The sequence below is a fragment of the Paenibacillus sp. GCM10023252 genome, assembly GCF_042653305.1.
GTDB lineage: Bacteria > Bacillota > Bacilli > Paenibacillales > Paenibacillaceae > Pristimantibacillus.
Genome location: NZ_JBHSHW010000002.1, coordinates 112,688 through 170,358 on the forward strand (window position 1 = coordinate 112,688; position 57,671 = coordinate 170,358).

The following is a 57,671-nucleotide window of genomic DNA, read 5'->3' on the forward strand; positions in this document are numbered from 1 at the left end:
GATCACCGCCAGTGGCCGAGGAAGCCGTACGGACCTTAATCTCTAGAGCAGCTTCGCCGATTCGATACCCAGCCGGGTACAGCATAATTGTGCCGTTATTCTGAACCTCGCTGCGCTTCAGCTCCTCTGCCCGGAAGCCTTGCTGGACGGCAAGCTCCTTGGCTGCCTTAAGGGCAGCGCTGCCTGTCAGCGGATTCCCTTCACCCTTAGGCTCCAGCAAGTGCCATGCGACGACTGTGCCGGTCTCCATATGGACATAGATATACCCGATGCCGCCGTCCTTCAGCTTCGATTCGACCTGATAGACATCGGTAGGGAATTGCTTGTCATATTGCTCGCTGTAATCACTTAGCAGCTTCTCCTTCGTTAAGTATCCATACACCATACTCTCGGATTGGTGAATCGTCTCCAGCTTCTCTGCTTCTTCATGCAGATTTTCCTGAATGAAGGCCGAGGCAGCCATCTCAGCCTCACCTTCGGTAATCAGCTTGGACGAAGCCGTTGATAGCGAGGGATCCGCAGCCTGCGGAACAATCTGAACAAGTATGAAAATAATAAAAGCAATCAGTCCGGCTATCCTGTACTTTTTCCACTCATCGGCCTGTATCGGCTGAAGCATGCGACCACCTCTGTTTTAATTTACGCTTAACATAACATAGTTTTTCATTCCTGATCCAATGAATCCGATGAAAAGAAGAGCATTGTTTTCATAAAAGCGAGAAATAACGACGTGAGGGGAGACAACCTCCTATAACTTCAAGTGTATGCCCGAATATGCACAAATTCCCCTTCATTTTATGATTCACACGATTTTGAACTAACCGCCAATAAGGATTATAATCGTTAACGTTACAACCAATTGAATAGCACAGCCGAATTTCCTAAGGAAAACGGGGGAACCATACTGTTGTTAGCAGCCAAGCATGGCCGCAGCAACATGGGGTGAATTTCGACAGGATCATATGAACCTGCTGAATAGGGCTGCCTTTCCAGGCCCGAATCCGTCAGCTAACCTCGCAGGCTGTATGGAACAGGACTCATCGCTTTAGCACTTGAGCATCCAGTGCTATTTTTTTGTGCTCTTTTTTGCCTACACATGACTACCGATAACCGATAACCGATGAGGAGATTGTACATATGAAGATGAACCTGAAGGTGCTGACATGGTCACCGCCGCGAATCCTGGTAACGGGCTTCGCCATCATTATCCTGCTTGGAGGGTTGCTGCTCTCCATGCCATTCGCCACTGCGAATGGGGAGGGAGTTCGGTACCTTGATGCGGTATTCACGGCTACCTCTGCGACCTGTGTAACAGGGCTCGTAGTCGTAGACACTGGGACGTTCTGGTCCATACCAGGCCAGATTATTATTATTACGCTCATTCAGATCGGCGGTCTCGGATTCATGACGATGGCCACCCTGATTGCTCTGGCGCTTCGCAAGAGAATCTCCCTCAAGGAGCGTCTTATCCTACAAGAGGCGATGAACCAGAGCAGCATGGAGGGCATTGTTAGGCTGATTCGCAAAGTCATATTTTACTCGCTGGCGATTGAACTAGCTGGAGCTATTTTGTTCACGATTCGCTTCGCTTATGACATGCCGCTGGACAGAGCAGTAGGCTTCGGATTTTTCCATGCTGTCTCCTTCTTCAATAATGCGGGCTTCGATCTATTCGGAGAGTATAGAAGCTTGACGATGTACGTTGGCGATCCGTTAGTTAATATCGTCTCCATGCTGCTAATTATTCTTGGTGGACTAGGGTTCATTGTTATGTCGGATCTGCTGGAGTTCCGGACGAAGAAGAAGCTGTCGCTGCACAGCAAGGTCGTCCTGACGATGACAGGTTCCTTAATTGCAATCGGAGCTCTCGTCATCTTCATCTTCGAATTCTCCAATGCCAATACACTGGGGTCCTTGAATTGGGGAGAGAAGATACTCGCTTCCTTCTTCCAATCGGTTACACCGCGTACAGCCGGAGCGAATACTCTGGACTTCACCGTGCTGAGACAAGCGACGCTCTTCTTCACCATCATCCTCATGTTCATCGGCGCTTCACCAGGCTCGACAGGCGGAGGGATTAAGACGACGACGTTCATGACACTGATCGGAGCTGTCATCGCTATGATTCGAGGCAAGGAGGATATCGTGCTGTTCCGTTACCGTCTAGGCAAGGACCGCATCTTCAAGGCGTTGACGATTACGATGCTGTCCCTCGCGCTCGTACTGTTCGTGACGATGATCTTGTCGACCACGGAGGATAAGGAGTTCATTAAGATTCTGTTCGAGACGACGTCTGCATTCGGCACAGTGGGGCTGTCTGCAGGAGTAACTCCTTATCTATCTGACGTAGGAAGAGTTATAATTGCGCTCACGATGTTCGCTGGACGACTCGGGCCCCTGACGCTTGCCTATGCGCTTGGTCCTAAGACGGAGAAGGAGCTATACCGGCATCCAGAAGGTAAAATTACAATTGGTTAGGAGCTTATATAGCTATGATTAAAGGTCATCAATTCGTTATCGTTGGACTGGGACGGTTCGGCTCAAGCTTGGGCAAGGAACTGGTCGAGCTTGGCTATGAGGTGCTTGGCATCGACCGGGATGAAGAGATTGTCCAAGAGATGAGCGAGGTGCTTACCTACACGGTATGTGCAGATGCAACGGATGAGGAATCGCTGCGTTCGCTGGGTGTCCGCAACTTCGACTGCGGTGTCGTCTCTATCGGCGATGATATTCAAGCAAGCATACTGACAACTATCCTGCTTAAGGATCTTGGTGTGAAGAAGGTTGTGGCTAAGGCCATCAGCGAGCTTCACGGGCGTGTGCTAGAGAAGCTTGGCGTCGACCGGGTCGTCTATCCCGAGCGGGATATGGGCATTCGTGTCGCTCATCAGCTCGTGTCGCCGAATCTGCTGGATTATATTGAGCTGTCTAAGGATTATACGATTGCAGAGCTTGCTGTTCCCAAGTGTCTCGATGGCAAGTCCCTGCATGATATTAACCCGCGGGCGCGCTACGGCTGCAGCATCGTGGCCATTAATAAGGCGAGCGGCATCATTATTGCTCCAACTGCGGAAGATATGCTCTCTGAGCGTGATGTGATGGTCGTCATTGGGACGAACGAACAGATTGAAGAGTTCGAAGAGGCTGTCATTCGTTAAGAGAGGATCGTGGTCATCAAGTGGTTACAGAAGCAACCCCGGTTATTCATCATATGGTACTGCTGTTCTTGCTTGTTCTGTGCTTCGGCATGCTGTCCGGAAGAATAGCGGCATGGCTGCGCCTGCCAGATGTAGCGCTGTTCATCGTCATGGGGATGGTGCTTGGGCAAGGACTTCACTTAATTAATGAGGGCAGCGCTTCAGTCGTGAATCAACTGGTGCTCACTGTAGGCTCGGTCCTCATTCTGTTCGATGGAGGCCGTAATATTAGTCTGCGAGGACTGCAGAAGGTGAAGTGGACGATATCGCTGCTTAGTGTCCCAGGTGTGCTGATTACTATAGCGGTAACAGGTGCGGCTATTCACTATCTGTTCGGAATAGAGTGGCTCTATGCGCTGCTCGCAGGCTCGGTCATCGCTTCAACCGATCCTGCTTCAATCATCCCGGTATTCCGTCAGGTTACGATACGGAAGAAGGTGAGGGAGACAGTAGAGAGTGAATCTGCCTTCAATGATGCAACGGGCTCCATTATTACCTTCGCTCTGCTCGCCGCGGTAACTGGTGAGTCGGCTCTTGAAGCGGGGCCCCTGCTGTGGGAGTTCGTGAGGACAGCTGCAGGAGGAATCTTGCTTGGAGCGGCCGTCGGAGTGCTTATCGTGCTGCTGGCTGTCCATCCGAAGCTTGGTATTCTTAAGGAGTATACGACCATCGCTATGGTCGTAACAGCTCTTGGAGCGTATCTCTTAGGTGACTATATTCATGTCAGCGGGTTCATGGCTACGTTCGTAGCGGGGCTTGTATGGGGCAATCCAGCCATTGTGAAGCTTAATCTTGAGGCACGGGAGCAGGAGCTCGTTCACTTCTCCGACAATATGACCGTTATTATGCGCATGCTTATCTTCGTTCTGCTCGGCAGTCAGGCCGATCTTGCACTCATGCTGGAGTACGGATTGCAGAGCCTTGCTGTCGTGCTGCTGTTCATGTTCGTTGCTCGCCCGCTCACCGTGCTTGCGAGTGCCCTTCCCGACAGAGCGGCGAAGTGGACAGGGCGAGAGCTGTTGTTCATGATGTGGGTAAGGGAGACGGGGGTCATTCCTGCGGCTCTATCCGGCATCATTATCGGAATGGGTGTGAAGCATGCGGACATTATCGCCTCAATCACTCTCATGGCCATACTGATGACCATATTGGTCCAGGCCAGTACAACCGCATGGGTCGCGAAGCGGCTAGGAATGGATGCAGAAGCTTAATATGGGAGAATAATAAGGACAGCGGCCTGCTGAAGAACCTAGAGGCAGCTGTCCTTGTCTATGTGTAGCCGCCCGATAGGAATCGTGGAAGCTCTTCCAGCCATCTTCGTACGACGGGGCCTGCTGAAGCTGAATCAGCATGAATGAGAGAGGTTGTCCGCTTCGTCTCCTCCAGCTCGGCCAGAGGGATGACGGCAAGATCATTATCATCCAGCAGCTGCGTCCTCAAGTACGACTTCGGAAGCAGAGTAGCCGCCCGGCATGTGTGTAGCAGTCGCAGGATGGCCTCGAAGGAGTCAATCTCCATTCGAACATCTGGCTGCAGCTCATACTTGTGGAACAGCTCGTCCGTCAATATCCGATACCAGGTCCCCTTGGAGAATAGAATCATAGGCATATCGTTCAGATCCTGAATAGTCAGCTTGCCTCGATCGGTCACGACTTGATTCCGAGGCAGCACCAGGAGCAGATGGTCCTCGAACAAGGGGACACAAGTGAGCTGCGTATCTTCAATCATCGACGCCACAATGCCAATGTCCGCCTTGCGGTCGCGTACGAGCGTAACGATCTCATGCGTCTTGCCTGTTATCGCCTTAATGTCGAACTCAGGATGAGCCGCCGTCAGAGACTGAATGAAGTCTGGCAGCGTCGTCTGAAGAGTAGTCAGGCTCGCGCCAATCGTCAGCGGTGTTCGGCCGGACTCCTTGTGTTCGCTGACCGCAGTAATATAACGGCGATGCAGCTTACGCAGCTCCAGGGCATAATCGTAAGTAATCTGCCCGACACGGGTCAGCTCCAGTCTCTTGCCGATTCTGCGGAACAGCTGAGCGCCGAGCTCTTCTTCCAGCTTCGCTATTTTACGGGACAGGGCGGGCTGTGACAGATTCAGTACAGCGGATGCCTTGTTCATACTGGACTGCTCCACAATCGCAGCGAATACTTGCATTTCCTCAAGCATGGGCAGATCTCCTTATATAATAGAAGAGTGAGAATCATAATCAACTAATGCTTATGTGAATTCGTTATAACAATCTATAAAAAATAAGCAATTCCATTATAAGATGAAAAGGAGTAGGATGTGAAGTGTGGCTAACTTGTGTCGACATTTGTTGACGAGGATTCGGGCTGGGGGTACAATGATTGATGGTTTGTTCATGGCTTGTCTTATAAGCGATTACACAGTGTTGAAAGGAGAACGAGAGCAGTATGAAAGGAAATTCGTATTATTCGAGGAAGCTTCATTCCCTCTTGGGAGTCATCCCGCTCGGCTTGTTCATCGTTGAACACGGCCTCACCAATTACATGGCATTCGAAGGCGGACCGGAGGGCTTCGATTCCGGAGTTAAGCTGCTGAACAGCCTTCCGCTCGTATGGGTGCTGGAGCTGTTCCTCATCTTCCTTCCGTTGTTATTCCACGGAATCTATGGGCTATACGTAGCCTACCAGTCCAACGTGAACACCGGGCAGTTCAAGTACGGCCGCAACTGGGCGTTCATGTGGCAGCGGATATCAGGCGTCATTACCTTCATCTTCGTGTTCTGGCATGTATACCAGACTCGCTGGCAGGTAGCGATTGGCAATGTGTCCCATGAAGAGCTAGGCTCTCATATGCACGAGATTGCGACGAATCCATTCTACTTCATCCTCTACATCATTGGAGTTATTGCTGCTGTATTCCACTTCAGCAACGGCATGTGGGCCTTCCTGGTCTCATGGGGCATTACCGTTGGACCTCGCGCGCAGAAGATCTCATCCTACATCTGGATGGGCGTGTTCGTTCTAGTTGCGGCGCTGTTCCTGCTGTCACTGGTTGCCTTCCGCGGAGATGAGTTCAAGGAAGCGGCAGCCGCAGCCTTGGCATGGTCGAACATAGGTTAGTACGAGTACAAGGAGCGATACGTAATGGCTAAGAATAAAATTATCGTAGTTGGCGGCGGGCTCGCCGGCTTGATGGCTACTATTAAGGCAGCAGAGGCAGGCGTCCACGTGGATCTGTTCTCCCTCGTGCCTGTGAAGCGTTCCCACTCCGTATGCGCGCAGGGCGGCATTAACGGAGCGGTGAATACGAAGGGGGAAGGCGATTCCCCTTGGGAGCACTTCGATGACACCGTATACGGCGGGGACTTCCTGGCGAACCAGCCACCCGTTAAGGCGATGTGCGAAGCAGCACCAGGCATTATTCACTTGATGGACCGGATGGGCGTTATGTTCAACCGTACACCGGAAGGCTTGCTTGACTTCCGCCGCTTCGGCGGCACGAAGTACCATAGAACGGCATTCGCCGGAGCAACGACAGGGCAGCAGCTCCTGTATGCGCTCGATGAGCAAGTACGCCGCTGGGAAGCTGCTGGTCTCGTAACGAAGTACGAGCACTTCGAGTTCCTTGGCGCTGTGCTCGACGATGACGGCATCTGCCGCGGCGTATCGGCACAAGACCTTCGCAGCATGGAGATTCATACGGTTTCTGCAGATGCGGTTATTTTGGCATCGGGCGGTCCTGGCATTATTTTCGGTAAGACGACGAACTCGGTTATTAATACAGGTACAGCTGCAAGCGCGGTGTATCAGCAGGGTGTGCACTACGCGAACGGCGAATTCATCCAGATTCACCCGACCGCTATCCCAGGGGATGACAAGCTTCGTCTCATGTCGGAATCAGCGCGCGGTGAAGGCGGCCGTATCTGGACATATAAGGATGGCAAGCCATGGTACTTCCTAGAAGAGAAGTATCCGGCTTACGGCAATCTCGTGCCTCGTGACATCGCGACTCGTGAGATCTTCAGCGTCTGTGTAGACGACAAGCTGGGCATCAACGGTGAGAACATGGTCTACCTCGACCTGTCGCATAAGGATCCGAAGGAGCTGGATGTGAAGCTCGGCGGCATCATCGAGATCTATGAGAAGTTCATGGGCGACGATCCACGTAAGATTCCGATGAAGATCTTCCCAGCTGTTCATTACTCCATGGGCGGTATGTGGGTTGACTACAACCAGATGACGAACATTCCTGGTCTATTCGCAGCAGGCGAGTGCGAGTATCAGTACCATGGCGCTAACCGTCTAGGTGCGAACTCCTTGCTCTCCGCCATCTACGGCGGTATGGTAGCAGGGCCTAAGGCTGTTGAATATATCAGAGGGTTGAAGAAGTCTGCTGAGGACATCTCTTCGGCTGTCTATGATCGTGAGAAGAAGCGTCAGACGGACAAGTATGAGGGTATCATCCACATGAACGGCACGGAGAATGCTTATGTTATTCATAAGGAACTCGGCGAATGGATGACGAACAACATGACGGTCGTGCGCTTCAATGACAAGCTGGAAGCAACCATTGGCAAGATTAAGGAACTCAAGCAGCGCTACCAGAACATTAATATTAATGACTCTGCTCGCTGGAACAATGCGAGCGTGGCGTTCACTCGTCAGCTGTGGAACATGATTGAGCTGTCCGAAGCGATGACGCTGGGTGCTCTGATGCGTAATGAGAGCCGCGGCGCTCACTACAAGCCGGAGTTCACAGAGCGTAACGATGAGGAGTTCATGAAGACGACGAAGGCGACTTGGACGCCGGAAGGACCTCAGATCTCCTACGAGGATATCGATGTCTCCCTGATTGCTCCGCGTAAGCGTGACTATACGACAGACAAGAAGAAAGGAGACTAACGACTATGGCTAATTCTGCAACAGCAACAGCAGCCAGTACGGTTGCCAAGACGGTCAAGTTCGTCATCACTCGGCAGGATTCACCGGAATCAGCCCCTTACACAGAAGAGTTCGAGATTCCGTACCGTGCGAATATGAACGTCATCGGCGGACTGATGGAGATTCAGCGTAATCCAACGAAGTCCGATGGGGCGAATACGGCTCCCGTCTGCTGGGAATCGAACTGCTTAGAGGAAGTGTGCGGCGCATGCTCCATGGTCATTAACGGCAAGCCTCGCCAAGCGTGCAGCGCGCTCGTTGACAAGCTGGAGCAGCCGATTCGCCTTGAGCCGATGACGACCTTCCCAGTCGTGCGCGACCTTGTCATTAATCGTGAGCGGATGTTCAACGCCCTGAAGCGTGTTAAGGCGTGGATTCCGATTGACGGCACCTATGACCTGGGTCCTGGACCTCGGATGGCGGAGACCAAGCGTCAGTGGGCGTACGAGCTGTCCAAGTGTATGACTTGCGGTGTCTGCCTGGAATCCTGTCCTAACGTTAACGACCGGAACAGCTTCATCGGTCCGGCAGCTGTCTCCCAGGTTCGCTTGTTCAACGCTCACCCTACAGGTGAGATGAACAAGGAAGAGCGTCTGGACGCCTTGATGGACGACGGCGGCATTGAAGGCTGCGGCAACTCGCAGAACTGTGTCCGCGCTTGCCCGAAGGGCATTCCGCTGACTACCTCAATTGCGGCTCTTAACAAGGATACAACCAAGCACCTGTTCAAGAAGTGGCTTGGCATGTAAGACGGAATATGTGACGTATTGGGAACGACCAGGCTTTAGGCCTGGTCGTTTTTTTAGTTTTATGAGATGTATTCTCGCTCACTGAGGATGTTCTCAAGCATGACAAGCATAACAAGCATGACAAGCATGAGTGTATACATGTAATAAGTGGGGGACAAATAGTCTGACACAATAGGGGAGATGGACCGTGGGGTAAGGTTCACAGTAACTGTTACAACCCAACCCCACCCCACCCAACCCAACCCAACCCAACCCAACCCAACCCAACCCAACCCAACCCAACCCAACCCAACCCAACCCAACCCAACCCAACCCAACCCAACCCAACCCAACCCAACCCAACCCAACCCAACAATTGATATTACCATTTAGCGCAATGCTTTTAGCGCTCGTAAGGTACAGGAGCAGAAGACTACCTATTCTATATAGCGAGTTGGAGGGGATAGTAGTAATATTGGGATTCTGAATATGTCATGGGCACATCCGGATCTGGGTGTCAGCCAACGAGATGCAAAAATGCACCATATTGGCCCGACAACAGCTCGCTGGAAGCCAACGAGGTGCAAAAATGCACCATATTGGCCCGACAAGAGCTCGCTGGAAGCCAACGGGGTGCAAAAATGCACCATATTGGCCCGACAGCAGCTCGCTGGAAGCCAACGGGGTGCAAAAATGCACCATATTGTCCAGGCTGCAGCTCGCTGGAAGCCAACGGGGTGCAAAAATGCACCATATTGTCCAGGCTGCAGCTCGCTGGAAGCCAACGGGGTGCAAAAAATGCACCATATTGGCCCCCAGTGCGGGGCGCCTTACCCATTATGGTGCATTTCTGCACCATATCACCATCGCACAGCCTTGCTGGGCAATCAATAGGAGCATTTTATGCCAATCGACGCTCGAGCACCCTCGCTGGGCAATCAATAGGAGCATTTTATGCCCTATCGACGCTCGCACCCCTCGCTGGGCAATCAATAGGAGCATTTTATGCCCTATTGACCCTCGCCCACCCTAGCTGGGCAATCAATAGGAGCATTTTATGCCCTATCGACGCTCGCCCACCCTCGCTGGGCAATCAATAGGAGCATTGTATACCCTATTGACCCTCGCACAGCCTTGCTGGGCAATCAATAGGAGCATTGTATACCCTATTGACCCTCACACACCTTCGCTAGGTGGCCAGTCGCAGCTCCCTGGACGCCAACGAGATGGGGAAATAAACCATATCGTCTCGGACTCAGTTCAGAGCAAGCCACGAGGTGCATTAATGCACCATAATGGCCCGGCGGTACTGCAACTACATGCCCAACCCACTGCCCGCAACAAAAAAACCTTACCAAGCCACTGGGCCATTGGTAAGGTTTTTTTGTATCTCTGCCTAGCTATATTAATTACATCCAATTCTCGCCCCACAGCTGTATGGATTCGATGATAGGCTGCAGGTCGCGCCCCTTGGCGGTTAATTCATATTCAATCCGGACGGGCATCTCCGGGTATACATGGCGACTGACTATTTCGAGCGTTTCGAGTTCTTTCATGCGATCAGTCAGCATCTTGTCGCTCATCTCAGGAATTTGTTCCTTCATTTCTTTGAATCGTTTGGGCCCTCCGAGCAGGACGCGGATAATTCGGCCTGTCCACTTCTTGCCTAGAATATCGGCCGCTGCTTCATACTTCGGGCACATGGTTGAATAGTCCAACTGTATCACCCCGCTTCTGTGTATACCTATTGTAACATATGTACTTAGTTAAGGTAAGTGAGTAAGGAGTGGAAAAACAAAAAAAACTTCATAAATATTATTTACTTGACATAAGTAAGTAACTATACTAATATAAAAACAGAAGCAAGGCAAACAAACAATATAGAAGGGTGAGGGTACAAATGGTAGACACAGGGTTGTTAATTATTCGATTAGTAGTGGGGTTGCTGTTCATTGGTCATGGCGCACAGAAGCTGTTCGGTTGGTTCGGCGGTTACGGAGTGAAGGGTACAGGGGGCTGGTTCGAATCCATTGGAATGAAGCCAGGGGTATTCATGGCTCTATCCGCTGGATTGACAGAGGTATTAGGAGGAATATTATTCGCAGCAGGACTATGGACCTGGGTTGGGGCGGTACTTATCATTATTCCTATGCTGATTGCGATTGTTAAAGTACACGGAGCGAATGGCCTGTGGGTTACTCAAAACGGATACGAATATAATCTGGTTCTCATAGCTGCGGCACTGGGAGTGGCTCTCATCGGAGCAGGGGAATTCTCACTGGATGCTTGGTTATTCTAAAAAATAACCCAATGAATAATCACTCAGGAACGAGTGAAGCGGAAGGAGACGTTGCCTTATGATAACCATCTATCCTGCACATGAACGGTACTCTGCGAATCACGGCTGGCTGCGGTCTAACTTCAGCTTCAGCTTCGCGGACTACTATGATGCTAGCAATATGAGCTTCGGACCGATGCGAGTGCTGAACGATGATTGGATTGCACAAGAGACGGGCTTCGGGATGCATCCTCATCGTGAGATGGAGATCGTAACCCTCGTCTTAAGCGGTCATCTCGAGCATCAGGACAGCCTCGGCAACGTGGCACAGACGACTTGGGGCGGCATACAGCGCATGTCAGCTGGAACAGGCATCATGCATTCGGAATATAATCGATCCAACGATGAGCCGTTAGAGCTGCTGCAGATGTGGTTCACACCTAATCAGACAGGACTACAGCCTTCATACGAGACGACCGCCTTCGACACGGACGCTCTGAGGAACAATCTGACGCTAGTCGTAAGCGGTGCAGAGGGCGATACTAATCACCCTTCTGTTGCGAGCATTGCTCAAGATATGAGCATCTATCTATCGGAGCCTGAAGCCGGCCATAGCATAACGTACAGTCAGATCGCTGGTCGCAAAATCTTCCTCTTCGTGCTCGAAGGTTCCGTGAGCATAGAGCATACCGTGCTGAACCGAAGAGACTCGGCGCGCATAGAAGGTGAAGCGAGCATGACAGTGAAGGCCGAGGAGAGCTCTCGGTTCATGCTCATCGACTTGCCATAAACCGCACCAAATAAACAGGACTTCTTGCCATTCCGGCTACAGCCGAATGACAAGAAGTCCTGTTATCGTTAAGCCAAAGGCTGTCCACTGCATCATCGTCAGCCTCTCACGGTATACAACAATAGCTCCAATCGCAACTACCAAGGAGTTCGTAGCGAATATCGGAGCAGCTAAGTTAGAGGGTCCGCTTGCAAGCGCCAGCGCATAGAGCTGAAGTCCCCCGTAGGAGAACAGCCCTGCGAGCAAGCCGTAGCGCCACCCGATTCGCTGGGCTGAGGGCGAGGCTTGCTTCCCCTTGACACGTCCTGTGTCTATGAACCAGAGCAGAGATAGAGCGTAGGCAATCATTAAGATTGGAGCGCTTGGCATTCCGAGCTCTTCGGTCACCTTGAGCCCTCCATTGCGCAGGGCGAACAATACGATTGCCGCACCAACATACACATACCAGCGCTTCTCGCCAACCGAGACGGGCTCTCTGCCCTTATACGAGATGAAGACTACGGCTAGCAGCAGCAAGATGATGCCAATCGCTTCCTGCAGACTGAGCTCTTCTCCGTAATACCAGGTTCCAAGGGCGACAACTAATATAATGTTCATATTCGTAAGCGGAGAAGTCAGGGAGGCTGGTCCATAATCAAGTGCCTTCATGAAGAGCGCATTGCCCCAGGCGGAGCCTGCACCTATTATTACGCCAGCCAGCCATACTTCAGGTGTACCAAGCACAGACAGTGATCCTTCGAGCCAAGCATGAACGGCGAATCCAGCGGTTCCGGCCGCATACAATCCGAAGAGCAGCCTCGCGGTTGTTCCGCCTCTCATCTGGCTTACCTTCATCCACCAGCCGGCTAGTCCGAATAGAATAGCGCTGCCGACGGCAGTTACAAGCCACATGCAATAGTCATCCCCTTAGGCAGGTTAAGCGGGTCGTCATTTGTTACACAAATGAAATAGTCCTGTTATCGTCTCATCACATTGATGGGCTATTATAATAACCAAGACCCCCTTTTAATATATCTCTTGGGACCCGCGACGGTGCGGGTCCACTTTTTTTGTCTTCTTTTTGCCCCGAGGGCCGCCTATCTATAACGCAACAACAACCCGCTGACGCTTCCGGAAGTAGATCCAATCCTTGAAGCCGATCTCCTTCAGACGTTCTCGCACAAGCTCCCAATCATCCCCGACGCGGGAAGGCACGTGAGAATCTGACCCGAACGTTACCGCAACCCCGTAATGAAGCGCTCGCTCGAGGATCTCATCCGAAGGGTACCAGCCGCCGACCGTCTTCGTCTTGCCGGACGTATTAATCTCAATGGCGATCTGCTCCTCGGCAATGACCTGCAGCGTCTCATCGATGGCGGAATGGGCGGGAATATCGGAGAAGGCAGGATAATACCCCTTCATCGCATCAATATGACCAAGCACATCGAACATGCGGCTGCGGGCCGACTGCTTGATAAGATCGTAATACTCGAGCTTATGCGCCAGATGCTGCTCCTCATTAAGATCCTTCCATCGATTCCGGTTGAAAATACTAACGCCGCCCGACAAATGCACGGAGCCGATAATATAATCGAACGGAACGGGGGCGTAGGCCTCTCTATACACCTCCGCATACTCCGGGAAGAAGTCGGACTCGATGCCTAGCAACACTTCGATTCGGCCCTCATACTTCTGCTTTAGCCGCAGCACTTCCTCCACATAATTAGCGAAGTCGCTCCGTGCCATAGCAATACCTGGCTGGGGCTGGTCATCCGGAGAACCGAAGTACGGGGAATGATCGGATATTCCGATCGCTCCAAGTCCCGCATCAATCGCAGCTAACACATACTCTTCAATATCCCCGTCGGCATGACCGCATCTGACATGATGGGTGTGCAGGTCGAACTTCATAGTCACATTCCTCCCGTTATCAATCGCTTGCTTCTATTCGCTGCTGATGAACTGATCCTGCGGCATTCCCTTCAGATCGCTTAAGAATTGCTGCATGGCGGTGCTCAGATATCGGCCAGACTTGTATACGACTCCGACAGGATGGCTAATCTCCAGCTCATTCACCTTAATCATCTTGAGTGTTCCTAGCCGAAGCTCATTGGCAATGGACAGCTTGGAGACGACGGCGGCGCCTAGATTGATCTCGACCATCCGCTTAATCTCTTCACTGCTCGACAGCTCCATGACGATATTGGGCTGGATATTATACTTGCGGAAGATCTGGTCGACGTACTTCCTGCCTAACGTATCCGGGGCGAGCATAATAATCGGAATGTCGCGCAGCGCCTCCACCTTCGTATGCTTAAGATGGCTCATTGGGTGATGAGGGGAGACGACCAATTCGAAGGTGTCATAGTACAGTACGGATGAGTCCACATTCGGATTGCGTTCCGTTAAGTATGTAATCCCAATATCAACATTCCCATTCTCCACAGCTGTCATAACCTGGGAAGATGGCATGGAATGTATGGTCGTCTTAATGAGCGGGAATTGATTCTGGAAGTAAGACAGCACCCGCGGGAGAATCTGAATCGCGATGGAGGAGGTCGTACCTAGCACAATATGGCCTTGCGGAGTCTGGCTGAGGTCGGACAGCTTCTGCTTCAGCTCCTCGACGATCGTCAGCATACGCTGCGCGTGCTCGAGGAATACTTGGCCATGATCCGTCAGCGTGACGGGTTGATTCCTATCAATTAACAGTGTCTTGAACTCATCCTCGAGACTCTTGATCTGGGCCGATACAGCAGGCTGCGTCAAGTTAAGCAGCTCGCCCGCCTTACGGAAGCTCATCGTCTTGGATATGGTGAGGAGCGTCTCAAGCTGGCTAATATTCACCCTTTGTTCCCCCTAGCCGGCTGCCCTAATTGCTTAGGCAGCACCATTCCTTATTATAATGGAAACCTTACACTACAGCAAAAAAAGAAGACCGCCCTGTCATCCGTATGACAGCCGCAGCCTTCTTGCTTGGTTATAGCCATTCTTTTTTGCGGAAAATATAAAACATCCCAAAGCCTAGAAGCATCATGAAGGCGAGCAAAATATAGGATCCGCCGCGCAGATGCAAGCCGGGAATGAAGTCGAAGTTCATTCCGTATATTCCGGTAATGAAGGTCAGCGGCATGAAGATGGTAGTCAGCGCGGTGAAAATCCTCATAATCTCATTCGCACGGCTGGCGAGGCTGGATTGATACGCTTCTCGCAAGTTGCCCATGAGGTCGCGATACGTATCGAAGGTCTCGGCAATCTTAACCGCATTCTCATGAATATCGCTGAAGTACTTCTGCAGTTGATCATCGATGAGCTTCAGATCCTTCTTATTCAAGGTGGCGATCACTTCCTTCTGCGGACCAAGCACCTTCCTCAGCCACAGGATCTCACCGCGGAGTCCGATAATCTCGGTCAGATGAGACTTCTTCGTGTGCATGAGAATGTCTTCCTCGAGGCTCTCAATCCGGGCATCAATTCGATCACCGACTAGGAAGTAGTTATCGACCACAATATCTACGAGATGATACAGGAAGTAATCCGGCCGAGAGACTTCCTCCTCCCACAGTACAGGCTTCAGCGATCGGAGCTCGTTGATCTTCTGCCTCGTGACGGTAATAATGTAATGCCTGCCTAGAAAAATGTTAAGAGCGCGTAAGAATATCTCTTCATCATCGAATCTAATACTGTTAATGACGATAAAATAATGGCCTTCGTAGATCTCGATCTTCGGACGCTGATCCTCTTCACTCAAACAATCTTCGACTGCCAGATCATGCATCCCGAACAGAGGCTGCAGCACAGCAAGGTCTTCCACATCGGCATCAATCCAATAGAAGCCTTGTGAGGTTGGAACAAGTGTATCATTGATATCTTCAACAGGGGTAAAGACGCCGTTGTTAACGAGTCGGATCTTCATTGGTAGTTGCTCCCTTCCGTTCCTGCAGGGCTACCTGAACGATCTCTATGAGGGCCTATGCCCGTTCAGCGTTATTAGCTAATGGACATGCCACCCGGCATGGAGTGCATCCGGCAGCCGCTTGCAGTTGTCATATGTTGTGAGGCAGGATACGGCCCATCGCCATCCATGTAGGTAGTCACTCCTTTATTCTTCAGATAATAGCAATTACAATCGGGAATAATCCTTGTCTAGTATACTCCCGCGGCTGTAATACATACAAGCGAAAATATCCGCTTCCAAGGGGTTCCTTCAGCATATGTTCACAACCATCTTGACGCGACCAGCGGAATGCTATAAAGTAAAAAATAATAACGGAATATGATGTTACTTTCTTATCAAGAGCAGGCGGAGGGACCAGCCCGATGAAGCCCGGCAACCGGCGTAAAGCACGGTGCTAATTCTTGCGGAAACCAGATCAGGTTTCTGAGAGATGAGAGAGGCGGATGGCTTTTTTCGACCATGCGGCCCTTTCTCGTGTCAAGAGAATGGGCCTTTTTGCTCATTCTCAAGCCTAACATACCTAACATCTTAAGGAGTGAACCGCATGCCGATCAAAGTACCAGACCATCTGCCGGCCAAGGAAATATTGAATCAAGAGAACATCTTCGTGATGGACGAGAGTATCGCCTATCATCAGGATATTCGGCCGCTTCGAATAGCGATTCTTAACTTAATGCCGACGAAGGAGACGACCGAGACTCAGTTGCTCCGCTTAATCGGGAATACTCCGCTTCAAGTAGAAGTAGTGCTGCTGCATCCGAAGACGCATACGTCCAAGAACACGTCTGCCGACCATCTTGAATCGTTCTACAAGACGTTCGAGGACATCGAGCATGAGTACTATGACGGCCTCATTATTACTGGAGCGCCTGTCGAACAGCTGCCGTTCGAGGAAGTGAACTATTGGGAAGAGCTGCAGCAGATTATGGATTGGAGCAAGCGTCGTGTTACCTCGACCTTCCATATCTGTTGGGCCTCACAGGCTGGCCTGTATCATCACTATGGGGTGCCGAAGTATAATCTGGATGAGAAGATATTCGGCGTGTTCCCGCATACGGCCCTCAAGGCGAATGTGAACTTGCTTCGCGGCTTCGATGAGACCTTCTTCGTGCCACAGTCTAGACATACCGAAGTGAGACGAGAGGATATTGAAGGACATCCCGACTTGGACATCTTGTCAGAGTCACCAGACTCAGGTATCTATATTGTAGCCTCCAAGGATGGCAAGCAGATCTTCGTCACAGGCCATTCCGAATACGATCCGCTGTCCTTGAAGTTCGAGTATGATCGTGATCAAGCGAAGGGGCTTCGGGTGAATAAGCCGATCAATTATTTCCCGGGTGATGATCCAGCCAAGGCGCCTTACTCAACCTGGCGCGCACATGCTAATCTATTGTTCTCTAACTGGTTGAACTATTATGTGTATCAACAGACGCCTTATGAGCTTGGGGCAGGCATATAGCAACCTGTATAATAGAGGTCTTACATGTAATCATATCGGCGGCTCAGCCGCTGCATTCTAAGGGGGATCTGCTACACGATGAGAATTGAGAGTCACTTGGCCCAGATTGGTTCCGTACAAGAGCCTGTTACAGGAGCGGTAAGCTTCCCTGTCTATCAAGCAACGGCGTTCCGCCATCCTAAGCTGGGGGAGAGCACCGGCTTCGACTATGCAAGGACGAAGAGCCCGACACGCTCCGTACTGGAGGAGGCAGCGGCTAGGCTGGAGGCCGGTGATGCCGGCTTCGCTTGCAGCTCAGGGATGGCTGCACTTCAGACGATCTTCGCTTACTTCAGTCAAGGCGATCACCTCATCGTCTCGCTAGATCTATACGGAGGCACTTACCGTCTGCTGGAGAGAATTATGTCCCGGTTCGGGGTGACAGCAACGTATGTCGATACGAATGATATTGATGCTATGTCAGAGGTGCTCCAATCTGGTACGAAGGCTGTTCTGATTGAGACACCGACTAATCCGCTCATGATGATTACGGATGTAGAGAGAGTGTGTGCGTGGGCGAAGTCCAAGGGACTGCTTACGATTGTAGACAACACCCTGCTCACGCCGTTCTTCCAACGCCCGATTGAACTGGGTGCGGACATTGTCATTCACAGCGCTACTAAGTACTTAGGCGGACACAATGATGTGCTGGCAGGGCTGATCGTGACGAAGGGCAAGGAGCTGTCTGAACAGATGGCGATCCTGCACAATTCGATTGGCGCGGTGCTAGGACCGCAGGATTCGTGGCTGCTCATGCGCGGCATGAAGACACTGGCACTTCGGATGGAGCGCCATCAGTATAATGCCACTCGGATGGCCACCTATCTATTGGAGCATGAAGCCATTGAGGAGGTCTATTACCCCGCTCTGCCGCACCACCCTGGACATGACGTGCAGAACCGCCAGTCCTCAGGCAATACCGGAATATTCTCCTTCCGGCTTAAGGATGCGAGATATGTGGAGCCGATTCTTCGCCACATCAAGCTGATTGCCTTTGCAGAGAGCCTCGGCGGTGTAGAGTCTCTAATGACATATCCGGCTGTTCAGACTCATGCCGATATTCCGGAGGAGATTCGCCGCAAGGTTGGAGTAGATGACCGGCTGCTTCGCTTCTCTGTAGGAATTGAACATGCCGATGATCTGATTGCAGATCTAGGACAAGCACTCGAGGCAGCACGCCTTGAACTAGAGGGGGCTTAACTTCGAGATGTCAGATGAGCAAGTACATGATCATGTGCAAGGACAAGCTGCACAGCGCAAGTTCGCTACGAAGCTGATTCACTTCGGAGCGGAGATTGATGAACAGACCGGTGCCTCGAGCGTTCCAATCTATCAGGCATCCACCTTCCATCACCATGATATTTTCAACCCGCCTGAATATGATTACAGCCGCTCCGGCAACCCGACTCGGCAAGCCTTGGAGGATTATATTACGCTGCTTGAAGGGGGAGATCGAGGGTTCGCCTTCGCCTCCGGCATGGCGGCGATCTCGACGACGTTCCTCCTACTCTCTGCAGGCGATCATGTCATCGTAACGGAAGATGTGTATGGCGGAACGTATCGCCTGCTTACTTCCATACTAGATCGCCTGGGCATTGAATCAACCTTCGTCGACATGACGGAGTTCGAGCAGGTGAAGGCAGCGCTGAAGCCGAATACGAAGGCTGTATTCATGGAGACACCGTCCAACCCGACGCTCAAGATTACAGACATCGCTCAGACGACAGCTTGGGCGAAGGGGCATGGACTGCTGACGATGCTCGATAACACATTCATGACGCCATACCACCAGCGTCCGATTGAGCTGGGCGTAGATATCGTGCTTCACAGTGCGACCAAGTTCTTAGGCGGCCATAGTGATGTGCTTGCTGGACTAGCTGTTACTGCGAATGAGTCACTGGGCAGAAGATTGAAGCAGCTGCAGAACGGCATGGGAACGGTACTTAGTCCACAGGAATCATGGCTGCTCATGCGTGGAATGAAGACATTAGGGGCGCGGATGGAGCATAGTGAGAAGAGTGCACGCAAGCTGGCTGAGTGGCTCTCGAACCACCCGGAAGTAGAGAAGGTCTATTACCCCGGTCTTCAAGATCATCCGGGAAGAGCCATTCATGAGAAGCAATCTGCAGGATATGGAGCGGTCGTCTCCTTCGATGTCGGCAGCGGTGAACGTGCGAAGTCGATGCTCAGCCGCGTGAAGATTCCGCTCGTTGCCGTGAGCTTAGGCGCAGTCGAGAGCATTCTCTCTTATCCGGCTATGATGTCTCACGCTGCTATGCCGAAGGAAGTGCGTCACGAGCGCGGAATTACCGACGGACTAGTGCGCTATTCTGTTGGACTTGAAGATATTGATGATTTACTCCATGACTTGGATGCTTCCTTACGAGGTTAACTCGTCCATGTAGATAGGGATACGGCTGTCTTCCCAGACTAGCCGTATTTCTCATTTGTACGAACGAATCCCGGTGGGTGACGAATAATAGGCACCTATGGTACGATGGCATGAGATGTTTTTTTTTTCATTAGGAGAGATAGGAGGTGCCGCAATTGTCTTCAATTGACCATATATTAGATCGGGCGCTGCAAGGGGAACGAATTAGTCTGGAGGACTGTGTCGCACTCTTGGAATCGAACGAGATTGAGGAGATGGGCAAGGTCGCGAATGAGCTCATGCTTAGACGCCATCCTGAGCCAATAACGACCTTCGTTGTCGGGCGTAACATTAACTATACGAATGTATGCGATGTGTACTGCCGATTCTGCGCGTTCTACCGCGCACCGGGCTCCTCCGAAGGGTATGTCCTGCCGGATGAGACGATCTTCAGCAAGATTCAAGAGACGATAGATGTGAATGGAACGGAGATTCTCATGCAAGGGGGAACGAACCCTAACTTGCCATTCTCCTATTATACAGATCTGCTTCGCGAGATTAAGAAGCGCTTCCCCTCCATTACGATGCATTCCTTCTCCCCGGCGGAGATTCAGAAGATGGTCGTCGTATCGAATGGATTAACCCTGGACGAAGTCATCAAGCAGCTGCATGAAGCAGGGCTCGACTCTCTGCCAGGCGGAGGTGCTGAGATCCTTGATGATCGGACTCGGAGGAAGATTAGCCGGATTAAGGGCTCTTGGACCGACTGGATGGACGTGATGAAGTCAGCGCATAAGCAAGGGATGAATACAACCGCTACGATGGTGTACGGGTTCGGAGAGACGATGGAGGAGCGAGCTCTCCATCTGCTTAGACTGCGTGATGCGCAAGATGAGTGCATACAGAATGGCTATGACTCCACCGGATTCCTTGCCTTCATCTGCTGGCCGTTCCAGCCGGACAATACGAATATGCCGATGGAGAAGTCGAAGCCTGAGGAGTACTTGAAGATGGTTGCCGTGAGCCGGATTATGCTCGATAACATTGATAACTTCCAGTCCTCCTGGGTGACGATGGGACCGGATATCGGGAAGCAATCCTTATCCTATGGCTGCAATGACTTCGGTTCGACGATGATTGAGGAGAATGTGGTATCGGCTGCAGGAACTACGCACAAGGTCAACATTGAGCTCATCCTGAAGCTTATTCGGGAGTGCGGCAAGATTCCTGCCCAGCGCAATACGAAGTATCAGACTCTGCGTACGTTCGAGGAGACGGACAAGGCTGATCAGGACTTTGTCATGCAGAATTAGATGAAGCTATGAAGTTATTCTAGATCAGGGTAATAGGTATATTTCTATGAAGAAGAGGCTGTCCTCCTAACCGGTGTTAGGAGACAGCCTCTTCTGTATTCATCAAGGGTTCCTCTCCTTGCACAATGCGATTCTTCCCGCTCCTCTTAGCTGTGTACAACGCATTGTCGGCTCGTGTGAAGAAGGACTCCTTGCCCTCTCCCGTACGGTAGATGGCAAGACCGATGCTGACCGTAACCGGCTGCTTCCCGAGGACATCATGCTGCTCCGCGTGAATCTCGCTGCGTAACGTCTCCAGCAGCATCAGAGACTGCTCTGGATACTTGTCTGTGAATAGGACAGCGAACTCTTCCCCGCCATACCTCGCTGCGAAGTCATTCATGCTGACATGGCTCTTAATGATGTGAGCGACTCTGCTAAGCACAATGTCCCCGGCACGATGCCCGAACGTATCATTAACCGACTTGAAGTTGTCTATGTCTATGAGAGCAAGCTGCAGCGGAAGCTGATACCCTTCATTCTGTTCTACAAGCTTGTCCATATATTCGTGGAAGGTAATATGATTGTATAGCTCAGTGAGCGCATCGGTCTTCGTCAGCTTGTCCATGAGAATCGTCTGAACGAGCAGCTCCTGATTAGACTTGTGTGCCAGCTTGGAGTAGTCAGCAAGCTCTCTCCCTCTGAGGAGTACACCATAGGCGATTAAGCTGAATGCGGTGAAAATAACAGTCAATACAAAAAGCCCAACGACGGTCATCCGACTATGAACGGCGGGATTGAGCCAGTAGATGAGATGCAGGGAGCCAAGCGTGACCAGCAAGGCGAACAGCAGCTTCTGACGGTGGAAGTAAAAGACGGAAATCAATACAGGTAAAAAAAGAGTAATCATTAAATAATGAATCGCGACGTGGACATTAACGAGAATGATTGAGAAAAGGGAAGAGGAGACGATCATCACGTAATCGTGAGAGGGTGTTCTTAAGGCAAGGATCGCGAGCTCGGTTAATGACAAGACAACAATGAGTACCAGGCTCGGATAGACAATATAAGTCTTGACGAACTCAGACGAGGGCAAGTAGGTAACGGTTAAATAACTGCTCTCCAATAGAATCGACATGATCAGCAACAGCCAATAGCCGTTCAATAGCGTACGGTTCCATCGGTTACGATTATAACCGAGCGATTCGTAATTCATAAGGATTATTCACTCCAGCGCTGCAGCATCACATTACATAACTAATAATATACCATGGATGCTTATTGTTTCCAATCCCTCAAGGTGTGCCAAAGTCTTCATCGTATATCCCTTGGATGCACACCATATACTGATAGGGAGGAAGGGGTGGAGCAGATGGAGTTGTTCACCATAGCACTGCAATCAAGCTCTAAGGAAACAATCGAGATGCTGTCAGTCTTGTTGAATGAACATGCGGCAGATCTACATATGACCTCACAGTCTGGCGCTTATATTGATTATCAGATAGGATCGGAGCAGAGCATTGTATGCAGCGCTCTCATGCCGGAATTCAAGTTAACTCAGCATGGACCTGATGTATATCGCAAGGCAGCCATTGCTCTGTCCGAATATGTAATAAGGGAACGTGAGACAGGTATGCTCGCTTCCATCATTCGCCGCAAATATCGATACAAGGATACGAGCGATACGAAGATGATTGAGCGTTATTGCCATGATCTCCTGCACGGCTCCGATTGGGACGGCTTCGAGCTGAGATACTTGGATGCCGATCGGCAGCGCCGCCGCGCCAAGGTCGCAGATGAACTCGAGGCATATCTCGACCAGCACACTCATCTCAATATAGACGGCTTCATCAACTTCCGGCTGAACAGCTATCGGAAGGAGCTGACGGAAGTCGTAGAGTACGCGCTGGACGAATATGTGCTCGACAAGCAATATCAGGAATTCATCTCCTTGCTTAAGTACTTCGTGTGTCTTCAGGAGACGAAGCATCCGATCGTACACCTCATGCACAAGGGCGGTCATGAATTCACACTGCTAGATGAGAAGCTGCTGCCGATTGACACGAAGTCACCGTCTGACCGGATCGTTGCAGAGATGCTAGAGACTGAGATGAACGTGGAGGATATGGTTATCTCCTCGCTGATTGCCGCATCGCCTAAGGAGATCCTGATTCATACGAGACAGCCAGAGCTGCAAGCGATTCGAACGATTGAGACCATCTTCGAGAGCCGTGTGAGCATCTGTGTAGAGTGCAGCTCCTGCAGCACGCGATTGGGTGAAGTGATTCAGCCTTGACTATACTAGTCCGGGCAAGCTATAATGTTGCACATAATGTCGTAAGGACAACAATGAACAGCGATGACGAAGACATGTATCTGCTCGCAAGCGTTAGGCTCAGAGAGAGGGAACTCGGCTGCAATTTCCTCCCATGACGTTGGCGGATATACCCCTTCCAAGCTGTGAAGCCTAACCGTATATACCGTCTCTTCGTATGTACACAGTAAGCTTCACCGGACTTCCCCGTTAACGGAATATACGAGGACGATGAACCATGCAGCAGCGGTTCAACAGTCGAAGTAGGGTGGAACCACGAGTAGACAAGCACTCGTCCCTTTGCGGGATGCGTGCTTTTTTTTGTTGCGTACATACCCGCATATGGCTTGATTATAGCGAGCAGGAAGGTGTAGAGGGAATGGCGATTCAGGTAACACTGCCAGATGGGGCAGTAAGAGAGTATGAAGCAGGAACTACTATTGAAGAGGTGGCAGGCTCCATCTCGCCAGGACTTAGGAAGAATGCGATAGCTGGCAAAATCAACGGCAAGGTAGTCGATGTCTATACGCCGATTCAAGCAGATGCTGCCATAGAGATCGTCACGGTGGACAGCGCCGACGGCCTGGAAGTGTATCGCCATAGTACGGCTCATCTCATGGCGCAGGCGATCAAGCGTCTGTACGGCAATGCGTCCGTCAAGCTCGGTATTGGTCCTGTCATTGAAGACGGCTTTTACTATGATATTGATATGGAGCAATCGCTCACTCCGGAAGATCTAGTCAAGATCGAGAAGGAGATGGACCGTATTACGGGGCAGAACTTGGACATTCGCCGCCGAGAAGTAAGCCGCTCGGAAGCGGTCTCGATCTTCACTGAGCTGGATGATCATCTGAAGCTTGAGCTGATTCGTGATCTTCCGAAGGATTCCGTCATTACGATCTATGACCAAGGGGAATTCTTCGACCTGTGCCGCGGTCCTCACTTGCCATCAACCGGCCGCATCAAGGCCTTCAAGCTGCTAAGCGTGGCTGGTGCATACTGGCGTGGAGATTCCAAGAACAAGATGCTTCAGCGCATCTACGGTACAGCCTTCCCTAAGAAGGCTCAGCTGGACGAGCATCTGCACTTCCTGGAGGAAGCGAAGAAGCGGGATCATCGGAAGCTGGGCCGTGAACTGAAGATGTTCACCTTCTCCCGTGAAGTAGGGCAAGGCCTCCCGCTCTGGCTGCCTAACGGCTCCAAGGTTCGCCGCACGATGGAGCGTTATATCGTCGATCTAGAGGAGCGTCTAGGCTATGAGCACGTGTACACGCCTGTCCTGGCTAATGTCGAGCTGTACAAGACCTCTGGACACTGGGAGCATTATAGCGAGGATATGTTCCCTAAGATGATTATGGACAACGAGGAGCTTGTACTTCGCCCAATGAACTGTCCTCATCATATGATGGTGTTCAAGAGCGATATGCGCAGCTACCGCGACTTGCCAGTCCGTATAGCGGAGCTCGGAACGATGCACCGCTACGAGATGTCGGGAGCATTGACCGGTCTTCACCGCGTCCGAGCGATGACGCTGAACGATGCCCATATCTTCTGCCGGCCTGATCAGATCAAGGAAGAGTTCGCGCGTGTGGTAGGCTTGATTCAGAAGGTGTATGAAGACTTCGGCATTAAGGACTACCGCTTCCGCTTGTCTTATCGTGATCCTAAGGATACGGAGAAGTACTTCCAGAATGATGAGATGTGGGAGATGTCTCAGCGCATGCTTCGCGAGGTAGTGGAAGAACTGATTCTGCCATTCTTCGAAGCGGAGGGGGAAGCAGCCTTCTACGGTCCTAAGCTGGATGTACAGATTAAGACTGCGCTTGGCAAGGAAGAGACGCTCTCGACTGCACAGCTTGACTTCCTACTGCCGGAGCGGTTCGAGCTTGAATATGTAGGCGAGGATGGCAAGAAGCATCGCCCAGTCGTTATTCATCGGGGCATCATCTCTACGATGGAGCGGATGACGGCCTTCCTGCTGGAGAACTTCGCAGGAGCGCTGCCACTCTGGCTGTCACCGATTCAAGCGAAGGTCATTCCGGTGTCGACCGCTTACGAAGCGTATGCGCGCGAGGTTGCGGAGAAGCTGCAGCTTGAAGGCATTCGTGTAGAGAGCGATCTCCGCAATGAGAAGCTTGGCTACAAGATTCGGGAAGCGCAGCTCGAGAAGATTCCGTATATGCTCGTTGTCGGTGAGAATGAATCACAATCCGGAACCGTATCGATCCGCAAGCGTGGGGAAGGCGATATCGGGGCTAAGCCGGTAGCCGAGCTAATCGGCCAATTGCAGCAAGAGATTCAGTCCAAGGAACAGCAGAACGGGTAAGCAGGAAGCGAATAAAGCTTGAAGCAATGGGGCATATTCATGTTGAGGAGGAAGCTGCCCCAATGCTAACAAGTGGTATAGCTTACGCACATCGAATAATAATCATCCTGTTGCTGCTTGCAACAGCAGCTGTTGTTCAATCCTTGCCAGCAGCGGCTGAACCTGCTGGATCGTCTGCTGAATCCGCTGGGACTGGGAATAGCAGCATGACCGTAGTAGCAACCGGCTATACGGCGGGAATAGAATCGACGGGCAAGCGCCCCGGCCATCCGCAATATGGTATCACATACTCTGGTGTGAAGGTTCGCAGAGGCGGAGTGTCCACGATCGCTGCTGATCCTAAGCTGTTCCCTATCGGGACCTTGCTCTACATTCCCGGTTATGGTTACGGCGTTGTAGCCGATACTGGATCGGCCATCAAGGGCAAGAAGATTGACTTGTACTTCGATACGATAGAGCAAGTGTACGAGCAATGGGGGAAGCGCACCGTGCAGGTGCAAGTGCTAAGGCGCGGTACCGGCAAGCTGACCCAAGCTTGGCTTAACGATATTAACAAGGCGACCGAGGCGGGCAAGCCCATTCCTCAGTCCTACTTGGAATCCTGATACAAGAACAATCATACACCCTGTACAGACGTCTGCTATGGACTGATGTGCAGGGTGTTCCTTATGACTAAGGATTGTCCAGGCAGAGCTTGCGCTGATCGGCGTACTGAGGCATGATGGAAGAATAGACAGGTGAACAGGAGGCGATGATAGCATGTCCAAGATGACCAAGCTTACATTGGACCAGGTTAATGGCATGAATGCAGAGGAGTTCAACAAGACGCTGGGCTGGATAGTCGAGCATTCACCGTGGGTTATTGAAGGGGTAGAGCCGCATCGTCCGTTCTCATCCATTCAGCAGTTCCACGATGAATTAGTGAAGCTGATCATGCTCTCCAGCACCGAGCAGAAGCTGCATCTGCTGAGACAGCATCCGGATCTCGGCAGCCGCATGCAGATGACGGCCGCCTCCGTCTCGGAGCAGAAGGGTGCGGGGCTGGATCAACTTAATCCCACTGAATATGACCAGCTGTTATCCCTGAACAAGCAGTATGTCAGCAAGTTCGGCTTCCCCTTCATCCTGTCGGTGAGAGGACATACGAAGGAGTCTATACTCGCTGCTCTATCGTCAAGGCTGAACAATGAGGGAGCAGCCGAGCTTGAAGAAGCGCTGCAGCAGATTGCCCGAATTACTCGACTAAGAATGGAAGATCTTGTGCTTACATAATCCGATGGGACCACTGCCATACTATTGGTGAAGTGGAGGTGAGTCCATTGGCTAAGAATAAGAACAACAAGATGAACGCAGCTCAGAACAACCAACAGTTGAACACGGAGTTCGCAGAAGATTTCAATCAGACGAATGCAGCTGGCAAGAACGCGAATAAAGCTTCGCAAAAAGCGCAGAAGTAAGCTCATTTGAATAGCAGTACCTAGGAAGAGGGACCTAATGGTCCCTCTTTTCAATTGTCGAATGCTGTTATATAATGTGGTAAAAATTGACTAGACCATGGAAGGGGTTGGGCCTGCTATGAGCTTGTTCCGTATTAGACAATCGCATAAGCCGGATAACAGCAGCATGGAAGAGAGAGAACGAGTCAGCCGTCTGCTGAATGAGTCGGTTGTCATCTCGGACCAACTGCATGCAGCGGTGGACGAAGTGAATCAGACGATTGGGCAGTTAACGGAGATTGCAGACGAATCAGCTGCAGGAGAGCAGACGCTTCGGTCTAGAAGCATCCAAGCGATGAATCGAATTGAACAAGCCTTCAGCGCCTTGCAGGAGGTGTCCGCAGCTGCGGAGCAGATTAGCACGGCCTCTACAGAATTGGATAGAGAGAGCAAGGAGACGAAGGAAGTTGTACGGGAAGTCGTGAGATCCTTAGCGAATACTAATCTGGTCATGAATGATCTGCATATACATAACGGAGCCATGGATAATAATATTAAGCAATTCATTAATCAGATGAGCCATATTCATGAGATTAACCAGTTCATTGAGGAGATCGTGTCCCAGACCTCCCTGCTTGCCTTGAATGCATCTATCGAAGCTGCTCATGCTGGCGAATTCGGCAGAGGCTTCTCCATCGTTGCCCAGCAGATTAAGAAGCTCGCCGAACAGAGCCATGAAGCCGTCAAGCGCTCCTCCTCTATTGCTCAGCAGATTGAGCTCGGTGTGAAGCAAGTAGTTGATGCTGTAGCTATGGAGAAGTCGGCTGTCGATCGCGGTGTCGAAGAGATGGCTGTCAACAAGGAGCGTATGGATCTTATCTATACAAGAATCAATGAGGTTGACAGGCTCGTTGGACAGACCCATACCGCAAGCCGTCAGCAGACCGAGCATATGGCGCAGACGACAGATATGCTGAAGGACGTAGTGGATTCGGTGAATGCAACGATGACGAGTGTAGACAGCACGCTGAAGCTGACAGGGCAGCAGAGGGAGCAGATCGGCAAGCTAGCCCGTGTAAGCAGCAATCTGCAGCGCTCCTCTACAGATCTATCTCAGGCCATTAGTCAGATGGGAAGCCAGGGGGCTGACGTGCTTGGTTCTGCGGGTCAGGTCGATATGGCTGCCATCTTCGCCTGGTTGAAGGCAGCGGCTGGGCAATTAGCGTTAACCGGTATGGATGAATCCTCACATGAGGCGAAGCTGACGGTTCTCCTCCAAGAGCAGCGAGATATCGAGGCAATCTGGTCCAATCGAGGAGACGGCTCCTTCATCTACTCGGTTCCTGAAGCAGGGTTGCTTAATGCGAAGGGGCGTGAATGGTGGAAGAAGGGGATGAGCGGACAGCTGTTCCAGTCTGACATCTATGTCTCTGCGATTACCAAGCGGCCGTGCATCACGTTGTCAGTGCCGATCTTCTCCGCAGAGGGTCAACCGATCGGGGTTCTCGGCACCGATCTGACCATTCAATAGATAATTAGGGGGTTCCCATGGAATCCCCTTTGTTGTATGATTGTAATGTGAACATTAATTACATCAGAAGACAGGTGAACTATCATGGCTGAATCTTATGCAGGGGCAATTAATCATGAGGCACATACGCAGCTTCAACCAGCGGAAGTCTATCCGTTCATTGCTACTTATATAGCTAAGAAGGAACATGAGATTGCAGAGATCGAACAGATGGTAGAGCGTTACGAGAAGCGCCGTATGCTTGAAGAGAGAGCGTATCAGTCCATGTCTACCTTCCGCCGCATGCTGTCGGGGAAGAAGCCGGATCACCATCTCGCAGTCGAATACATTCATTATGTGAAGAAGCCGATGGAGAAGGTTAGATTGCTGCGACTCGACATAGACAATGCGAAGGCTATCGCTGCTCAGGCCGATGAGAAGAAGATCAAGGGCATGATGGATGAACTCATATAGAATAATCGAAGGGGCTGTCAGCCATGGTCATATCTCATGACCTTGCTGACAGCCCCTCATTCGTTGTGCATGCTAGTGAACCACCAAGGTCACAGCTCCAGTCAATTGCCCCTTAGCGAGCTTATCCCTGCTTATCACCCTTGAGCTGGTCCACATCCAGGAAGTCATGCTCTTGGCTGTATGCCGGAACCCCGTGGATGCCGACGTCCAGGCCAATCATCTCTTCGTCTCGCGATACGCGAACAGGCATGAACTTCTTGATTAGCATAAGGACGAGCCAGGTGATGGCGAACCCCCATAGCGATACAATGGCCAGCCCAAGCAGCTGAATGCCGAGCAGATTCCAACCGCCTCCGTACAACAGTCCGTAATAGCCTTGACCGACGGACTTCGTCAGTTCAGGAAGCGCGAATAGTCCAACAGCCAGTGTGCCAAGTGAACCGCTGATACCATGAACAGCGAAGGCGCCGACTGGATCGTCAACTCCCTTGCTCTCCAGCAGCTCGGTTACGAGCACCATGGCAATTCCGCACACCGCACCGATCAGTATGGCCACTCCATCCGATACGAAGGCACAGCCTGCGGTAATCCCGACAAGTCCAGCCAGCGAGCCGTTAATGACCATGGGAGGATCTGCCTTCTTGTAACGGAACATCGTGAACAGGATGCAGGCTGCCCCGCCTGCTGCGGCAGAGAGCATCGTCGTCACGGCAATGTGGCCGATAGACGAATTCGTTGCACTAAGGGTACTTCCTGCATTGAAGCCGAACCACCCGAACCATAAGATGAAGGCGCCAACGGAAGCGAGAGGCAGGTTGGAGGGCGGGACGATGTTGCTCTTGCCCTCAGCTGTGAACTTGCCGATTCTCGGACCGATGAAGATAGCGGCTGCAAGCGCGGAGAAGCCGCCAAGGGCGTGAATGACAGCTGAGCCGGCGAAGTCGATCATGCCCAGCTTGCCCAGCCAGCCGCCCACGGCCCACACCCAATGTCCCGCCAGCGGGTAGATGAAGCCCGTCATGGCAATGGTGAGCAGAATGTACGCCCGGAAGTTAATTCGCTCTGCTACAGCGCCGGAGACGATGGAGATGACCGCAATGACGAAGGCGCATTGGAACAGCCAGTAAGTCTCATGAGTAATGTTGTATTGAATGTGAGATAAGTCACCGTTCAGCAGGAAGCCGGTCGTACCGATGAAGCCTCCGGCATCCAGGCCGTACATGAGGGCGAATCCGAAGAAGTAGAAGATGAGTGCGCCGAAGGCGATATCAACGAATACTTTCATAATAATGCTTACTGCATTTTTCTGACGGACAAACCCTGCTTCGAGCAGAGCGAATCCGCCCTCCATTAGCAGAATCATAGCTGCCGTCAGGACAACCCAGATCGTATCAAGCCCTTTGGAAAGCTCCGTTATTTCCAATGATGTCAACTCCTGTTATGAATATGATGTGAGGTTTCAACCCTCTTATTCGTCCGCTAATCATTATAATTTTCACAAGTTAACTATGTCAACGTATGACGTAATATAAAGTTACGTATAGATTGGCCTAATTATGGAAGAGGCTCGGTCTGCAGACTGAGCAGCAATTCAACCGGACGTCCCTTGGAGGAATGCGAGGCAGAAGCTATACTTAACCTATAGATTAGAGTAATGACATCACGCAGGGAGCTGTGAAGCAGATGAACGGACCTATGTTAAGCCGTATTCTAACCGGGTTCATGATTATTGGAGTTGGGGTTGCCTTCTTGCTTAGACAGCTGGGAGTGGAGCCGTTCGACAGCCTGGACATCGGACAGATTATCGGAACGTATTGGCCAGTTATTCTCCTCGTAATAGGGCTGCAGGGACTTCTTAGCCGCACGAGAGGAACGGATGATTGGTGGGGAATTGTCCTAATCGTCGTTGGATTCGTATTCCTGGGACGCAATCTAGGCTGGATTGAATGGTCAATTGGCGAGATCATCTCGCATGCTTGGCCGATTGTTATCATTATTATTGGAGTCAGATATATGATGAAGCCCAGACATACTAAGGTTGAAGGGCCTAAGGAGGACTGGGAGTCCTTCCGGCCATACAGCGCGGATGAACCGATTCCTCCTGCGCCGCCGCTTCATCCGGATCCGACGCTTCAAGCAGATAGGGATACGCCCCGACCGCCAGCTCCACCTGTTCCGCCAACTGAGCAAGATAAGGGATTCAACGGGCCGTACCAGCACCCTTATTATGATAAGAAGGTTGAAGAGCAGCGCAGGAAGGAAGAGCGGAGACATGCCAAGCGGCATGGCTGGCATTCCCATCACAACCGTGTGGAGTGGTGGAATTCGGATCCGAACGTTCAGACGAAGTCCGGATTCATTGGTGATATCTATCTAGGCCATGATTATTGGGAGCTTAAGCCGATGAATATCTCGCACTTCATCGGTGACACGGTGCTGGACCTGACGAAGGCGCAGATCTCTGAAGGTGAGACAAGAGTCATTATCTCCTCCTTCATCGGTGACGTTAAGGTGTTCGTACCGAATGATCGAGACGTTGGCGTGACCGTGACCTCTTCCTCCTTCATTGGAGATGTCAAGGTGCTGGATCAGCAGGACAGCGGCCTGTTTAAGAACATACAAGTGAACTCGCCTCATTACTATGAAGCGGACAAGAAGATAAAAATTATCGTAAGCACTTTTATCGGAGATGTCCGTGTAACTAAGGTGGGGTGATGGCGGTATGATGGTTCGTTTTTTTCGCAGCAGCAAATGGGAGTTGATTGGCTTCTTCCTGCTCTCATCCTCCGCTTCGCTGCTGATCGGCTACGCGGTATGGATGAGCTTCGGCACAGGAGTCTCTAGAATGGAAGTGAAGGCATCGGCCATCACTTCCTTCTTGCTCGTCAGCATCGCCTTCGGCTACTGGGCCGCACAGCGGCTTCAGCGCAGAATTGACACCTTGTATCTAGGCATTAAGCAAGTCGCCAATGGCAATTATTCGGTTCAAGTTCCAGGCTCAGCATCGGACTCCTCCTTCCATGCGGTCAACAGCGAATTCAACTTCCTCGCGTCCATGCTCGCTGAACGAGTGAAGCATCTGCAAGGGGCTGGGGAGGAGCAGGTTATGCGCGAAGCGGCATCCAATGAGGCGGCAGTCATGGAAGAGAGAACGCGACTGGCCCGTGATCTTCATGATACGGTCTCCCAGCAGCTGTTCGCGATTCATATGTCCGCTTCGTCACTGCCGAAGCTGCAGCAGCTGAATCCCGGCAAGGCAGATGAGGTCATGCATCAGCTGATTACGATGTCCGCCTTGGCTCAGAAGCAGATGCGGGGCCTCATTGCGCAGCTGAGGCCCATCGAGCTGGAAGGAAGAACGCTGCACGAGGCGCTTGACAAGTGGTTCCCTGACTATTGCAATCAGAATGGGCTGAAGGGAACGCTGGACATACGGTTAATCGACCCGCTGTCGGAAGCGAAGGAGTATCAGCTATTCCTCATCATTCAGGAAGCTCTGGCGAATATCGTGAAGCATGCCGGGGCAGCCGGCTGCTCCTTGACCTTGTCTGATAACGAGAATCAGATTACGCTGCTGCTGCAGGATGATGGAGCCGGCTTCCGTGTGGGGGAGGTGAAGCGGGGCTCCTACGGATTGTCAACAATGCAGGAGCGGGCGCAGAAGCTTGGCGGACGTGCAGAGATTATTAGCAAGCCGGGCAGCGGCACGCGCATTATAGTGACCATTCCCAAGATTGGATAGGAGAGCTGAAGACGATGGATAGCCATACGATGAAGGTAATGATTGTGGATGATCACGATATGGTCAGGACGGGGCTGCGTACGTATCTCATGCTGGAGCCAGCCTTCGAAGTGGTGGGTGAGGCTAGCAACGGAAGAGAAGCGCTAAGCCTGCTTGCAGCTGGAATGGAAGGCGGCAATCCCGAGCTCATCCTCATGGATATGATGATGCCGGTCATGGACGGAATTGAGACGACTAGAGAGATTGTGGCTGCCTATCCGCATATGAAGGTCGTCATGCTGACCAGCTTCCTTGAAGACGACAAGGTGTTCGCAGCGATCGAAGCCGGGGCAGTCAGCTATGTGCTGAAGACGGTGTCGGCGGAAGAGCTCATCTACGCGCTGACGGGAGCCTACAAGGGAATGCCGGTCATGACCTCCGACGTCTCGCAGGCGCTGACTCGCGGGCTCAGGAAGCAAGCTGCTCAAGGCGAGGACGAAGGGCTCACAGAGAGGGAGAAGGAAGTGCTGCTCCTCATAGCGGAGGGTAGAGCGAACAAGGAGATTGCCGAAGAGCTTCATATCAGTGTGAAAACAGTCAAAACCCACGTAAGCAACCTCTTGATGAAGTGCGAGCAAGCTGACCGCACCCAGCTGGCGGTCTACGCTCACCGCAAGGGATGGGCGAAGAGCATCTGAATCGACTGCCATGGGCGGACTCCGGAGTCTTGATTAAACAGCAGCTATTCTACATTACTGCACATATTTGCCGGTACTCTTATCCATACTATAGCTTAGTGTGAAGGGATAAGATTGCTTCAGTGCAAAGGAGTGCTTAGGTTATGTATCCAATCTCATCGCCTCTAGAGTCGACAAAGCTGGAATTCGCCCTGGTGAGAAATAAGCTCGAGGAGCATCGATTTGCTCTAGGAGGTAGCTGGGACTATCATCAAGGTTCGTTCGACCGCTATTTGGACGAAGGGCACAAGGCGTGGCTTCGAATTCCTTTTCAAGTGATTAACGGTACTATTGATGTAGAGACCGATGATAATGATGCGAAGATTCAGCTCGGCAAGCCCTTCGTCCTTAAGCACTTATATCGGGAAGGGAATGACCCGGAAGCCAGTGTTAGAATAGTCGGGGCACTGTTCGACCAGTTCCAGACGCCGGTCGATCCTGACGCTGATATCGAGCCCCATTATATTGAGGAAGCGAAGCAGGTGCTTCATCAAGTGGAGCAGATGTTTCTAAGTTAGCATGTGTGTGTAAATAGGTCTATCCGACGAGAAGCTCTGACTTTGTGTGGGGCTTTTTTATCTTTGTTTAAATTCCTTTTAAGTTTGTTTTAAGGTAGAATGTGCATGATAGAGATACAACAAACGAATGAACATCTGACGGCGACTACGCTAGGATGTTGAATCATTGCCGGATCTACATGAGGAGGGGAACATAATGGACGACGGGAACAAAAAAAATCCATATGATGATTTCTGGAATGAGCGCAGTAAGGATAGTTCAAAAGATTCAGAGCACGAGCAAGAGCAAGAGACAACAAGCAGCGCATCTGATGTATCTAGCACGCCTACTCATTCTCATACGGAAGGGGAACCAAGCAAGCCCTCTTACTACTATTCTTATGGCCCATTCAAGCCAGGCTCACAGCAAGATACTGAACCCGCGACCGCTAGCCGGGTACCTGATCAGGCTTACACGACCGCATCATCCCCATCGGATCGAGATACAGAAGAGCCGCAAGTACGAGAGGTAGAGGTCACACCACCCACGCAGCTGCGCCCATACACTCCAGCTCAAGGGGCGCAGAAGGGGAATTGGCAGGTTAGAGAGCGGAAGCGGACGTCATTCAAGTCCATCTTCGCCTCATTCTTAACCGGGGTTGTTGTCGTAGGGGTACTGATGTTCTCTGCCGACTACAACAACTGGTTCACAGCTAGCGAAGCGCTTCTGCCGCAGAATACAGCAGCTAATGGACAGAAGCAGACAACCGGTGGAACGGGTGGCGCAACGACCGCTGCCGCTAGACCAGATAATATAGCTAAGCTCTTCGAGACAGCGAGTCCTGCGGTCGTCAAGATCGAGACCTATCAGAAGGCGAACTCCGGCGGTGGCAGCGGCAGCATGCTGGACGATGACTTCTTCCGTCAGTTCTTCGGCGAGGAGGCTCCGCAGCCGAAGCAGGATCAAGGCGGCGAAGGTCAGCTTCAGCCTACAGGTATCGGTACCGGCTTCTTCTTCGACTCAACTGGCTACATCTTAACGAACCAGCATGTCATTGGCGATGCGGATGAGATTAATGTAACGGTACAAGGCTATGACAAGCCGCTGAAGGGCGAACTGCTCGGCTCCAGCTATGAGCTTGACCTTGCCGTCGTCAAGGTATCGGATTCGAAGGCGTTCCCGACTCTGCCTCTGGGCAGCTCCAATGATATTAATATTGGAGATTGGGTCATCGCGATCGGCAACCCTTATGGTTTCGACCATACGATTACTGTAGGTGTACTGAGTGCGAAGGAACGTCCGATCGACATTCCAGACCAACAAGGAACGAGACAATACAAGCACTTGCTGCAGACAGACGCCTCCATCAACCCGGGCAACTCGGGAGGTCCGCTTCTGAATGAGCAAGGCGAAGTTATCGGCATCAACACGGCAGTCAGCTCCCAGGCACAAGGGATCGGCTTCGCCATTCCGACTTCAACTATTCAAGAAGTGCTCGACAACTTGAAGAACAACAAGGAGATTCCGAAGCCAGCCGTTCCCTTCATCGGAGCTGAGCTTACCGATGTGACGGAGGACATGGCCGCCCAGCTCAAGCTGGATAAGGCTGAAGGCTCTATCGTGCGCAACGTATATTATAACTCTCCAGCGTATCTGGCTGATCTGAAGCAGTTCGATGTCATTACAGGCATTGATGGGAAGAAGTTCACCACCAAGGAGAAGTTAATAGCAGAGATTCAGAAGCGAAAAGTCGGAGACAAGGTTGATCTTAACATTTTCCGAGGCGGCAAAGCGATGAATCTGCAAGTTGAGATTGGAGACAGAAACAAATTCAATACCCAGCAATAAGAAGCAACGCAGGCAAGCAGGAAGCGTATGCGGGTGAGAGGACTCGTGTGCGCTTCCTTGTGGTGCAGTAGGAACTCAGGGGGGAACGCTGGTGAGACCGCATATTGTAGTCGTAGATGATGATGAGAAGATTACATCCTTGCTAAGAAGGAGCCTGGCATTCGAAGGGTATGAAGTAACGACGGCGAGTAACGGTCTTGAGGGACTGAAGGTGCTGCTCACCGCAGATCCGAACCTGCTCATCCTCGATGTGATGATGCCGCAGGTAGACGGCTGGGAGGTATGCCGCCGGGTACGAGAAGGCGGAAGCACCGTGCCGATCCTCATGCTTACAGCGAAGGATGATATTCAAGACCGCGTGAAGGGGCTGGATACTGGGGCGGACGACTACTTGGTGAAGCCATTCGCGCTCGAAGAGCTGCTTGCCCGTGTACGGGCACTGCTGCGGCGCAAGCCGGATAAGATTGAGGATGCTGCCAATCGGCTCGCTTATGAAGACCTGCTGCTGGATCTGGATTCCCGGGAAGCGCTGCGCGGGGGGCGCCGAATCGAGCTGACGGCCAAGGAATTCGATCTTCTTCATCTATTCATGCAGAATCCTCGGCGTGTGCTGACGAGAGACTCTATTATGGATAAGATCTGGGGCTACGACTTCAGCGGAGAGTCCAACGTATTAGAGGTGTATATTGCGATGCTTCGGCAGAAGACGGAGGAAGGCGGAAGCAAGCGACTCATTCAGACGGTTCGCGGCACGGGATATGTGCTGCGCGGCGGAGAGGGCGGCTGATTGCCATGTCAATAAGAATACGATTGACCTTGTGGTACTCGGGTGTATTGGTGGCGACCCTGCTCATATTCGGCTTCGCCATCTATTTCTTCGTTAATTACAATACCTATGCAGATATTAAGAGCCGCATGCACAAGGAAGCGGACAACATTGAGTTATACGCAGCAGACTTCATGGATAAGTTGGACTTGAGAGCAAGATACAAGTCAGGATCCTTCGAGAAGGACTTATATATTCAGCTTGTCAATTATCAAGAGCCCGGCGTATTGCTAGCTTCCCCGAATATGTCTGAGATTGATCTCAGGTTCTCCTATCCGGGAGAGAAGTCGAGGCCGAAGGAAGGCTTCAATCGTCAGGAGGCTCAGATCAGCGAGACCAAGTATCAATTCATCATCTATCAGAAGCCAGTTCATACGAATGACGGGAAGCTGGTTGGCCTGCTGCAGATCGGAGCTTACGTTGGGAGTGAAGTGAAGTTCCTGTCGGGCCTGCGGACCATTCTCGTCATCTATTCCATCATCGCTGTCTTCATCGCAGCAACCGTCGGTCTCTTCCTGGCACGCAAGGCGCTGCGTCCGATCGAGGGGGTCATTCGCTCCACGAAGCAGATTGAGAAGGGCTCGGATCTCAGCGTTCGTATTCCATCCCGTGGTCCTAACGATGAAATTGGAAGACTGGCCGAGACGCTGAACTCGATGCTCTCCCGCCTTGAGATGGCATACAACGAGCTCGATGAAGCCTACAAGGCTCAGCGCAGATTCGTCTCCGATGCTTCGCATGAGCTGCGGACGCCGCTGACGACCATTCGAGGCAATATCGACCTCCTTGAGAAAATGTGGTCCAAAGCCAGGCAGCAGCCAGACTGCCTGCTTCCTGCAACAGAGCATTGGGAGCTGTCGCAGGAAGCAATGCAGGATATCTCCTCCGAGGCGAAGCGGATGTCGACGCTGGTCAATGACCTGCTGTCGCTTGCACGCGCCGACGCAGGCTACGTGATGGAGAAGCAGCCGCTGAAGCTGCAGCTGCTTGCGGAAGAGGTGGCACGCAGAGCTCAGCTGCTGCCGCGCACATCGGACTGGACGGTTGGTGACCTGACCGCCGTACAGGATGTGGAGGTGTTCGGGAACCAGGACTACCTTCAGCAGCTCTTGTTTATTTTCATCGAGAATGCCTTCAAGTACACGCCGCAAGGGACAGTGGAGCTGAGTGCGCTGCTTAAGGGTGAGCAAGCCGGCATCGTCATCAGAGACACGGGAATCGGCATGAATCCGGAGGAGGTTCCTCATATCTTCGACCGGTTCTACCGGGCAGATGAATCGAGGGGGCAGACCGTGGGGACGGGGCTCGGGCTGTCGATCGCGAAGTGGATTATTGATGAACATAAGGGGGCGGTCGAGGTGCGGACACGCGAAGGCGAAGGGACGACCTTCGTCATCTGGCTGCCGGTGTACTATGCTTCCTCCGGTTCATCGTCTATAATAGAAGGAGATTAGAATTGTCAGCGGCTGCGCAAGGCCGCTCTGGGAAAGCAGGTGTCAGAGCAATGGAGATTGTCAAGATATCGCCAAGAGGCTATTGCTACGGCGTAGTAGATGCGATGGTGCTCGCGCTGCAGACAGCGAAGAACCTCGATCTGCCAAGGCCCATCTATATACTAGGAATGATTGTCCATAACGCTCACGTAACCGATGCGTTCGAGCAGGAAGGTGTCATTACGCTGGATGGGGAGAATCGTCTGGAGATTCTCGATCAGATTGAGTCGGGCACGGTCATCTTCACCGCTCACGGGGTGTCTCCGGAGGTTCGGAAGCGAGCGCGGGACAAGGGATTGACCGTCGTCGATGCGACATGTCCGGATGTGACGAAGACGCATGATCTCATACGAGAGAAGACCGCCGAGGGATACGAGATTATCTATATCGGCAAGAAGGGGCATCCCGAGCCGGAAGGGGCAATCGGTGTCGCTCCGGACAAGGTTCATCTCATTGAACGCGAGGAAGAGATTGAACAGCTGCAGGTGCATGCAGATCATATCATCATTACGAATCAGACGACGATGTCCCAGTGGGATATTCGCCATATTATTAGCCGTCTGCTGGAGAAGTTCCCGAAGGCGGAGATTCACAATGAGATCTGCCTTGCCACACAGGTGCGGCAGGAGGCGGTAGCGGAGCAGGCCGGTCAGGCGCAGCTCTGTATAGTCGTCGGTGATCCGCGCAGCAACAACTCCAACCGGCTCGCTCAAGTGTCGGAGGAGATTGCCGGGGTGAAGGCTTATCGCGTCGCTGATGTGAGCGAGATTCAGCAGGAGTGGCTGCAAGGGGTTGACCGGGTAGCGGTCACCTCAGGAGCTTCCACACCAACGCCAATCACGAAGGAAGTTATCGCTTATCTGGAGCAATATGATTACAGAGACCCAAGTACATGGGAATTGAAGAGGACTGTCAATATGAACAAGCTGCTGCCTGTTATTCGGACGAAGTCCTCTGTGTAAGAAGTGAGATTTGCCGTCCTCTATGCTATTGACGAGGGCGGCTTTTTGCTGTATATTTGCTTTAGTGGTTAAAAGCGTAGAAGCTTAAAAGCGTATAAGCGTCGAAGCGCGAATAAGGAGATGAGCATATGATCGTCGTAACGAATCAGAATGTAACGGAAGAACGGATAAATGAGATTGTCAGCACGATTGAAAAAGCAGGCGTGCAAGCCCATGTCTCACGGGGAATAGATCGGACCGTTATCGGCATTATTGGCAAGGCGGAGCCAACGCTGTCCGAGCATCTGCGCCAGATGAAGGGCGTAGAGAACGTCATTAAGATCTCCAAGTCTTACAAGCTGGCTAGCCGCGACTTCCATCCGGATGATACGGTCATTGATATCAAGGGCGTGAAGATTGGCGGACGCAACCTTGTCGTGATGGGCGGTCCGTGTGCCGTGGAGTCACCTGAGCAGATTGATGAGATTGCACGCTTGGTGAAGGCGGCAGGAGGTCAAGTGCTTCGCGGAGGAGCCTTCAAGCCCCGGACAGGTCCTTACAGCTTCCAAGGCGTTGGAGTAGAAGGTCTGGTGATGATGGCGGAGGCAGGCAAGAAGCATGGGCTGCTAACCATCACAGAAGTGATGACACCAGAGTATGTTGATGTCTGTGCAGAATATGCGGATATTCTTCAGGTAGGAACTCGCAACATGCAGAACTTCGATCTGCTGCGCAAGCTGGGCACGATTCAGACGCCGGTGCTGCTGAAGCGCGGATTCAGCTCCACCTATGACGAGTTCCTCAATGCGGCCGAATATATTCTAGCCGGCGGCAATCCGAACGTCATGCTCTGTGAACGCGGAATCCGAACGTTCGAGACCTATACCCGCAATACTCTGGATCTCTCTGCCATTCCTGTCCTGCAGTCTCTTAGCCATCTTCCGGTTATATCCGATCCGAGCCATGGAACAGGACGTCGTGAGCTTGTCGAGCCGATGTCTAAGGCATCTGTCGCTGCCGGAGCGAACGGCCTCATTATCGAGATGCACACGGATCCGGACAATTCGATGACAGGCGACGGTGTTCAATCGCTCTTCCCGGACCAATTCGCGAAGCTTCTGAAGGAGCTGGAGCAGCTGGGTAACCTTGTTGACCGTGATTTCCATACCGAGAAGGCGCCGGCTGAAGCGTTCCTGGAATGGAAGAAACTATAGATTACAGCCCCAGCTAGAATAGCCGCGAGCCCTTGAACAGCAGGGGCCCGCGGCTATTTGCCTGCCACCGGCTAACTTTTGTGAACATCTCGTCAAACTTGTAAGTATAGCTTACATATCGATAAAAAATACCTAACATAAGTATTGACGATGAAATATCGTAGTTTTATAATATCATCATGGTTTGGAGAAAAAATTGAACGATTGTCGTTCAATACTATGCAAACGTTCGGAAATGGAGGAAACATCACATGTCAGTTCAAGGCGTTTTGGACAAAATTAAAGAAAATAACATCCAGTTTGTAGATTTCCGTTTTGTGGATCTTTCCGGTCATGCTCACCACATCACTCTTCCATCAACAGAGGTAGACGGTGATACGTTCGTTAACGGTGTTGCATTCGACGGTTCCTCAATCCCGGGCTTCCGCGGCATTGAAGAATCAGACATGGTGATGATGCCAGACACAGATTCCGTGTTCATTGATGCATTCACTGATCATCCGACGCTGAACATCATGTGTAACATCCATACACCAGACGGCGAGCGCTATGAGCGCGATCCACGCAGCATTGCACAGAAAGCAGAAGAATACCTGCAAACTACAGGTATCGGTACGGCAGCTTTCTTCGCACCGGAATCCGAGTTCTTCCTGTTCGACGACGTTCGCTACGAAACGAAGATGAACACTTCCTTCTTCTCTGTTGACTCCGAAGAAGCAGCTTGGAACACAGCACGCAAGGAAGAAGGCGGCAACCTCGGCTACAAAGTTGGTGTCAAGGGCGGTTACGTTCCAGTAGCACCGGTTGACTCCCAACAGGATATCCGCAGCGAAATGGTACGATTGATGCAAGAAGCAGGCCTTCGCGTTGAGCGTCATCACCATGAAGTTGCGACAGCAGGTCAAGCAGAGATTAACTTCCGCTTCGACACGCTGACCAAAACAGCTGACAACCTCTTGCTCTACAAATATATCGTTAACAACGTTGCTCGCCAATATGGCAAATCAGCAACATTCATGCCAAAGCCGCTATTCGGCGACAACGGCAGCGGGATGCACGTTCACCAATCCATCTTCAACGGCGATTCCCCGTTGTTCTATGAGAAGGGTGCTTACGCGAACCTAAGCCCAATGGCTATCCACTACATCGGTGGTATTCTACACCATGCACCAGCACTGATTGCACTGACTAACCCGAGCACGAACTCGTTCAAGCGTCTCGTACCTGGTTATGAAGCGCCAGTTAACCTGGTATTCTCCAAGGGTAACCGTTCTGCAGCTGTTCGTATTCCAGTTGCTGCAGTTACTCCTAAGGGCTGCCGTATTGAATTCCGTACTCCGGATTCCACAGCTAACCCTTACCTGGCATTCGCAGCGATGCTGCTTGCTGGTCTGGATGGCATCAAGCGTAAGATTGATCCTACCGCTCTTGGCTATGGTCCTTATGACAAGAACATCTACGATCTGTCCGATGCAGAGAAGGCTGAGATTCGCAGCGTTCCTGGCTCGCTGGACGAAGCGCTTGACGCTCTTGAAGCAGATTCCGAGTTCTTGACTGAAGGCGGCGTATTCACCCAAGACTTCATCGATAACTATGTGGCATTCAAGCGTGGCGAAGCTAAGGCAGTTGCGATTCGTGTTCATCCTTACGAGTACAACCTTTACTTCGACTGCTAGTCAGCACTTATTGATCCCAAGAAGCGGGCTTCCAACAGGAAGCTCGCTTCTTTTGCGAATGGCGTAGTCATGAGCAGTTCAAGCAGAGTTGAATGTTAAGGGGAAGAATCCGAATATTAGCTAGCACTTCAGGTGACAGCGTTCGACATTCTAGTTATATATAATCGGTGAATGCTCTTGAAGCAGACGGTTAAACTTGCTATCATAGCGATATCATACAAAAGAAGACTGAGGTGGGTAAGGTTGACGAAACGTGCTTATAACTTCAACGCAGGTCCAGCCGCATTACCGCTCGAGGTGCTGCAGCAGGCACAGGAGCAATTCGTAGAATTCGGTGGAGCAGGCATGTCTATCATGGAAATGTCGCATCGTAGCAGCATCTACGAGAACGTCAATAATGAGACCCAATCCTTACTGCGTGAGCTGTTCGGAATTCCGGACCATTACAAAACCTTATTCCTGCAAGGCGGGGCGAGTACACAATTCGGCATGATTCCGATGAATCTGCTGTCAGAAGGCAAGACCGCTGCCTTCGTTCAGACGGGAAATTGGTCAAACAAAGCCATTAAAGAAGCGAAGCTGATTGGCAAGACAGCCATTGTCGCCACTTCGGAAGAGAACAAGTATACTCGCATTCCTGATCTTAGTGAGCTGAAGCTGCCTGAAGAGACGGCATACCTCCATATTACGTCTAATGAGACGATTGAAGGCATTCAGTATAGCGAATACCCGAATACAGGTGATATTCCGCTAGTCGGCGATATGTCCAGCGACATATTAAGCCGTCCAGTTGATGTATCGAAGTTCGGACTCATCTATGCTGGAGCTCAGAAGAATCTAGGACCATCAGGGGTGACACTCGTCATTATTCGGGAAGATCTGGCAGCGAACAGCCCGAAGACGTTAAGCTCCATGCTACGTTATGATACTCATGTCAATAATAACTCTCTATATAACACGCCGCCATCCTTCTCGGTCTATATGGTGAACCTCATGCTGAAGTGGATTGCGAGCAAGGGCGGCGTATCTGCTATCGAGCAATACAACCGGGACAAGACCAATCTCATCTATGATGCGATTGACAGCAGCGGAGGCTTCTATCGAGGGGCAGCAGACGCAGCAAGCCGTTCGGTTATGAATATAACGTTCCGTATTCATACCGAAGAGCTGGAGAAGCAGTTCATTAAGGAATCAGAGGCAGCAGGCTTCGTAGGCCTCAAGGGCCATCGTGATGTAGGCGGGCTTCGCGCATCGACATATAATGCCGTTCCACTTGAGAGCTGCAAGGCACTAGCAGCATTCATGAGCGACTTCCAGCAGCGCAACGGATAACGAGCGACTAGACGGAAGAGAGATTGAAGAGACCGCCTACCCTCTCATGGTTGATGAGGGAGACGGTCTCTTTGTTTTTATCTCTTTGTTTTTACTACGGCACAGAGGGCATGTGTTATGGCACCTTATGCGGGCGAGGAGTCCATCACATTCGGGCCATTAAGCTTATAGCCAACGTTCCGGACGGTCATAATAAACTCTGGCGTTCTAGCATTCTTCTCAATCTTATCGCGCAGATGGCTAATATGAACGTCTACGATTCGAGTGTCGCCTAGGAAGTGATAATCCCATACGCCATGCAGCAGCTGTTGTCTGCTGAGCACCTTGCCGCGGTGGCGGCAGAGGAAGAGCAGAAGCTCGAATTCCTTAGGTGTCAGCTCAACAAGCTTGCCATCGTTGAATACTTCGCGCTGCTCGGCATGGACGCTCAGACGGCCGATCTCGAAGGTTGTCGTTGGGGCAGAGCTTGGCAGAGACTGAATGCGGCGGAACACTGCTTGTATACGGGAGATCAGCTCTTGCGGGCTGAAGGGCTTAGTCATATAATCGTCAGCACCGTTATCGAGCCCTGCAATCTTGTCCGTTACATCTTGAAGAGCAGTCAGCATCACGATCGGCACGGCATTATTCTGCTTGCGCAGCTCACGGCATACTTGGATGCCGTCCATCTTAGGCAGCATGAGATCAAGTACGATGAGGTCGGGGCGGAACGGCTTCAGCATTTCGAATACAGCTTCTCCATCGCTGACACACCGGACATCATAGCCGGCAAGCTTCAGGTTGAATTCAATCAGCATGGAGATGGAGGGCTCGTCGTCGACGACTAATATTTTTTTTCTCATCATCAAATCTCCTTTTGTCTCCTGTTCTTGTATCTACTATAATGGAGGACGTTAAGCGGGAGATTAAGTTAACGTAAAGTGAGTGTAAAAAATAGGCTCAAGAAAAGGAAGCGTGTGAACAAATGGCTCTGCATATCGTATTAGTTGAACCCGAGATTCCAGCCAACACTGGCAATATTGCAAGAACTTGTGCTGCTACTGGAACACATCTTCATCTCGTAAGGCCGCTCGGCTTCGATACGGATGATCGTACGCTTAAGCGCGCAGGTCTGGATTATTGGCATGCCGTGAACGTGGAGTACCATGACTCGTTCGAAGAGGTGAAGGAGAAGTATCCGGAGGGACGATTCTACTACGCGAGCACACGTGCGGTGAAGAGATATTCCGACTTCGATTATCAAGACGGTGACTTCTTCGTATTCGGCAAGGAGACGAAGGGGCTGCCGCAATCGCTGATTGATGCCAATCTGGATACCTGCATTCGGATGCCTATGAGCGATCAAGTGAGATCTCTCAACTTGTCTAACTCGGCGGCTATTGTCGTATACGAGGCGCTTCGGCAGAATGATTACTTCCATCTGAAGTAGTTTGTTGCAGAATATTAAGAAAAAATGAAGCCGGGGAGGAAATGCCACATACCCATCGAAAGTCTAAACATGCAAGGTTTCTCAAAAATGGCTTGCAAAACTAGACACAGGTGAGGTGAATTGGATGAAACCGGCAGGCGTAGTAAGAAAAGTGGATCAGCTTGGACGTATCGTGCTTCCGAAATCCCTTCGCAAGAGGTACCAGATGAATGAAGGAGATCCGGTTGAGATTCTAGTTCAAGGGGACCATATCATCCTAGAGCGTTATCGACCAAGATGCGTATTCTGCGGTTCCATGGATGAAGTGAAGGACTTCAAGGAGCGTTATCTCTGTTCAACCTGTATTGGCGAGATGGGGCAACTCCGCCATTAATGGATAGCATGCCAGGCATATGAATAAAGCTTCCTGCTGCGCGTCATCGACGTGCCTGCGGGAAGCTTTATTTTTTGGCTAGGGGGCTGTGACTTACAGGCCCTTAGTCTTGTCGTCATTGTAGGATGCCGTCAACATAGCGGTAATGAACAATGCGAAGACGGTCATGACAATAAGCAATTGCATGCGTGGACACCTCCAATTAACTTCTATTATTATAACCAACCTCGGGTCAAAAGAAAACTTAAAAAGATTGTACATCTCGTTACAGAACATCGCTCACACCCGTTGCCTGAGCCGGGGAGAAGGAGTAACATGTAGAAAGATGATATGGGGAGGTAATGGGGAAATGGACTACCGGTTCTCACCTAGAGTTGCAGCACTTAAATCTTCAGCCGTACGAGATATTCTGAAGCTGACGCAAGGCAAAGATATGATCTCCTTCGCAGGCGGCTTGCCTGCAGAGGAGCTATTCCCTGTCGAAGCCTTGAAGGAAGCTTCCCTGCGCATGTTCGCTGGCGGAGCAAGCGCCCTGCAATACGGCTTAACCGAAGGCTATCTGCCGCTTAGACAGCAGCTGTGCAGCCGCATGGAGCAGAAGGGGATGCACGTAACACCAGACCAGATGATCCTAACGACTGGGTCGCAGCAGGCGATTGATCTGCTGGTCGACGTCCTGACGGAGCCGGGTGACACGATTCTAGTCGAGAAGCCGACCTACCTCGCCTCCTTGCAGGTGTTCCAGATGCATGGGCTGAAGGTAGTTGCGGCGGAGAGCGACGAGCACGGGATGATTCCCGAGGATGCCGCTCGCCTCATTGCGCAGCATCGTCCGAAGCTGATGTATGCCGTCCCAACCTTCGGCAATCCGACCGGCAGGGTATGGAGTACCGAGCGCCGGCTGCAGCTGTTAGAGCTATGCCGTACGAATGAGATGCCGATCATAGAAGATGATCCATATGGAGATATTAAGTTCCATATGGATGCCGAGTATCCATCCTTATTCTCTCTGGAGGGACGCGCGGAGGGTGGAATCGTCATCTATACGAGCACCTTCTCGAAGACGGTCGCGCCTGCGCTTCGAACAGGATGGGCGATTGGGGACAGCCGCGTCATTGCGATGATGGCGAAGGCGAAGCAGGCTGCCGATCTCCAGTCGAGCACGCTCGATCAGCAATTGCTGGATCAGCTGCTGCGAGGGTTCGACTTGGACGCGCATATCGCGCTCATCTCGAAGTCCTACGGCGAGCGGATGCAGGAGATGGAGGGGCTGCTGAAGCAGACGCAGCTCAGCGACATCCGGTGGCTGCAGCCGCAAGGCGGCATGTTCCTATGGCTGGAGCTGCCCGAAGGGCTTGACGCAGAGGCCTTGCTTCGTGCTTCCGTGGCGAAGGGGGTTGCCTTCGTCCCGGGAAGCTCGTTCTACGCGGCAGATCCGCAGCGCAATACAGCCAGACTGAACTTCACCCATAACTCGGGCGAGCGGACGGTGCAAGGGGTGAAGCGATTCGCCGAGGCGGTTAACGAGTTCTTGGCTCGTCGCTAAGAGTGCGTGAAGAGGCCGCTGCAGCCAAGGCCGCAGCCGGGAGGGTCTTCGCCCAAGCAGCCAGCACTTCCGCGTATTGCTCCAAGGCTGCGGCCCCTTCCGGCCGCAGCCTGTACAGTCCGCGCTCTACGCGCTCGAACCAGCCGTAGTAGTTGCTGCGCAGCAGCTCGCCGCAGCGGCTGTAGCCGGACAGCTCGCAAGCCCGGCGCGGCGACAAGGTGCCGCCGGCGGCTTCAAGCGCCCAAGCACAGCGCAGTGCCTTCTCCCTGTAGGCGGTTACCAGCTTGCGGCCGCCGCTGCCGCCAGTGTTGTAGTCGCCGCTCCGCTCGCGGAATTCCTGGAGCAGGCGAGCCTGCCTCGTACGGCGCGGCCTCCTAGTTGGAAGCTCGCCGGGCTCGCACAGCAGCTCGATGACCGCGGGCTTCGTCTTGTAGTTGGTCACGGTCATGAGACCGATGCCAAGCATGCGGCACAGCTCGGTGAGGTCACCGAACCGCTGGTTATGGGCGCCCTTCTTGGAGCGGTTGCGCTCCACCGCAAGCACGACATGATCACTTATTCTGAGACGTTCAATCCCTTGCAGCAGCAGGGCGAGATTGAACGTTTTTTTCATCTCTACGATTATAGTCTGTTGTCCGTCACTGGCCTGACTGTCCGGCTTCATCGCAACGAGATCGCAATGGACGACCTCGCTCTTCACGATGTAACCTAGTCTCTCGTAGTAAGCCTTAATTGGGCCGTACAGCTCTTCCTCACGCTTCACTGCCATGCCTATATTCCTCCATCCCGTTCACGAATCCCGATCCCCAACCATGCCAGGCATACATCAGCCGTTAGCGATTCATCTCCATCTTCCTGTAGTGCTTGGGAGGGAACCCGGTCTGCTTCTTGAACACCTTGCTGAAGTACTTCTCATCCGGATAGCCGACCATGGCTGCAATGTCTGTAATCTTCAGGTCAGGATTGCCTAGCAGCAGCTTCGCCTTGTCCACCCGGAGGCGCTCTACATATTCCGACAGATTCTGCCCTGTCTCTTGCTTGAAGCGGCGCGATACATATTCACGGCTCAAGAAGAAGCGGCTGGCCAGCTGCTGCAGGGAGACGTCCTCCTCAAGGTGCTGGTCAATGTACTTCACCATCTCCCCAATGACATTGCGCTCCCCGCGCTGCTTCGCCGCTAAGATCGCACACCACCTGATCACATCTTGCTGCAGCTCCTCCTGAAGCTTATTCAGGCTGAATAGTCCCTTGTCATCGCAGCCACGTACGAATAGGTCTTCACCCGACAGAGGGAAGTGCTCGCCGTCCAGCATGTCTGCCGACAGCCTGTCCCTAATCTGCAGCCATTGCTGCTGCCACGCTTGCAGATGGGCAGGGGAGAGCCGGGACATCTCCCTCACCTGGTTCATCCACCCAGCTAGAGCTGCTGTGCATTGCTGCTCGCTTCGGCTGATCATGCCTAACTTCAGCGGCTCCTCCAGATCGGATAGATGAGGAATGGCCCCTGTTCCTCCTGCTGTCCCATTCCCAGCCCCAGCCTCGGCAGCGGTCGGTGCAGCTCCCCTGGCAGAGGTCCTGCTGTCATGAATGAACGTATGGGGATCCAGCAGATTGCGGCCATTAAGCGCAGCTTCGGCACGCTCTGCAGAGGCGCCCAGTCCGGCTGGGAACGGCTCCTCCTGGCCTATGCCCAGGGCGAACGGATAGTTCAGCGTCGAGGTGAGGGCAATGGACAAGGACTGCACTCGAGTAGGGACCAGCTCGAGCTCACGCCAGAGTACGACGACGATTCGCTCGTACTCTCGGGAATAACGGAAGGCGTAGCCCGCCTGCCACTGCAGCCGAATGACATCATTGCATATGTTCGTGACGGCATAACCAAGCAAGTTGCGATCTCCTCTGAATCTCCGCAGCAGCGTCTGCGGCAGATGCTCCAGGGAGCAGATGATGACGCAGCATGGCGTACCTGGAGGAGGACAGCCGAATTCGGCTTCCAATTGATCCTTCACAGACGGATAGCTGGAACCATCCGCCAGCAGCTGGGAGAAGATACGATCCCAGTAGACGGGCTTGAATTGGTTCATGGCAATCGATTGTCTCGTCTGAGCCTGGCGCTCCTCCTCTTCCTTCTTCCAGGCGGCCAGCGCCTTCGATACCGCCTCATTCAATTGAAGGGGGTCGAACGGCTTCAGCAGGTAATCCATGCCGCCCAGCTTCACCGTCTGGCGTACATAATCGAAGTCGCTGTAGCCGCTGATGACAATCACTCGAATAGACGGGTGGTGCGCGGCAATCCACTCCATGAGCGCCACTCCGCCGGTAATCGGCATATGCATATCGGTAATGACGAGCTGCGGGGAATATTCATGGATATATTGCTTCGCTTGCTCACCGTTATCGGCTTCCTTGTAGTCGAGCCCGGGATGAGCTTCCCAGTCGAGGAGCAGCTTAACCGCCTCCCGCGCATGCTGTTCATCGTCCACGATGAGAATTCTCATACTCATGAATAGTCAGTTCCTTCCTGTATGGCAGGTATCGGTATAGTCAGTGTAACGATGAGGCCCGATGGGGTGTTCGGCTCCAGACGGATCGACGATTCCTCACTGCAGCGAAGACGCAGCCTGGAGATTACATTGCCCAGACCAATGGATTCTCCACTCTTCAGCCCGTCATCCTCCGCCCTATCGAGCGCTTCGCTCAGCGCAGCCAGTCTCTCTCCGGTCATACCGGTGCCGTCATCCTCTACCTCAATTACAAGGCAGCCATGCTCCACCCATGTGCGGATAGCAAGGGAGATGACCCCGCCAGCAGGATCGAACGCATGCTTGAAAATATTCTCAACAAGAGGTTGTATAATCATCCTCGGAACTGGAACGACGAGAGATTCCGCAGCCGCTTCCACCTCAACAGTCAGATGGTCACCGAACCGATGCTTCTGCAGCGCCAGATAGGCTTCGGTATGCTCGATCTCCTGTGCAACGGTAACGAGCTGATCGGAGGTGTTCATTGTATACCTCATCATTCGACTTAACTGCAAGATGAGCGTATACACCTTAGGAGCCCCTTGCTGCAGAGCCAGCGTGCCGATCGACTGCATCGCATTATAGATGAAGTGAGGCTGCACTTGTGCTTGAAGCGCCTTCAGCTGATTGCTCTTGCTAGCGAGCTCCAGCTTGTATTCTCTTAAGATGAGGTTGTTGATCGTCTCCATCATCAGACGGAAGCGTCTGGCCAGCTCTCCGATCTCATCGGTTCGCTGCAGCCGAATATCAACATCAAGCTCACCTGACTGAATGCGATTCATACTGCCGATCAGCTTCTTAATCGGTGAGGTGATCCACAAGGAGACGTAGACCGCTGCAATAATGGTTACGAGCAGGAATAGTCCGAGAATAATCGTATTCACCTCCGTCACCTGACGGGTTCCGGCGTTAATGACCTCCTGAGGAATCAGCTTCACGAGCGTCCAATCCAGGAACGGAGTCTGAAGCTTGTCGTACACATAGACCCCGTTGAATGAATCGGTTCGGATCTGGCGGCTTCCCGTCTCGCTGCCCGATTGAATGACTTCCTGTGCCCATTGCTCCTTCAGCAGCTCCCCGCGCTGCTGAGGATTAGGACCGTATATGACAGCTCCGCTGCTGCTGAGCAGATAGAGCTGCTCCTTGCCGCTCGTATACAGCTGGGAGCAGATGGCGTCGATGACGCTTGTGGACAGATCGATTGCGAGCGTGCCTAATACTTTGCCGGATGGGATCTGATCGATTCGACGATGAATCGTGATGACTTCCTTCGGCGGATAGTACGTAATGTTGATGCCATAGCTATGGCTCAGATGAGAGTCTTCGACATGGATGGACTGCTCGTCTGCTTGCCTGGTGGAGGGGAATGGCTCGGTTTGTTCTTTTTTGAAGAAGCGGCCCTTGATGACCGAATATCCCTTCCCTGAACGCTCCCCGTACAGATACACCTGATGGGTCTCCTTAATGGAGAGCGAGATGGACTGCAGCGTCCGGTAGATCTCGCCTTCCGCGATGTAGTCGGTCTGCCCCTTCTCCAGGATGCGGTAGAGCGTGTCGCCGAAGCCGAACTTCGAATCATTATAGGGCAATAAGGAAGCTTGATTCGTCAGGTCGAAGTAATGGTCTAGATTGGTCTTGCCTTGGAAAATCAAGTTCGACGTCTGCGCAATCTTATCTTCAGCTACGATCTCACTCGTCTTGTTATTCGTTACGAAGATGGAGATGAGCATCGGCACCGAGATAGCTAGCAGCATAAATAGGATAAGCTTCACGCGTAGACTTCGGCGGATCAGGTTGGCCTTCATAGAGCCTCCAATAGTTGTAAGAAGTATATTCCGTATTATATCAGCTTACTTGTCCAGATCAATATGTTCCACCTTAGTGGTCACGATTCTCAGTGGGAGGAGCGGGAGGGTGGGGATATACTTGTAGCATCAGATAAGTATCTTGAGAGAGAAAAAGGAGGGAACGCTCTATGAATAGAGGGATATGGTCCAAGCAGTGGATGCAGCAGGTTGTATTCACTGGACCGGCTACAGCCGCCTTCGCTATTATTGTATTGCTTCCGTTCGTCATGGGTATGTATTATTCCTTCACGGATTGGAACGGGGTCGCGGGCACCGCTTCCTTCGTCGGCTTGGATAACTTCGCTGCAGTGTGGAAGGATGATGGCTTCCGGAGCTCCTTCTCCTTCACCATCAAGTTCACAGTGGTAGCGGTCATATTGACCAATCTGGTTGGATTCCTGCTGGCGCTGCTGCTCACACAGCCGCTGAAGTCCCGTAATACACTGAGGACGTTGTTCTTCATGCCGAATGTCATCGGGGGGCTGCTGCTCGGGTTCATCTGGCAGTTCATCTTCGTGAAGGGGTTCGCGGCGATTGGCAATGCGACGAACTGGTCCTTCTTCAATCTCCCTTGGCTCGGTGATGAAGCGACGGCGTTCTGGGCGGTCGTCATCGTGAGCGTATGGAGCGGAGCGGGCTACCTCATGATTATCTACATCGCGGCTCTAATTAATGTACCTAAGGATCTAACCGAAGCAGCTTCCATTGACGGAGCGACTCCCATGCAGCGATTGCGACATATTACAGTGCCGCTGATTATGCCAGCGGTCACCATCTCCTTGTTCCTGGCGCTGTCGTGGTCGTTCAAGACATTCGACGTCATCCTGTCTCTGACGAAGGGCGGACCTTATAATTCAACGCAATCGGTCGCTCTGAATATTTACTTGGAAGCCTTCCAGAATAACCGCTACGGTCTCGGAACGGCTAAGGCGTTCATCTTCTTCCTCATCGTAGCTGCGATTACGACGCTTCAGGTGTGGCTGACGAAGAGACGGGAGGTGCAGGCTTAATGGAGACAACACGTAATTACAAGGGAAGAACCTTGGTGCTGGAGCTGATTGCCATTGCTGCCGCACTGCTGTTCCTGGTTCCGTTCTACTTCCTCATTAGCAATTCCATGAAGTCGTTCGCAGACATTCTGCTGGATGCAGCTTCGCTGCCAGATGCCTTCTCGTGGAAGAACTATAGCAGAGCGTGGGACATTATGAAGTATCCGCAAGCATTCATGAACTCCTTGGTCATTACGGTAACGAGTATCATCGGTCTAGTATTGGTAAGCTCGATGGCTGCATATCGGATGGTCAGACGGCCGAGCCGTTACAACAACATTCTGTTCTTACTATTCGTAGCGGCGATGGTCATTCCGTTCCAATCGATTATGATTCCACTTATGAAGGTAGCGAACTGGTTCTCACTGATGGGAAGCATGCCGGGTCTCTGGTTCTGTTATCTCGGGTTCGGCTCCTCACTGACGATCTTCCTGTACCATGGCTTCGTTAAGTCAATACCGGTAGAGGTTGAGGAATCCGCCGTCGTTGACGGATGTACGCCCTATGGCGTATTCTGGCGTATTGTGTTCCCTCTGCTCAAGCCGATGACGGTGACGATTATTCTGCTTAATTCGCTCTGGATCTGGAATGACTTCCTGCTTCCGCAGCTCATTCTTACTGACCCGTCGCTCCGGACGATTCCGCTGTCGACGTACTCTTTCTTCGGGCAGTATACGAAGCAATGGGATCTCGCGCTTGCCGCACTTGTGATGGGGGTTACGCCGATCGTTCTTTTCTTCCTGTCGCTGCAGCGTCATATTATTGAAGGAATTACGGCCGGATCGGTTAAGGGATAAGGCTGGCTAGAGGGTTAGGAATTAGATCACAGATTTAGGAGTTCGTTCAATATTCTCCACTTTTTTGTTCAACATCCTCAGTGTAGGCGGTTACAATTGTGAACTATACTGAGGAAGCAAGGTAAGGGAGCTGTTCATGTAGGGAAGGTAATCGGTTGTATTATACAGAGGAGGGTTCAACAGATGAAAAAAACATGGCTAGTGCTGCTAACAATGGTTATGCTCGTGTCCATGCTTGCTGCGTGCGGCGGGAATGGAAACAACGGCGGCAACAACGGTGGTAAAAATGAGGGTACTGCAAATTCTGGTACGAAGAACGAGGGAGATAAGGCGGATTCCGGTAAGCAGGTTACCGTGAAGATGTTCCAGTTCAAGGTCGAGATTGCCGAAGCACTTGACCGTATGATTAAGGAGTACGAGAAAGCTCACCCGAACGTGAAGATTGAAGTAGAGACCGTTGGCGGCGGAGCAGACTACGGCGCGGCGCTGAAGGCGAAGTTCGCTGCCGGCGATCAGCCGGATATTTTCAACAATGGTGGCTTCCAAGAGATGAACACCTGGATGGAGCATCTGGAAGATCTGTCGGATCAGCCATGGGTCGCTGACGAGCTGGATGTGGCGAAGGAGCCTATGACGAAGGACGGCAAGATCTATGGAATGCCGGTTAACATTGAAGGCTATGGCTTCATTTACAATAAGGACTTGTTCGCTAAGGCGGGCATCACCGAGCTTCCTAAGACGCTGAGCCAGCTGGAAGCAGCGGCGAAGAAGCTGCAGGACGCAGGCATTACGCCATTCTCTAACGGCTACTCCGAGTGGTGGGTGCTGGGTAACCATAACTTCAACGTAGCGGTCGCTCAACAGCAGGATCCAACGGCGTTCGTGAATAGCATGAATGACGGCTCTGGCAAGATCGCAGGCAACCCGGTATTCGGCGAGTGGGCGAACCTGCTTGATACAACTCTGAAGTACAGCAACAAGAACCCGCTTACGACTGACTACAACACACAGGTTACTCTATTCGCTAGCGGCGAAGCTGCGATGATGCAGCAGGGGAACTGGACACAAGTTCAGATTGACGGCATCAACAAGGATCTGAACATTGGCGTGCTGCCAATGCCGATCAACGACGATGCTGAGCAGAACGACAAGCTGTATGTTGGCGTACCGAACAACTGGGTCGTGAACAAAAACTCCAAGGTGAAGCAAGAAGCGAAGGACTTCCTGAACTGGATGGTCTCCTCTGAAGAGGGCAAGCGTTACATCGTGGAAGAGTTCAAGTTCATCCCGGCCTTCAAGTCCATTGAAGTGAAGGACCAAGAAGTACTTGGCGACATCGCAAACGATATTATCAAGTACAGCCAAGAGGGCAAGATTCTTAGCTGGAACTGGTTCAAGTTCCCTGAAGGTGTCGTGCAGGAGCTTGGGTCCGCGATGCAGGCTTATGTAGCGAAGAACACAACGAAGGAACAGATGATGGAAGCCTTTGATAAGAGCTGGGCTAACCTGAGGAAATAAGTGAAGCTGTCCCGCATGGTCTTGATGACCTTGCGGGACTTTTTTTGTTGATGTGTCGACGGACGGGGGTGCGATGGTGGGGGATGGGTTCCAGCCGCTGTTGCAAGATCGTGTTCCCCAATTAGAAGGAGTTCAAGGGGGGAACACGACTTGCAAAGGCGGACGTAAACTCTTCCACTCCATCCCCACACCCCTGCACCCCCTGTCTCCACACAGCCGCAAAACCCTGCAGGACAAGCAAGCCCGAATGCGGGCAGCGCCGGCTTACGCTCGCAGCAAGGTGGAGCGGAGGCGGCTCCTGATGAAATAAGTGAAGATGTCCCGCATGGTCTTTGATGACCTTTGGACATTTTTTGTTGATGTGTCGACGGACGGGGGTGCGATGGTGGGGGATGGGTTCCAGCCGCTGTTGCAAGATCGTGTTCCCCCAATTAGAAGGAGTTCAAGGGGGGAACACGACTTGCAAAGGCGGACGTAAACTCTTCCACTCCATCCCCACACCCCTGCACCCCCTGTCTCCACACAACCGCCAAAACCCTCCAGGACCAAGCAAGCCCGAATGCGGGCAGCGTCGGCTTACGCTCGCAGCAAGGTGGAGCGGAGGCGGCTCCTGAGGGAGCCTGCTCCGCTTGCAGTGGGGAGGGCGATGGGTGGCGCTGGCCTGTAAAGCCTGGCGCCACGGGCGCAGCGGGCGCCAAGGGCGCCAAGAGTGCCAAGAGCGGATGAATTATAATACATGATTCTTCCTATCTCTAGCTCTGCGTTATTTGGCCTTACCTGGCACGTTGACGGGGGGATACTTTACTGATAGTTGCATTTTTGCACCTCGTTGGAGTCCAGCGAGCTGCGGCCGGGGCAATATGGTGCATTTTTGCACCTCATTGGAGTCCAGTGAGCTGCAGCTGGGACAATATGGTGCATTTTTGGACCTCGTTGGAGTCCAGCGAGCTGCGGTCGGGACAATATGGTGCATTTTTGCACCTTATCTGACACGTTCGCAGGGGGAAGCCCAGCGGAGGTGCATTTTTGATCTTATTGGTACGTAGGCGGTGTGAAGTTAATTGAGACTTGATGGTGATGATGATTGAGATTAAATGAGGATGAGTTAGGATGAGCGAGTATAGTAGGAGGGAAGTTGATAGAGTGAGGGTGATAGAGGGAGAGTGACAATTGTGGGAGGAGAAGTGAAAGTGAGGGGGAGTAGTTGTGGTAGTGAGAGAGCTGACGAGGATAAGCCAAAGTGAGTCAGAGTGAGTCGGAGCGAGTCAGAATTAGTGAGAGTTAGTGAGAGCAGAGAGGATTAGTGTGAGTGACGGCGTTGGAAGAAGGCGTGTCCTAGAAGCAGTACTTATTGTACATGCCAAGGGATGACGATAGAGGCATGCTGATTGATGAGAGTTGGTTGGTAGATGTGCTCCATTTTAAGGAAATATATGTAGAGTTGGTTAAAGATAGAGCAGTGGTAGATCCTGGGTGATTCTTGGAGACGCAGGCCAGATGCACGGTAAGGCACGAAGGCAAAGTGAGAGATGTACGCCGATCCACGGAGGACGCAGCTGCAGATACACAGCAAACCGATCAACTATACGGCTTCATACTAAGGAAGCAACCGGATACTCACGCCGAGCAACACAGTGCGCCCGCCGGCGTGCGGGGTCCCCAGCGGAGTCAAGACGATGCCCCGCCGTCCAGCGCGATGTCCACGCCGAGCAGCGTGATGCCCCGCCTGCCAGCGCGATGTCCCCGCCGTCCAGCGCGATGTCCCCGCCGTCTAGCGTGATGCCCCGCCGTCCAGCGCGATGTCCACGCCGAGCAACGTGATGCCCCCGCCGTCCAGCACCCCGCCGTCCAGCACGATGCCCGCGCCGTCTAGCGCGATCCCGCCGCCGTCCAGCGCATGCGCCTGCCAAGCAGCGTGATGCCCCGCCGAGCAGTGCCCTGCCTCCCGCCAGGCTCGGGACTGTCGGATGATGTTGAATGACAGGCGAAAATAGTGGTCAATTTCCCTCGGGACTAAGCATAGGATTGTAATACTTCAATAAATTTGGTCAACCGTTACGAAGGCACACGCAAGTGTACGCAGACCTTACGAAAGTTGTGTACGAAGGGTAGAGACAGACCCGGTAATTGAAGGGGAACTACGGAACAGGGCAAGCAATTGGGAGGAGGCAAGGGCATGGATATTTTCAAACGAATATCGGAGTATAAGACGGAAAGCGAGAAGCTGGCTTGGACAGGGTCATTCAAGGAATATATTGAGCTGCTGAGGAATAACCCCGCTCCAGCCATGACCGCTCATTCCAGGGTATATGAGATGATTGAATCCTACGGGGTGGAAGAGCTGAGTAACGGCCAGAAGCGTTATCAATTCTTCGATAAGGAGATCTTCGGCCTGGACCGCGCCATTGAGAAGCTGGTAGAGGAGTACTTCCACTCTGCGGCACGGCGGCTCGATGTTCGCAAGCGGATCCTGCTGCTCATGGGTCCGGTGAGCGGAGGGAAGTCGACGATCGTGACGATGCTGAAGAAGGGACTGGAGAAGTTCTCCCGGACGCAGGACGGAGCCGTCTATGCCATTAAGGGCTGCCCGATGCATGAGGATCCGCTTCATCTCATCCCCCACGAGCTGAGACCGGAGATTGAGAAGGAGCTCGGTGTCCGTATTGAAGGCAATCTATGTCCCTCCTGCCAGATGCGTCTGCGTACGGAGTATGACAACACGATTGAGAATGTACTCGTGGAGCGGGTGCTCATCTCGGAGGAGAATCGAATCGGGATCGGAACGTTCTCCCCTTCGGATCCAAAGTCCCAAGATATTGCGGATCTGACTGGCAGTATCGACTTCTCGACGATTACGGAATTCGGGTCCGAGTCTGACCCGCGCGCGTACCGATTCGATGGAGAGCTGAACAAGGCGAACCGCGGACTGATGGAGTTCCAGGAGATGCTCAAGTGTGACGAGAAGTTCCTGTGGAACCTGCTCTCACTGACGCAAGAGGGCAACTTCAAGGCTGGCCGGTTCGCACTCATCAGCGCGGATGAGCTCATCATTGCCCATACGAATGAGTCGGAGTACAAGGCGTTCATCTCGAACAAGAAGAATGAAGCGCTTCAGTCGCGGATGATTGTTATGCCGATTCCGTATAACCTGAAGGTGTCGGAGGAAGAGAAGATCTACGGCAAGCTCATCGAACAGAGTGACATGAGACATATCCACATCGCGCCGCACACCTTCCGTGC

At 52.1% G+C, this 57,671-nt stretch carries 51 protein-coding genes and 2 riboswitches (2 of these 53 running past the window's edge); of the genes, 37 read left to right on the forward strand and 14 right to left on the reverse strand.

The window, feature by feature from the left end:
• Positions 1-619, reverse strand: partial view of a CPBP family intramembrane glutamic endopeptidase gene (locus ACFO9Q_RS02305; protein ID WP_379178259.1) — the start only. 995 nt of this gene lie to the left of the window's left edge; only the first 619 of its 1,614 coding nucleotides appear in the window; it begins with the start codon at positions 617-619; its stop codon lies off the left edge, out of view.
• A 241-nt stretch (positions 620-860) separates the two neighbouring features.
• Positions 861-1,038: riboswitch (cyclic di-AMP (ydaO/yuaA leader) on the forward strand.
• Positions 1,039-1,137: 99 nt separating this feature from the next.
• On the opposite strand from ACFO9Q_RS02305, the gene ACFO9Q_RS02310 reads away from it, so the two are divergent.
• From ACFO9Q_RS02310 to ACFO9Q_RS02320, 3 genes are read left to right on the forward strand one after another with little or no spacing between them, the layout of a single operon-like run.
• Positions 1,138-2,478 carry a TrkH family potassium uptake protein gene (locus ACFO9Q_RS02310; protein WP_379178261.1) on the forward strand — a complete coding sequence of 447 codons (1,341 nt, stop codon included), beginning with the start codon at positions 1,138-1,140 and terminating at the stop codon, positions 2,476-2,478.
• 17 nt (positions 2,479-2,495) lie between these two features.
• On the forward strand, positions 2,496-3,158 hold the full coding sequence (locus ACFO9Q_RS02315; RefSeq protein WP_379178393.1) for a potassium channel family protein: 663 nt from the start codon (positions 2,496-2,498) through the stop codon (positions 3,156-3,158).
• A gap of 20 nt (positions 3,159-3,178) precedes the next feature.
• A complete protein-coding gene (locus ACFO9Q_RS02320; RefSeq protein WP_379178263.1) occupies positions 3,179-4,408 on the forward strand; it encodes a cation:proton antiporter in 1,230 nt (409 codons plus the stop codon).
• Positions 4,409-4,466: 58 nt separating this feature from the next.
• Here the strand turns inward: ACFO9Q_RS02320 and ACFO9Q_RS02325 are convergent, their stop codons facing one another.
• Positions 4,467-5,366: a LysR family transcriptional regulator gene (locus tag ACFO9Q_RS02325; protein ID WP_379178265.1), complete on the reverse strand. Its 900-nt coding sequence runs from the start codon at positions 5,364-5,366 to the stop codon at positions 4,467-4,469.
• 248 nt (positions 5,367-5,614) lie between these two features.
• Between ACFO9Q_RS02325 and ACFO9Q_RS02330 the strand changes: the two genes are divergently transcribed.
• From ACFO9Q_RS02330 to sdhB, 3 genes are read left to right on the forward strand one after another with little or no spacing between them, the layout of a single operon-like run.
• Positions 5,615-6,286 (forward strand): succinate dehydrogenase cytochrome b558 subunit, encoded by a 672-nt coding sequence (locus ACFO9Q_RS02330; protein WP_379178267.1) that lies wholly within the window; start codon positions 5,615-5,617, stop codon positions 6,284-6,286.
• 24 nt (positions 6,287-6,310) lie between these two features.
• A complete protein-coding gene (gene sdhA, locus ACFO9Q_RS02335) occupies positions 6,311-8,068 on the forward strand; it encodes a succinate dehydrogenase flavoprotein subunit (RefSeq protein WP_379178269.1) in 1,758 nt (585 codons plus the stop codon).
• Positions 8,069-8,073: 5 nt separating this feature from the next.
• Positions 8,074-8,856, forward strand: a complete 783-nt coding sequence (sdhB, locus tag ACFO9Q_RS02340) for a succinate dehydrogenase iron-sulfur subunit (protein ID WP_379178271.1) — start codon at positions 8,074-8,076, stop codon at positions 8,854-8,856.
• A gap of 1,388 nt (positions 8,857-10,244) precedes the next feature.
• Here sdhB and ACFO9Q_RS02345 read toward each other — a convergent pair.
• Positions 10,245-10,553, reverse strand: a complete 309-nt coding sequence (locus ACFO9Q_RS02345; protein WP_379178273.1) for a winged helix-turn-helix transcriptional regulator — start codon at positions 10,551-10,553, stop codon at positions 10,245-10,247.
• A 182-nt stretch (positions 10,554-10,735) separates the two neighbouring features.
• Here ACFO9Q_RS02345 and ACFO9Q_RS02350 point away from each other — a divergent pair, with 182 nt between their 5' ends.
• Positions 10,736-11,134: a DoxX family protein gene (locus tag ACFO9Q_RS02350; RefSeq protein WP_379178275.1), complete on the forward strand. Its 399-nt coding sequence runs from the start codon at positions 10,736-10,738 to the stop codon at positions 11,132-11,134.
• 58 nt (positions 11,135-11,192) lie between these two features.
• Entirely contained in the window at positions 11,193-11,903 is a 711-nt protein-coding gene (locus ACFO9Q_RS02355; protein ID WP_379178277.1) for a pirin family protein, read from the forward strand.
• Between the two features lie 36 nt (positions 11,904-11,939).
• Here ACFO9Q_RS02355 and ACFO9Q_RS02360 read toward each other — a convergent pair whose 3' ends face one another.
• The 4 genes from ACFO9Q_RS02360 to corA all read right to left on the reverse strand — a co-directional run bounded on the left by ACFO9Q_RS02360 (position 11,940) and on the right by corA (position 15,798).
• Complete coding sequence (locus tag ACFO9Q_RS02360; RefSeq protein ID WP_379178279.1) at positions 11,940-12,794, reverse strand: EamA family transporter; 855 nt, start codon at positions 12,792-12,794, stop codon at positions 11,940-11,942.
• 189 nt (positions 12,795-12,983) lie between these two features.
• Positions 12,984-13,793, reverse strand: a complete 810-nt coding sequence (locus ACFO9Q_RS02365; protein ID WP_379178281.1) for a histidinol-phosphatase — start codon at positions 13,791-13,793, stop codon at positions 12,984-12,986.
• Positions 13,794-13,826: 33 nt separating this feature from the next.
• Complete coding sequence (locus tag ACFO9Q_RS02370; protein WP_379178283.1) at positions 13,827-14,729, reverse strand: LysR family transcriptional regulator; 903 nt, start codon at positions 14,727-14,729, stop codon at positions 13,827-13,829.
• 133 nt (positions 14,730-14,862) lie between these two features.
• The gene (gene corA, locus ACFO9Q_RS02375) at positions 14,863-15,798 is read right to left on the reverse strand and encodes a magnesium/cobalt transporter CorA (protein ID WP_379178285.1); all 936 of its coding nucleotides are present in this window, start codon (positions 15,796-15,798) and stop codon (positions 14,863-14,865) included.
• A 371-nt stretch (positions 15,799-16,169) separates the two neighbouring features.
• Positions 16,170-16,277: riboswitch (SAM riboswitch) on the forward strand.
• Between the two features lie 107 nt (positions 16,278-16,384).
• Between corA and metA the strand changes: the two genes are divergently transcribed.
• The 4 genes from metA (at position 16,385) to mqnC (ending at position 21,025) form a co-directional block, all read left to right on the forward strand.
• Complete coding sequence (gene metA / locus ACFO9Q_RS02380) at positions 16,385-17,302, forward strand: homoserine O-acetyltransferase MetA (protein WP_379178287.1); 918 nt, start codon at positions 16,385-16,387, stop codon at positions 17,300-17,302.
• 78 nt (positions 17,303-17,380) lie between these two features.
• Positions 17,381-18,541 (forward strand): PLP-dependent transferase, encoded by a 1,161-nt coding sequence (locus tag ACFO9Q_RS02385; protein WP_379178289.1) that lies wholly within the window; start codon positions 17,381-17,383, stop codon positions 18,539-18,541.
• Positions 18,542-18,548: 7 nt separating this feature from the next.
• Positions 18,549-19,733 (forward strand): trans-sulfuration enzyme family protein, encoded by a 1,185-nt coding sequence (locus ACFO9Q_RS02390; RefSeq protein ID WP_379178291.1) that lies wholly within the window; start codon positions 18,549-18,551, stop codon positions 19,731-19,733.
• A gap of 155 nt (positions 19,734-19,888) precedes the next feature.
• The gene (gene mqnC, locus ACFO9Q_RS02395) at positions 19,889-21,025 is read left to right on the forward strand and encodes a cyclic dehypoxanthinyl futalosine synthase (RefSeq protein ID WP_379178293.1); all 1,137 of its coding nucleotides are present in this window, start codon (positions 19,889-19,891) and stop codon (positions 21,023-21,025) included.
• A gap of 76 nt (positions 21,026-21,101) precedes the next feature.
• On the opposite strand, the gene ACFO9Q_RS02400 is transcribed toward mqnC, so the two are convergent.
• The gene (locus tag ACFO9Q_RS02400; RefSeq protein ID WP_379178295.1) at positions 21,102-22,220 is read right to left on the reverse strand and encodes a GGDEF domain-containing protein; all 1,119 of its coding nucleotides are present in this window, start codon (positions 22,218-22,220) and stop codon (positions 21,102-21,104) included.
• Between the two features lie 156 nt (positions 22,221-22,376).
• Between ACFO9Q_RS02400 and ACFO9Q_RS02405 the strand changes: the two genes are divergently transcribed.
• From ACFO9Q_RS02405 to ACFO9Q_RS02435, 7 genes are all read left to right on the forward strand, one after another.
• Positions 22,377-23,300, forward strand: a complete 924-nt coding sequence (locus ACFO9Q_RS02405) for a putative sporulation protein YtxC (protein ID WP_379178395.1) — start codon at positions 22,377-22,379, stop codon at positions 23,298-23,300.
• A 397-nt stretch (positions 23,301-23,697) separates the two neighbouring features.
• Positions 23,698-25,644 (forward strand): threonine--tRNA ligase, encoded by a 1,947-nt coding sequence (thrS, locus tag ACFO9Q_RS02410; RefSeq protein WP_379178297.1) that lies wholly within the window; start codon positions 23,698-23,700, stop codon positions 25,642-25,644.
• 62 nt (positions 25,645-25,706) lie between these two features.
• On the forward strand, positions 25,707-26,249 hold the full coding sequence (locus ACFO9Q_RS02415) for a 3D domain-containing protein (RefSeq protein ID WP_379178299.1): 543 nt from the start codon (positions 25,707-25,709) through the stop codon (positions 26,247-26,249).
• Between the two features lie 154 nt (positions 26,250-26,403).
• A complete protein-coding gene (uraD, locus tag ACFO9Q_RS02420) occupies positions 26,404-26,916 on the forward strand; it encodes a 2-oxo-4-hydroxy-4-carboxy-5-ureidoimidazoline decarboxylase (RefSeq protein WP_379178301.1) in 513 nt (170 codons plus the stop codon).
• A 47-nt stretch (positions 26,917-26,963) separates the two neighbouring features.
• Positions 26,964-27,101, forward strand: a complete 138-nt coding sequence (locus ACFO9Q_RS02425) for a hypothetical protein (RefSeq protein WP_379178303.1) — start codon at positions 26,964-26,966, stop codon at positions 27,099-27,101.
• A gap of 118 nt (positions 27,102-27,219) precedes the next feature.
• Positions 27,220-28,611, forward strand: a complete 1,392-nt coding sequence (locus ACFO9Q_RS02430) for a methyl-accepting chemotaxis protein (RefSeq protein ID WP_379178305.1) — start codon at positions 27,220-27,222, stop codon at positions 28,609-28,611.
• Positions 28,612-28,695: 84 nt separating this feature from the next.
• The gene (locus ACFO9Q_RS02435; protein ID WP_379178307.1) at positions 28,696-29,064 is read left to right on the forward strand and encodes a hypothetical protein; all 369 of its coding nucleotides are present in this window, start codon (positions 28,696-28,698) and stop codon (positions 29,062-29,064) included.
• A 121-nt stretch (positions 29,065-29,185) separates the two neighbouring features.
• On the opposite strand, the gene ACFO9Q_RS02440 is transcribed toward ACFO9Q_RS02435, so the two are convergent.
• Positions 29,186-30,487 carry an ammonium transporter gene (locus ACFO9Q_RS02440; RefSeq protein WP_379178309.1) on the reverse strand — a complete coding sequence of 434 codons (1,302 nt, stop codon included), beginning with the start codon at positions 30,485-30,487 and terminating at the stop codon, positions 29,186-29,188.
• A gap of 260 nt (positions 30,488-30,747) precedes the next feature.
• Between ACFO9Q_RS02440 and liaF the strand changes: the two genes are divergently transcribed.
• The 11 genes from liaF (at position 30,748) to serC (ending at position 43,350) form a co-directional block, all read left to right on the forward strand.
• Positions 30,748-31,779 (forward strand): cell wall-active antibiotics response protein LiaF, encoded by a 1,032-nt coding sequence (gene liaF, locus ACFO9Q_RS02445; protein WP_379178311.1) that lies wholly within the window; start codon positions 30,748-30,750, stop codon positions 31,777-31,779.
• Between the two features lie 7 nt (positions 31,780-31,786).
• Positions 31,787-32,806 (forward strand): sensor histidine kinase, encoded by a 1,020-nt coding sequence (locus tag ACFO9Q_RS02450; RefSeq protein WP_379178313.1) that lies wholly within the window; start codon positions 31,787-31,789, stop codon positions 32,804-32,806.
• A 14-nt stretch (positions 32,807-32,820) separates the two neighbouring features.
• Entirely contained in the window at positions 32,821-33,483 is a 663-nt protein-coding gene (locus tag ACFO9Q_RS02455; protein ID WP_379178315.1) for a response regulator, read from the forward strand.
• 143 nt (positions 33,484-33,626) lie between these two features.
• Complete coding sequence (locus ACFO9Q_RS02460) at positions 33,627-34,040, forward strand: YugN family protein (protein WP_379178317.1); 414 nt, start codon at positions 33,627-33,629, stop codon at positions 34,038-34,040.
• 196 nt (positions 34,041-34,236) lie between these two features.
• Complete coding sequence (locus ACFO9Q_RS02465; RefSeq protein ID WP_379178319.1) at positions 34,237-35,868, forward strand: S1C family serine protease; 1,632 nt, start codon at positions 34,237-34,239, stop codon at positions 35,866-35,868.
• Positions 35,869-35,959: 91 nt separating this feature from the next.
• Positions 35,960-36,655: a response regulator transcription factor gene (locus ACFO9Q_RS02470; protein WP_379178321.1), complete on the forward strand. Its 696-nt coding sequence runs from the start codon at positions 35,960-35,962 to the stop codon at positions 36,653-36,655.
• Positions 36,656-36,660: 5 nt separating this feature from the next.
• Entirely contained in the window at positions 36,661-38,148 is a 1,488-nt protein-coding gene (locus ACFO9Q_RS02475; RefSeq protein ID WP_379178323.1) for a sensor histidine kinase, read from the forward strand.
• Positions 38,149-38,198: 50 nt separating this feature from the next.
• Positions 38,199-39,149 carry a 4-hydroxy-3-methylbut-2-enyl diphosphate reductase gene (locus ACFO9Q_RS02480; protein ID WP_379178325.1) on the forward strand — a complete coding sequence of 317 codons (951 nt, stop codon included), beginning with the start codon at positions 38,199-38,201 and terminating at the stop codon, positions 39,147-39,149.
• Between the two features lie 128 nt (positions 39,150-39,277).
• Entirely contained in the window at positions 39,278-40,342 is a 1,065-nt protein-coding gene (aroF, locus tag ACFO9Q_RS02485; protein ID WP_379178327.1) for a 3-deoxy-7-phosphoheptulonate synthase, read from the forward strand.
• A gap of 251 nt (positions 40,343-40,593) precedes the next feature.
• Positions 40,594-42,018 carry a type I glutamate--ammonia ligase gene (glnA, locus tag ACFO9Q_RS02490; RefSeq protein ID WP_379178329.1) on the forward strand — a complete coding sequence of 475 codons (1,425 nt, stop codon included), beginning with the start codon at positions 40,594-40,596 and terminating at the stop codon, positions 42,016-42,018.
• A gap of 243 nt (positions 42,019-42,261) precedes the next feature.
• On the forward strand, positions 42,262-43,350 hold the full coding sequence (gene serC, locus ACFO9Q_RS02495; protein ID WP_379178331.1) for a 3-phosphoserine/phosphohydroxythreonine transaminase: 1,089 nt from the start codon (positions 42,262-42,264) through the stop codon (positions 43,348-43,350).
• A 125-nt stretch (positions 43,351-43,475) separates the two neighbouring features.
• On the opposite strand, the gene ACFO9Q_RS02500 is transcribed toward serC, so the two are convergent.
• A complete protein-coding gene (locus ACFO9Q_RS02500) occupies positions 43,476-44,195 on the reverse strand; it encodes a response regulator (protein WP_379178397.1) in 720 nt (239 codons plus the stop codon).
• Positions 44,196-44,314: 119 nt separating this feature from the next.
• On the opposite strand from ACFO9Q_RS02500, the gene trmL reads away from it, so the two are divergent.
• The 3 genes from trmL to ACFO9Q_RS02515 all read left to right on the forward strand — a co-directional run bounded on the left by trmL (position 44,315) and on the right by ACFO9Q_RS02515 (position 46,698).
• Positions 44,315-44,779: a tRNA (uridine(34)/cytosine(34)/5-carboxymethylaminomethyluridine(34)-2'-O)-methyltransferase TrmL gene (gene trmL / locus ACFO9Q_RS02505; protein WP_379178333.1), complete on the forward strand. Its 465-nt coding sequence runs from the start codon at positions 44,315-44,317 to the stop codon at positions 44,777-44,779.
• Positions 44,780-44,903: 124 nt separating this feature from the next.
• Positions 44,904-45,152, forward strand: a complete 249-nt coding sequence (locus tag ACFO9Q_RS02510) for an AbrB/MazE/SpoVT family DNA-binding domain-containing protein (RefSeq protein WP_379178335.1) — start codon at positions 44,904-44,906, stop codon at positions 45,150-45,152.
• Between the two features lie 349 nt (positions 45,153-45,501).
• Complete coding sequence (locus tag ACFO9Q_RS02515; RefSeq protein WP_379178337.1) at positions 45,502-46,698, forward strand: PLP-dependent aminotransferase family protein; 1,197 nt, start codon at positions 45,502-45,504, stop codon at positions 46,696-46,698.
• Here ACFO9Q_RS02515 and ACFO9Q_RS02520 read toward each other — a convergent pair.
• From ACFO9Q_RS02520 to ACFO9Q_RS02530, 3 genes are all read right to left on the reverse strand, one after another.
• Positions 46,673-47,467, reverse strand: a complete 795-nt coding sequence (locus ACFO9Q_RS02520) for a DUF2161 family putative PD-(D/E)XK-type phosphodiesterase (RefSeq protein ID WP_379178339.1) — start codon at positions 47,465-47,467, stop codon at positions 46,673-46,675. The two genes, ACFO9Q_RS02515 and ACFO9Q_RS02520, sit on opposite strands and share 26 nt — an antisense overlap.
• A 64-nt stretch (positions 47,468-47,531) precedes the next feature.
• Positions 47,532-49,202, reverse strand: a complete 1,671-nt coding sequence (locus tag ACFO9Q_RS02525) for a response regulator (RefSeq protein ID WP_379178341.1) — start codon at positions 49,200-49,202, stop codon at positions 47,532-47,534.
• On the reverse strand, positions 49,199-51,025 hold the full coding sequence (locus ACFO9Q_RS02530; RefSeq protein ID WP_379178343.1) for a cache domain-containing sensor histidine kinase: 1,827 nt from the start codon (positions 51,023-51,025) through the stop codon (positions 49,199-49,201). Before ACFO9Q_RS02530 ends, ACFO9Q_RS02525 begins: the two co-directional genes overlap by 4 nt.
• A 170-nt stretch (positions 51,026-51,195) precedes the next feature.
• Here ACFO9Q_RS02530 and ACFO9Q_RS02535 point away from each other — a divergent pair, with 170 nt between their 5' ends.
• From ACFO9Q_RS02535 to ACFO9Q_RS02545, 3 genes are all read left to right on the forward strand, one after another.
• Positions 51,196-52,077 (forward strand): carbohydrate ABC transporter permease, encoded by an 882-nt coding sequence (locus ACFO9Q_RS02535; protein WP_379178345.1) that lies wholly within the window; start codon positions 51,196-51,198, stop codon positions 52,075-52,077.
• Complete coding sequence (locus ACFO9Q_RS02540) at positions 52,077-52,913, forward strand: carbohydrate ABC transporter permease (protein ID WP_379178347.1); 837 nt, start codon at positions 52,077-52,079, stop codon at positions 52,911-52,913. The genes ACFO9Q_RS02535 and ACFO9Q_RS02540 overlap by 1 nt, the downstream gene beginning before the upstream one ends.
• A 183-nt stretch (positions 52,914-53,096) precedes the next feature.
• Positions 53,097-54,431, forward strand: a complete 1,335-nt coding sequence (locus ACFO9Q_RS02545) for an ABC transporter substrate-binding protein (protein ID WP_379178349.1) — start codon at positions 53,097-53,099, stop codon at positions 54,429-54,431.
• Positions 54,432-56,023: 1,592 nt separating this feature from the next.
• Here ACFO9Q_RS02545 and ACFO9Q_RS02550 read toward each other — a convergent pair.
• Positions 56,024-56,341, reverse strand: coding sequence for a hypothetical protein (locus tag ACFO9Q_RS02550; RefSeq protein ID WP_379178351.1), 318 nt, complete (start codon positions 56,339-56,341; stop codon positions 56,024-56,026).
• 266 nt (positions 56,342-56,607) lie between these two features.
• Here ACFO9Q_RS02550 and ACFO9Q_RS02555 point away from each other — a divergent pair, with 266 nt between their 5' ends.
• On the forward strand, positions 56,608-57,671 hold the 5' portion of the coding sequence (locus ACFO9Q_RS02555) for a PrkA family serine protein kinase (RefSeq protein WP_379178353.1). 835 nt of this gene lie beyond the right edge of the window; the window shows 1,064 of its 1,899 coding nt (coding positions 1-1,064); its start codon is at positions 56,608-56,610; the stop codon falls past the right edge of the window.

Excerpts from the sequence above, each read along its gene's own strand:
- ACFO9Q_RS02310 (WP_379178261.1), top strand. The coding sequence starts at position 1,138 with ATGAAGATGAACCTGAAGGTGCTGACATGGTCACCGCCGCGAATCCTG.
- ACFO9Q_RS02325 (WP_379178265.1), bottom strand. The coding sequence starts at position 5,366 with ATGCTTGAGGAAATGCAAGTATTCGCTGCGATTGTGGAGCAGTCCAGT.
- ACFO9Q_RS02330 (WP_379178267.1), top strand. The coding sequence starts at position 5,615 with ATGAAAGGAAATTCGTATTATTCGAGGAAGCTTCATTCCCTCTTGGGA.
- sdhA (WP_379178269.1), top strand. The coding sequence starts at position 6,311 with ATGGCTAAGAATAAAATTATCGTAGTTGGCGGCGGGCTCGCCGGCTTG.
- sdhB (WP_379178271.1), top strand. The coding sequence starts at position 8,074 with ATGGCTAATTCTGCAACAGCAACAGCAGCCAGTACGGTTGCCAAGACG.
- ACFO9Q_RS02350 (WP_379178275.1), top strand. The coding sequence starts at position 10,736 with ATGGTAGACACAGGGTTGTTAATTATTCGATTAGTAGTGGGGTTGCTG.
- ACFO9Q_RS02355 (WP_379178277.1), top strand. The coding sequence starts at position 11,193 with ATGATAACCATCTATCCTGCACATGAACGGTACTCTGCGAATCACGGC.
- ACFO9Q_RS02360 (WP_379178279.1), bottom strand. The coding sequence starts at position 12,794 with ATGTGGCTTGTAACTGCCGTCGGCAGCGCTATTCTATTCGGACTAGCC.
- ACFO9Q_RS02365 (WP_379178281.1), bottom strand. The coding sequence starts at position 13,793 with ATGAAGTTCGACCTGCACACCCATCATGTCAGATGCGGTCATGCCGAC.
- corA (WP_379178285.1), bottom strand. The coding sequence starts at position 15,798 with ATGAAGATCCGACTCGTTAACAACGGCGTCTTTACCCCTGTTGAAGAT.
- metA (WP_379178287.1), top strand. The coding sequence starts at position 16,385 with ATGCCGATCAAAGTACCAGACCATCTGCCGGCCAAGGAAATATTGAAT.
- ACFO9Q_RS02385 (WP_379178289.1), top strand. The coding sequence starts at position 17,381 with ATGAGAATTGAGAGTCACTTGGCCCAGATTGGTTCCGTACAAGAGCCT.
- ACFO9Q_RS02390 (WP_379178291.1), top strand. The coding sequence starts at position 18,549 with ATGTCAGATGAGCAAGTACATGATCATGTGCAAGGACAAGCTGCACAG.
- ACFO9Q_RS02400 (WP_379178295.1), bottom strand. The coding sequence starts at position 22,220 with ATGAATTACGAATCGCTCGGTTATAATCGTAACCGATGGAACCGTACG.
- ACFO9Q_RS02405 (WP_379178395.1), top strand. The coding sequence starts at position 22,377 with ATGGAGTTGTTCACCATAGCACTGCAATCAAGCTCTAAGGAAACAATC.
- thrS (WP_379178297.1), top strand. The coding sequence starts at position 23,698 with ATGGCGATTCAGGTAACACTGCCAGATGGGGCAGTAAGAGAGTATGAA.
- ACFO9Q_RS02415 (WP_379178299.1), top strand. The coding sequence starts at position 25,707 with ATGCTAACAAGTGGTATAGCTTACGCACATCGAATAATAATCATCCTG.
- uraD (WP_379178301.1), top strand. The coding sequence starts at position 26,404 with ATGTCCAAGATGACCAAGCTTACATTGGACCAGGTTAATGGCATGAAT.
- ACFO9Q_RS02430 (WP_379178305.1), top strand. The coding sequence starts at position 27,220 with ATGAGCTTGTTCCGTATTAGACAATCGCATAAGCCGGATAACAGCAGC.
- ACFO9Q_RS02435 (WP_379178307.1), top strand. The coding sequence starts at position 28,696 with ATGGCTGAATCTTATGCAGGGGCAATTAATCATGAGGCACATACGCAG.
- liaF (WP_379178311.1), top strand. The coding sequence starts at position 30,748 with ATGAACGGACCTATGTTAAGCCGTATTCTAACCGGGTTCATGATTATT.
- ACFO9Q_RS02450 (WP_379178313.1), top strand. The coding sequence starts at position 31,787 with ATGATGGTTCGTTTTTTTCGCAGCAGCAAATGGGAGTTGATTGGCTTC.
- ACFO9Q_RS02455 (WP_379178315.1), top strand. The coding sequence starts at position 32,821 with ATGGATAGCCATACGATGAAGGTAATGATTGTGGATGATCACGATATG.
- ACFO9Q_RS02460 (WP_379178317.1), top strand. The coding sequence starts at position 33,627 with ATGTATCCAATCTCATCGCCTCTAGAGTCGACAAAGCTGGAATTCGCC.
- ACFO9Q_RS02465 (WP_379178319.1), top strand. The coding sequence starts at position 34,237 with ATGGACGACGGGAACAAAAAAAATCCATATGATGATTTCTGGAATGAG.
- ACFO9Q_RS02475 (WP_379178323.1), top strand. The coding sequence starts at position 36,661 with ATGTCAATAAGAATACGATTGACCTTGTGGTACTCGGGTGTATTGGTG.
- ACFO9Q_RS02480 (WP_379178325.1), top strand. The coding sequence starts at position 38,199 with ATGGAGATTGTCAAGATATCGCCAAGAGGCTATTGCTACGGCGTAGTA.
- aroF (WP_379178327.1), top strand. The coding sequence starts at position 39,278 with ATGATCGTCGTAACGAATCAGAATGTAACGGAAGAACGGATAAATGAG.
- glnA (WP_379178329.1), top strand. The coding sequence starts at position 40,594 with ATGTCAGTTCAAGGCGTTTTGGACAAAATTAAAGAAAATAACATCCAG.
- ACFO9Q_RS02500 (WP_379178397.1), bottom strand. The coding sequence starts at position 44,195 with ATGATGAGAAAAAAAATATTAGTCGTCGACGACGAGCCCTCCATCTCC.
- trmL (WP_379178333.1), top strand. The coding sequence starts at position 44,315 with ATGGCTCTGCATATCGTATTAGTTGAACCCGAGATTCCAGCCAACACT.
- ACFO9Q_RS02510 (WP_379178335.1), top strand. The coding sequence starts at position 44,904 with ATGAAACCGGCAGGCGTAGTAAGAAAAGTGGATCAGCTTGGACGTATC.
- ACFO9Q_RS02515 (WP_379178337.1), top strand. The coding sequence starts at position 45,502 with ATGGACTACCGGTTCTCACCTAGAGTTGCAGCACTTAAATCTTCAGCC.
- ACFO9Q_RS02520 (WP_379178339.1), bottom strand. The coding sequence starts at position 47,467 with ATGGCAGTGAAGCGTGAGGAAGAGCTGTACGGCCCAATTAAGGCTTAC.
- ACFO9Q_RS02525 (WP_379178341.1), bottom strand. The coding sequence starts at position 49,202 with ATGAGTATGAGAATTCTCATCGTGGACGATGAACAGCATGCGCGGGAG.
- ACFO9Q_RS02530 (WP_379178343.1), bottom strand. The coding sequence starts at position 51,025 with ATGAAGGCCAACCTGATCCGCCGAAGTCTACGCGTGAAGCTTATCCTA.
- ACFO9Q_RS02535 (WP_379178345.1), top strand. The coding sequence starts at position 51,196 with ATGAATAGAGGGATATGGTCCAAGCAGTGGATGCAGCAGGTTGTATTC.
- ACFO9Q_RS02540 (WP_379178347.1), top strand. The coding sequence starts at position 52,077 with ATGGAGACAACACGTAATTACAAGGGAAGAACCTTGGTGCTGGAGCTG.
- ACFO9Q_RS02545 (WP_379178349.1), top strand. The coding sequence starts at position 53,097 with ATGAAAAAAACATGGCTAGTGCTGCTAACAATGGTTATGCTCGTGTCC.